Consider the following 56,011-nt stretch of genomic DNA (forward strand, 5'->3'; position numbering starts at 1 on the left):
CACGATTGTCGCGGGAGTGGCGCGCGGACCTGGACGACCGCATCGACCAGCTCCAGCGCCTGCGCGACAACCTCGACGATTGCATCGGTTGCGGGTGCCTGTCCCTCAAGAGCTGCTCGCTCTACAACCCCGGGGACCGGCTCGCCGTCGGCGGCCCGGGGCCGCGTCGACTGCTACCGCGCTGACCGAGAAGACTCCGCGACGGCACTCAGCCGATGTCGAGGGCTAGCAGATCGTCCTCGGTCTCCCGTCGGACGATGACGCGCGCCTCGCCCTCGCGTACGGCGACGACCGCGGCGCGGGGCACGTGGTTGTAGTTGCTAGCCAGCGATCGACAGTAGGCGCCGGTCCCGGGCACTGCGAGCAGATCGCCGGCCCTGACGTCACCGGGGAGGAACTCGTCCTTGACCACGATGTCGCCGGACTCGCAGTGCTTGCCCACGACTCGGCTGAGGAGGGCAGGGGCGCCGGAGTCACGCGATGCCAGCGTGCAGGAGTAGTCAGCGCCGTAGAGCGCCGGCCGGATGTTGTCGCTCATGCCACCGTCGACCGAGATGTAGCGTCGCGAGGCACCGCCGTCGAGCGACACCGACTTGGTGGTGCCGACTTCATAGAGCGTGAACGTCGACGGCCCCGCGATCGCGCGGCCGGGCTCGATCGACAAGTGTGGCAGCGCGATGCCCATCGCGGCGCACTCATCGTCGACGATCTTGAGCATGCCGCGAGCCAGGTCGTCGGGCGTCGACGGATCGTCCTGAGTCGTGTAGGCGATGCCGAACCCGCCGCCGAGGTCGAACTCGGGCATGGCGACGCCGAGCTCCTTTTCGATCTCGGCGTGCAGGCGCAGGACCCGCCGAGCGGCGACCTCGAACCCGTCCGTGACAAAGATCTGTGACCCGATGTGCGAGTGCAGGCCGCGCAGCTCGAGCCCCGGCTCGGCGACCACGCGACGCACAGCGTCGAGCGCGGCTCCGCCGGTGATCGAGAACCCGAACTTCTGGTCCTCGTGAGACGTCGAGATGTATTCGTGCGTGTGCGCCTCGACGCCGGCGGTCACCCGGATCATGACCGGAGCCATGACGCCGAGCTCGGCGCTCAAGTCGCTCAGCCGGTCGATCTCCTCAACCGAGTCGATGATGATGCGGCCGACGCCCACCTCGAGCGCGCGACGCAGCTCGGCGACCGACTTGTTGTTGCCGTGCAGACCGATGCGCTCCGGGGGGAACTCTGCCCTCAGGGCGACGGCCAGCTCGCCGCCGGTGCACACGTCGAGGTTGAGCCCCTCCTCGGCGATCCAGCGAGCCGTCGCCACGCACAGGAAGGCCTTGCCGGCGTAATAGACGTCGGCGTCGGGGAAAGCCTCCTTGAACCCACGCGCACGGCGCCGGAAGTCGTCCTCGTCCACGACATATGTCGGGGTCCCGAACTCGGCGGCGAGGTCGGTGGCCGACTCTCCCGCAACGGTCAGCACGCCCTCGATCTTGGAGACCGATGACGCCCACAGGTGTGGGACGAGCTCGTTGGGGTCCTCGGGCGTACGCAGCCACGCCGGCCCACGATCACCGGACTGACCGTGCAGTGCGCCTGCCTCGTGGGACCTCATCACATACGCTCCGGGGCGCCGACGCCGAGCAGGCCGAGTCCGTTGGCGATGACCTGCCTCGTCGCAGCGACGAGCATCAGTCGCGCACGATGCAGGTCAGTGACTTCCTCGTCGCCCTTGGGCAACACGTGGGCCACGTCGTAGAACTTGTGGAACGCCGCCGCGGTGTCTTCCAGATAGCGCGCGACCCGGTGCGGCTCACGAAGCTCAGAGGACCGCGCCACGACTCGCGGGTAGTCCGCGAGCGCCCGCAGCAGGGCCCCCTCCTGGTCCACCGCGAGGAGCGACGGATCGAAGGTCTCCTCATCGATCACGACGCCGAGGTCGACCGCGTTGCGGATGATCGACGAGAGTCGCGCGTGGGCGTACTGCACGTAATAGACCGGGTTGTCACTGTCCTTCTTGGCCCACAGGTCGAGGTCCAGGTCGATCGTGGAGTCGGTCGAGTAGCGTGCCAGCGCATAGCGTGCGGCGTCGACCCCGATCGCCTCGACGAGGTCCTCGAGCGTGATGACGGTGCCGGCCCGCTTGCTCATCCGCAGCGGCGCACCTTCGCGGACGAGGTTGACCAGCTGGCCGATCAGCAGCTCGAGGTTGACCCCTGGGGTGTCGCCGAACGCGGCGCACATCGCAAGCATTCGGGACACGTAGCCGTGGTGGTCGGCGCCGAGCATGATCAGGCATCGGTCGAAACCGCGCTCGCGCTTGTTGAGGTAGTAGGCCAGGTCGCCGGAGATGTAGGCAGGCTGACCATCGGACTTGACGACGACGCGGTCCTTGTCGTCGCCGAAGTCGGAGGTCCGGAGCCAGGTGGCATCATCTCGCTGGTACATCATCCCGAGCTCACGCAGACGGGTGATGGCTCGATCGACCGCGCCGGACTCGTGCAGGTCGTTCTCGTGGAAGAACACGTCGAAGTCGACACCGAAATCGTGCAGGCTCTTCTTGATCTCGGTGAACATCAGCTCGACGCCGGTGGCCCGAAACAACTCGAGCGCCGCCGCTTCGGGCAGGGTCGTCGCGTCCGGATGCTCGGCGAGCACGGCTGCGGCGATGTCGGAGATGTACCGCCCCCCGTAGCCGTCCTCCGGCGCCTCTTCGCCACGCGCATCGGCCAGCAGGGAGCGGGCGAACCGATCGATCTGCACGCCGTGGTCGTTGAAGTAGTACTCCCGCGTGACCTCGGCACCTGTTGCCGTGAGGATCCGACCGAGGGAGTCGCCGACCGCGGCCCACCGCACGCCGCCGATGTGGATCGGTCCGGTGGGATTGGCGCTGACAAACTCAAGGTTGACCCGCTGTCCGGCATACAGCTCGCTCGTGCCGTATGCCACACCAGCCGCGACGATCTGCGGAGCGAGGGCGCCTTGCGCACCGGCCTCGACCCTGATGTTGAGGAATCCCGGGCCCGCGATCTCGGCACTCGCGATGCCGTCAGCTGCCCCCAGCTCGTCGGCCAGCAGCTGTGCGAAGTCGCGTGGTGGCAGGGCTGCCTTCTTGGCCAGCCGAAGCGCGATGTTGGTGGCATAGTCGCCGTGCGACTGAGCCTTGGGTCGCTCGACGAGAACCTCCGCTGGGACGCCGTCGGGCAGCACGATCTTGCCCGCCTCAGTCAATGAGGTGAGGGCGCCGACGATCGCTGCGGAAAGCTGCTCGGGAGTCACTCACCAAGACTATCTGGCCGCCGCTTCACCCCTTGCGCCTGTCGGAAGGCCCCGAACGTGGACGACCCGCAGGGCTGCGCTCGCCTCCGGGGAGTTGGAGCGCGGTCGAGTGGACAACTCGACGCCCTGCGGGTCGGGTGACTGCGGGAAATTCGCCGCCACCGGCCAGTTCGCAATGACTGAAGTCCTTGCGGCTAGCGGACAGCCACCTCACAAGTCCAAGATCTATTCATTCCTCGAACCACCTCCGTTCCGTGTGGTTCAACGGTACGTCCGAAGCTGCCTTCACTCAAGGATTCCCGTCCTGACGATTCTTGGTGCGACCGATGACATTGCGCACCGTGACGATCAGGAAGTCTGGATCGAACGGCTTCGTGAGATAGGCGTCGACTCCGGCCCTGGTCGCCCGCTGGATGTCTGCGGGGTGCCCTTGTGTCGTCACCATGACGATCGCTATGTGCTTGGTCCGGGGGTCCGCCCGGATCGCGGAGACCGTGGCCACGCCGTCGAGTCGGGGCATCATCACGTCGACCGTGATGACATCGGGCAGCACGTCTGCCGCGCTCAGGAACCGTAGACAATCGGCGCCGTCGACTGCCTCATCGACATCGAATCCGGCGAGCTCCATGTTGGTCCGGATGAGGAATCTGATCGAGGCGGTGTCGTCGACGACAAGCACTCTGGGCACCATCAACACGGTAGTCCCTGTGGGGTAGGCTCACACCGCAGTTGGCCGTATTGGCCCCCGTAGCTCAGGGGATAGAGCGCCGCCCTCCGGAGGCGGAAGCGCAGGTTCGAATCCTGCCGGGGGCGCCACGCGAAACCGGACCTGACGTCGTAAATCCCCGGCGTCAAGGATTCGGGGAGGAGGGCGCCCCGCGCCCGACGGAGTCCTGCCGGGGGCGCCACGCGAAACCGGACCTGACGTCGTAAATCCCCGGCGTCAAGGATTCGGGGAGGAGGGCGCCCCGCGCCCGACGGAGTCCTGCCGGGGGCGCCAACACCAACCGCCGGATCGACTCGTAAATCCCCAGATCAGGGCGTGTGTGCGCCGACGTTGACCACGCGACCTGCGGAGTCCCGGTAGAAGAAGCGAGTCACTCCCCAGGGCTCGTCGGTGAGTGGGTGGATGATCTCCAGCCCCGCTGCCGTGACCCTCTCGAGCGCTTCGTGCACGTCGCTCACAAAGACCGAGACGTCCGGATTCACGGGGGCGGTTGCGTCGCTCGACATCAGGCTTAGCTGATGCCCCGCTTCATCTCCGAGCGTCACGATCCAGCCATGGTCCATGAGAACAGTCATGCCGAGCGCGGCTCCGTGCTCGACGACTGCCTGCTCGAGATCATTCACGGTCAGGTCCGGAAGCACCCGCTCGATACGCACGTCTCAGTGAAGCACGCCTTTCGGGTCCTCGAATTGAGGATCGAGCACAGAAGCACTCGGAGGCGAGGTTGGTGTGCCGGTGGGTCAACGAAACGTTCGTCACGTGGGTGTCGTCCGAACCGGCGGAGCTCCCGTTCTACGTGATGCGTTGGGCCAACCCGTCGAGCCAGGTGTTGAGGTGGCGGTCGTACCAGCCGCGGCCGGCCCATTTTTCTGGGTCGGCGAATCCGGGGATCGAGTGGTCAGGGAGATCGCGTCGGTCCGCGATGCTTTTCAGGCGGGTGGCTTCGATGGCGGATGTGAGAACGAGGGTCCGGATGAACTCGATGGCTGCTGTGGCATCGATGACGCTGAGTCCTTGGTGGTGCAATGAATCGACGTATGGGGTGAGCCTGGAAACGAATCCAGGTGACACGTTGCGGGTCCGGAGTGCGGCGAGGTCGTAGCCGGGGTAGGTGTCACACATGGTCCAGATGGCTTCACCGATCTGCTCGAGCTGCTCGCGCCATGGCAGGTCGATGGCGGGCCATGGTGCTGATTGGGCGATCCGGGTCATGGTGTGGACGACGAGGTCCTCGCGGTCTTCGAAATAGCGGTACAGCCCGGAATGCGCGACACCTAACCTGGCGGCGATCGTGGGCAAGCTGAACGTGTCCAGCCCTTCGGCCAAGACAGCATCGATGATCAGATCCTTGGTCAGAGCCCGCGGCCGACCTCGTATAGCGCCCATCCAGGAAGGCTACGGGACGACCGCGCACCCGCGTGCGATGCACCGAAGTTCGGAAAGGCGAGGTCGGCCTAGCCGACCGCCCTGCACGAGCGGCCGGCGTCCTGGCCACGAGCGATGGATCGGCGTCCACCCCGCCGCCAGGTCTTGGGCGCTGACGCACCGCCCGGGTCCCGTACTCTGTGCGGAGCAGCGGGCAGCGGGCACCAGATCCCGTTGCTAGACCCTCGTCAGACGGAGTCCAGATGGACCAGCTCGCCCTGGGCGTCATCGCCCACACCGCGAAGGAGAACGAGCGGCGCCTGCCGATCCACCCTCGCCACCTCGAGCGGCTCAGCGAGGCCCAGCGACCCCATGTCTTCCTCGAAGAGGGCTATGCCGAAGGTTTCGGGTGGTCCGACGACGAGCTGCGACCGTTCGTCGGAGGCATCCTCACTCGCGCCGAGCTCGTCGCCCGCTGCGACGTGATCCTGCTGACCAAGCCGCAACCCGCAGATCTGCTCGAGATGCGCGAGGGGCAGACCCTGTGGGGGTGGCCGCACTGTGTCCAGGACCCCGCGCTGACCCAGGCGGCAATCGACCGCAAGCTGACCCTCATTGCATGGGAGGTCATGAACCACTGGAGCGGTGACGGCAACTTCCTCCTGCACGTGTTCCACAAGAACAACGAGCTCGCCGGTTACTCCTCGGTCCTGCACGCGATGGAGATCGGCGGCCTGACCGGTAACTACGGGCGCCAACTCAGCGCCGCGGTCATCGGATTCGGAGCCACCGCCCGCGGCGCCGTGACCGCGCTGAGCGCTCATGGCATCCACGATGTCGACATCTTCACGCAACGTGGGGTGGCCGCCGTGAGCGCACCGATCCACTCCGCGCGCATCGTGCACTTCGATCCGGCATCGTCGCCCGCCAAGAGCCGCGCGTTCGTCGACCAGAGCTGGGTCCCCATGCCGGCCCTGCTTGCCGAGCACGACGTCATCGTCAACTGCGTCCTGCAGGATCCCAACTCCCCCATGTCGTTCCTGATGAACGACGACCTGTCGACGCTCGCCTCAGGCACCCTCGTTGTCGACGTCTCGTGCGACGAGGGCATGGGATTCGAGTGGGCCAGGCCGACGACCTTCGACGACCCGACGTTCGTGGTCGGCAACGGAGTGACCTACTACGCGGTCGACCACAGCCCGTCCTACCTCTGGAACTCCGCCACGTGGGAGATCAGCCAGGCCCTGCTGCCATATGTGCCGAAGGTCCTCGCAGGGCCGGCTGCCTGGGACGCCGACGAGACGCTGAGGCGCGCGATCGAGATCCGCGACGGGGTCATCCAGAACCCCGAGATCCTGGCCTTCCAGAAACGCTCGCCGGACTACCCGCACCTCCCGCTTGACTGAGCCCGCATGCTGGGGTCATGGACCGCATCACGACACCCTTTGACATCACCTCGACGGCCCACGACGTCGCCGCCGGCATCGATCTGACCGGCAAACGCGCCATCGTGACCGGTGGGGCGTCCGGCATCGGTGTCGAAACTGCACGTGCCTTGGCCCAGGCCGGCGCAGAGGTCACGTTGGCGGTGCGCGACCTCGCCGCCGGCGAGCGGGTTGCGGCCGACATCCGTAGCACCGCGACGGGTGGCGCGGTCGACGTGCATCCACTGGAGCTCACGGATCTCGACAGCATCGACGCGTTCGCCTCGGCCTGGGATGGTCCGCTCGACCTGCTCGTCAACAATGCCGGCGTCATGGCGACTCCCGAGACATACACCGATCAGGGTTGGGAGCTGCAGTTCGCGACCAATCACCTCGGGCACTTCCGGCTGGCACACGGTCTGCATGAGGCGCTCGCAGCCTCCGGCAAGGCCCGGATCGTGGCGGTCAGCTCCAGCGCGCACTTCCGATCACCGGTCATCTTCGACGATCTGTTCTTCGACTTCATGCCCTACGACCCGTGGGCCGCCTACGGCCAGTCCAAGACCGCAAACGTGCTGTTCGCGGTCGAGGCCACCAGGCGCTGGCGCGCCGACGGCATCACCGCCAACTCCCTGATGCCCGGGGCCATCGCGACCAATCTGCAGCGCCACAGCGGTGGGGCAACGACTCCGCCCGACCAGCGCAAGACGATCGAGCAGGGCGCCTCTACCTCGGTCCTGCTCGCGACGAGTCCGCTGCTCGAGGGCGTCGGCGGGCGCTACTTCGTCAACAACCAGGAGGCCGTCGTCGTCGACCGTCCCACCGATGACATGACCGGCGTCGCGGCCTATGCGCTCGACCCGGGCAACGCCGCGCGACTGTGGGACGTCTCCGTGGAGCTGCTCGGCACCTGAGCCGCCTGTGGCGGTGGCCGGTAGCGTCATTCGTACAGACATCGACGAGAGGAACAACATGCCCACACGCACAGCACGCACAGCCTGGGACGGCAGCTTCGAGACCGGCTCGGGGCAGGTCGAGCTCACGAGCTCGGGCCTCGGAACGTTCGAGGTCTCGTTCCCCAAGCGGGCGTCAGACGATGGCGGGGGTGTGACCAATCCCGAGGAGCTGTTGGGCGCCTCGCACTCGGCTTGCTATGCGATGCAGTTCTCAGCCCTGCTTGGCCAAAAGGGCGGCACGGTTCAGTCGCTGGAGATCAAGGCGGATGTCTCCCTGGGCCCCGACCCCGACGGTGGATTCATGCTGACCGGGATCGCCCTGACCGTGCGCGGAGAGGTCGACGGCCTCGATGAGGCAGGTTTCGTCGAGGCCGCTGAAGAGGCCAAGGCCAGCTGCCCGATCAGCAAGGCTCTGACCGGCGTCGACATCACCCTCGACGCCACCCTCGAGACCGCCTAGACGACCTCGAGTCAGGGCTTCGGCGGGGCGAGGGTCTTGGAGGTCGAGGTCTTCTCCTCGCCGCCGTCGCGGTCCTCGATCTCGAGCCGCGCCTGGAGCGGCTTCTCCGGATCGTCCAGACATGCCAGCGGAAGGCTCATCGTCAGGCGTGGCGCCTTGATGCGCATCGACGAGCCGGCGCACGCGAACTGCTCGTCCAGCCCGTCCTTGACGAGGAAGAACTCCGGGGTCACGAAGGCGCCGCGCGAGTCACGGAAGGTCCTCAGCTTCCAGAGCACCTCGCCGCTGTCCTGACCCAGCACCAAGGTCACGCTGTCGAACTTCTTGAGGTCGATGTCCGGCAGATCTGCGGCCAGTCCGACGGCTGTCGCGGACCGGGCCACCGTCGCCTCCTTGACGGCAATCGCCGCCGGCGCATCGCCTGATCCCGAGAGATCCGCCTGCGGCGTCGTCGACGTTGCGGTGGTCTGAGCCGGCTTGGGTGCGGCCGGGGTCTCGTCGCCGCCGCGAGTGATCAGGTATCCGACGACGATGACCCCGATGACCGTCGCTGCGGCGATCGGCACCACCAACCGATTGCGTCCTGTCGTCGGTTCAGAGCTCATCGTGTCCACCTCGTGTGTCGTCGCGGGTCAGAGCGAGCCTAGAGCAATTGCAAGCCAGAACCTCACGGCGAAACGTCAGCGCCCTGCGGGATGCTGGTCCGGTGAAGCCCACGATTCCCGGACGCCTGCACGCCCAGGGGCTCGTGCAGCCGCGGTTCGACTCGGCAGCCGAGGTCGTACGACACCTAGGTTGCATGCAGTCGCAGCTGCACGACATGGCGCTGTGGGCCGTGGCCCGACGTATGCGGGGCGCCACTCTCTCGAGCCTGCAGGAGGCGTTCGACCGTGGCGACTTCCTCCGCACGCACGTCCTCCGGCCGACGTGGCACCTGGTCGATCCCGCCGACATCCACTGGCTGCAGGCGCTGACAGCCCCACGGGTCGGCCGGCTGATGGCGTCCAGCAACACCGCGATCGGATTGTCTGAAGAACGCCTCGACCAAGGCTCCGCCGTGATCCTCGACGTCCTGTCCGACGGAATGCCGCACCAGCGCGCCGAGCTGGCCTCGGCTCTCGGCGCGGCTGGGCTCGAGCACCAAGGGCAGGCTCTGGCCCACATCGTCATGCATGCCGAGATCAACGCGCTCATCGCCAGCGGGCCGATGCAGGGCAAGCAGCACACCTACGTCGCGCTCCCGCCACAGCCCGTCGAGCTGACCCACGACGAGCTGCTCGCGCAGGCGGCGCGCCGCTACGCCCGCGGCCACGGACCGTTCCGCGACAAGGACTTCGCGTGGTGGACCAGTCTCACACTGACCGACAGCCGTCGCGCGATCGAGCTCGCGGGTCTCCGACCGCTCGAGACCGGCGGAGTGGCCCACTGGATGCTGGACGATCCGGTCGTGATCGAGGCCCCTCGGGTCCTCCTGCTGTCCAACTTCGACGAATACATCTCCTATGCACGCGATCCCGAGGACTATGCCGGGTTCGACGGCACTGCCAACGACGTGATGCGGGGCAGCGGCCTGCTGATGATCGACGGCCGACTGTCGGGCACCTGGACCCGCACGATCACCGCCAAGACGGTCGACATCGTGGTCAGTCGGGCCCGCCAGCTCTCGGCCACCGTCCGGCGCCGGCTCGATGACGAGGCCGCCGCATTCGGGCGCTTCGTCGAGCGCGAACCGCGAGTCGTCATCGCAGACTGATCTCGGCGCGAAGATCGGGCCGAGCCTGCCTGCGCTCCGCTGGGGCGTCGCGTTAGGCTGTTGAACGTAGTTTTCGCATGAGCGCCAGCACACAATCGGAAGAGGCGATCGAGGCTGTGGCCGAGTCCTCCCCAGACCAGTCAACACCTGATTTCGGCACGAATCAGTGGCTCGTCGAAGAGATGTACGAGCGATTCCAACAAGACCCGGCCTCGCTCGACGACACCTGGGTGACATTCTTCAAGACCGGTGACGGCGCGGGTATGACTGGTGGTGCCGCGAACGGCACGACCGCCAACGGGACAAAGGCCACATCGGCCGATCCCGCCGGGCAGGTCAAGCCCGCCGAACCCGTCGAACCGGACGAGGAGTCGGCCCCACCCGCGAAGACTGCCGCGCCAAGCCCTGCTCCGACCGCTCCCTCATCGAAGACTCCCCCGGCCGCCAAGACCGAGCCCGCCACTGCAACACCCGCACAGAGCCAGGTCGCCGCACCGGTCCACGACGAACCCTCCGCGCCCGCGCCGCCAGCCAAGGACGCCCCCGCCAAGCCCGTCGCATCAGTGGTCACGCCCAGCGGCAAGCCCGCCGAAGCGCCCAAGAAGACCGAGCCCGGAGACGTCCAGAACGTCATCCTGCGCGGGGCCGCGGCGCGTACCGTCGCCAACATGGACGCCAGCCTGGCCGTCCCGACCGCCACGAGCGTCCGCGCAGTGCCGGTCAAGCTGCTGTTCGACAACCGCATCGTGATCAACAACCACCTCGCCCGCGCCCGAGGCGGCAAGGTGTCGTTCACCCACCTCATCGGCTGGGCGATCGTCAAGGCGCTCAAGACCATGCCGGAGATGAACACCGGTTTCGAGGTCGTGAACGGCAAGCCCAACCAGCTCAAGCCCGAGCACATCAACTTCGGCCTCGCGATCGACCTCAAGAAGCCCGACGGCTCCCGTACGCTTCTCGTCCCGTCGATCAAGGCCGCCGAGACCCTCAGCTTCGCCGGCTTCTGGGCAGCCTACGAGACGATGGTCAAGAAGGCCCGCGACGGCAAGCTGGAGGTCTCGGACTTCCAGGGCACGACAGTCAGCCTGACCAACCCCGGCGGAATAGGCACCAATCACTCGATCCCTCGCCTCATGCAGGGGCAGGGCGTCATCGTCGGCGTCGGCTCGATGGAATATCCCCCGGAGTTCCAGGGCGCCAGCGAGCACACCCTGGCCCAGATGGCGATCTCCAAGATGATGACCCTGACGTCGACCTATGACCACCGGGTCATTCAGGGTGCTCAGTCCGGCGAGTTCCTCAAGAAGATCCACGCCCTGCTCCTTGGCGAGGAAAACTTCTACGACGAGATCTTCCGGGCCCTCAAGATTCCTTACGAGCCGATCCGCTGGGCCCAGGACATCGCGGTCAGCCATGACGACGAGGTGCACAAGCAGGCCCGCGTCCTGGAGCTGATCCACGCGTTCCGCGTGCGCGGTCATCTGATGGCTGACACCAACCCCCTCGACAACCAGCCGCGCAGCCATGCCGACCTCGACACGGCATCGCACGGACTGACGCTGTGGGACCTCGATCGAGAGTTCGCCACCGGATCGTTCAAGACCGACAAGCGCTTCATGAAGCTGCGCGAGATCCTCGGCATCCTGCGTGATTCCTACGCCCGCACGATCGGCCTGGAGTACATGCACATCCAGGATCCGGGCGAGCGAGCGTGGTTCCAGGAGCGGATCGAGCGCCCGCACACCAAGCCGCCGCGCGAGGAACAGCTGCGCATCCTGCAGAAGCTTAACCAGGCCGAGGCCTTCGAGACCTTCCTCCAGACCAAGTTCGTCGGTCAGAAGCGCTTCAGCCTCGAGGGCGGCGAGACCACGGTCCCCGTGCTCGACGAGATCTGCGAGGCAGCTGCCGCCGACGGACTCGACGAGGTCACGATCGGCATGGCCCACAGGGGACGGCTCAACGTCTTGGTCAACATCGCCGGCAAGCACGCCAGCTCGGTCTTTCGCGAGTTCGAGGGCAACATCGATCCCCGCACCGTCCAGGGATCGGGTGACGTCAAGTACCACCTCGGTGTCGAGGGTGAGTTCTCCTCCGGCAACGGCGACACGATCAAGGTCTCGGTTGCGGCCAACCCGTCGCACCTAGAGGTCGTCGATCCGGTGTTGGAGGGCATCGCCCGCGCCAAGCAGGACCGCCTCAACCGGGGCGCGGACTACCCCGTCCTCCCCGTGCTCGTGCACGGGGACGCCGCCTTCGCCGGTCAGGGTGTCGTCGCAGAGACGCTCAACCTCTCCCAGCTGCGTGGCTACCGCACCGGTGGCACGATCCACCTGATCGTCAACAACCAGGTCGGCTTCACGACCTCGCCGTCGTCATCGCGTTCGTCGACCTACTGCACCGACGTCGCCCGGATGATCCAGGCACCGGTGTTCCACGTCAACGGTGACGATCCTGAGGCGTGCATCCGCGTCGCGCACCTGGCCTACGAATATCGCCGGACGTTCCACAAGGACATCGTCATCGACCTCGTGTGCTACCGCCGACGCGGCCACAACGAAGGCGACGACCCGAGCTTCACCCAGCCGCTGATGTACGACACGATCGAGAAGAAGAAGTCGGTGCGCAAGCTCTACACCGAGGCCCTCGTCGGTCGAGGCGACATCACGCTCGAAGAGGCCGAAGCGGCACTCAGCGACTACCAGGCGCAGCTCGAACGCAACTTCAAGGAGGTCAAGGAGGCCGCCACAGATCCCGGCTACTCGCGGACCCCGGACTACCCGGACAAGCCCGAGCGCGCCGGCGAGCTCGTCACGGCCGTCACGCCCGAGACGCTCAAGTCCATCGCGGACTCCTACACCAACGTCCCCGAGGGCTTCACGGTCCACCCCAAGGTGCTGCCCCAGCTGCAGCGCCGCGCAGCATCCATCACGGCCGGCCCGATCGACTGGGGCACGGGCGAGATCATCGCGATGGGATCGCTGCTCCTCGACGGACGACCCGTCCGGATCTCTGGCCAGGACACCCGCCGCGGCACCTTCGCGTCGCGCTTCGCAACGATCATCGATCGGGTCAACGCCAACGAGTGGACGCCGCTCGCCAACATCGGTGACGAGCAGGCCACGTTCTACGTCTATGACTCCCTGCTCAGCGAGTATGCCGCGCTGGGCTTCGAGTACGGCTACTCCGTGGCGCGCCCCGAAGCCCTCACGATCTGGGAGGCGCAGTTCGGCGACTTCATCAACGGCGCCCAGTCGGTCATCGACGAGTACATCTCCTCGGGTGAGACCAAATGGGGCCAGAAGTCCGGCGTCGTGCTGCTGCTGCCGCACGGCCACGAGGGCCAGGGCCCCGATCACACCTCGGCCCGCATCGAGCGCTTCCTCGAGCAGTGTGCGGACAACGCCATGACGCTCGCGCAGCCGTCGACCCCCGCGTCCTACTTCCACCTGCTGCGCCGTCAGAACCTTGAGAGCCAGCACCGTCCGCTGATCGTCTTCACGCCGAAGTCGATGCTGCGGAGCAAGGCCGCCGCCTCGCAGCCCGAAGACTTCACGTCCGGCAAGTTCCGCCCGGTGATCGGCGACGACTCGGTCGATGCCAAGTCGGTCGAGCGGGTCCTGGTGTGCTCGGGCAAGATCGCCTGGGACCTGTTCGCCGAGCGCGAGAAGCGCGAGTCCGGTGAGTCACGCACCGCCATCATCCGCCTGGAACAGCTATACCCGCGGCCCACGTCCGAGCTCAACGCCGAGGTCGGCAAGTTCATCAACGCCAAAGAGGTTCGCTGGGTGCAGGACGAGCCGGCCAACCAGGGACCGTGGCCGCACGTGGCGCTGCACTTCAGCGGCGAGTTCGGCGGTCTCCCGCTGCTGCGGGTCTCACGTCCGGAGTCGTCGGCGCCGTCGGTCGGCTCGCACGCCCGTCACGTCCAGGAGCAGGCGACGCTGATGCAGCAGGCCTTCAGCTGATCGACGCTTCGCCGGGGTCAGGAGGGACCTGATGTACTTCACGGATCGCGGGATCGAGGAGCTTCAGACCCGTCGTGGGGATGAGGAGGTCACGCTGGCCTGGCTGGCCGAGCGGCTCAGCGAGTTCGTCGATCTCAACCCTGAGTTCGAGGTCCCGGTCGAACGCCTGGCAACCTGGCTGGCGCGCCTGGACGACGATGATGAGTGAGAACCAACGAGCTCTGCGAGCGAGCGTCTCAGCAGGTTGAGCCGAAGCGCCGTGAAGCGGCCCGCTCATCGAGACCCGCAAGGCTAGAGCGTCAGGACGATCTTGCCGAAGACGCTGCCGTCGATGACCGAGGCGAGACCGCTTGCGGCCTCAGCCATGGGGATCTCCCGGTCGATCAGCGGGCGAGTCCCTGTGACATCCATGAACTGGGCGAGACCGTGAAGCTCGTCCCGGGTGCCCATCGTCGAGCCGTGCACCCGCATCTGCTGGAAGAAGATCCGGGTCAGCTCGGCGTGGGTCGGGGCGTCACCCGAGGTCGCGCCGGCGATGACGATCGTGCCGCCGGGCCTCATCGACTTGACCGAGTGCGACCACGTGGCCGCGCCGACGGTCTCGATGACCGCGTCGACCTTGGTGGGCAGGCGAGCGCCGGCCTCGAAGGCCTGATGGGCGCCGATCTCGACCGCCTTGGCTCGCTTGTCCTCGTCGCGGCTCGTCGCATAGACCCGGAATCCCGCGGCGCGGGCCAGCGTGATTGCGGCAGTCGCGACACCGCCACCCGCACCCTGCACCAGGACCGTGTCGCCCTGCTTGAGCCCGGACTGGGTGAACAGCATCCGATAGGCCGTCAGCCAGGCCGTGGGCAGGCAGGCCGCCTCCGCGAAGGACATACCGGCCGGCTTGGCCACGACGTTGCGGGTCGGGACCGTGACCTTCTCTGCGAAGGTGCCCTGGTGACGCTCCGACAGCAGGGAGCGCTTGGGATCGAGGGTCTCGTCGCCGCGCCACGACGGATCGCTGATGACGGCGTGCACCAGCACCTCGTTGCCGTCCTCATCCAATCCGGCGGCATCACAGCCCAGGATCATCGGGAGAGACTCCTCGCGCAACCCGACTCCCCGGAGTGACCAGACGTCGTGGTGATTGATCGACGCAGCCTTAACCGTCACTGTCGTCCACCCGTCAGGCACCTGGGGGTCGGGGCGCTCGCCGACAACCAGACCGCTCAACGGATCCTTCGGATCGATCGTTCCTGCATAGACGGCGAACATGCGACTCCTTGTGGAGGGTTGGGTCAGTACGGGCGGCGGGCCAGGCCCTCGCGACGCGCCGTGTCGGTGACGGCGCGCGCGACTGCCGAGGCGACCCGGGGGTCGAATGGCGACGGGATGACATACGTCTCGCTGAGATCGTCGCCAACCAGATCAGCGATCGCGTTGGCAGCCGCGAGCTTCATGCCCTCGGAGATCCGGGTGGCGCGCACGTCGAGGGCTCCTCGGAATATGCCCGGGAAAACGAGGACATTGTTGATCTGGTTGGGGAAGTCCGAGCGACCGGTCGCGACGATGCGCGCATGCCGGCGCGCGATGTCGGGATGTACCTCGGGATGCGGGTTGGCCATGGCGAAGACGACGGAGTCCGGAGCCATCGAGGCGACTGCGACCTCGGGGATCGTGCCACCGGAGACACCGATGAGCACGTCCGCCCCATCGAGCGCGTCGTTGATCGAGCCCGCCGTTGCCCACGGAGCCGTGGCTTCGGCGATCCCGGACTTGACCGCGTCGAGCCCCGGACGGCCGGGGTGGATGACTCCCGTGCGGTCGACCACGGCGATCTTGCGGACGCCGGCGGACTGCAGCATCTTCATGATCGCAACGCCGGCTGCCCCGGCGCCGGAGATCACGACCTTGAGGTCATACATCTCGCGCTCGGTGAGCCGAGCGGCGTTGATCAGCGCTGCGAGCGTCACGACAGCGGTGCCGTGCTGGTCGTCGTGGAAGACCGGGATCTCGAGGCGCTCAATCAACCGGCGCTCGATCTCAAAGCAGCGTGGGCTGGAGATGTCCTCGAGGTTGATCCCGCCGAAGGTCGGCGCGAGGCGCACGATCGTCTCGACGATCTCATCGACATCTGTCGTGTCGAGCGCAACCGGGATGGCATCAACGCCACCGAACTGCTTGAACAGCACGGCTTTGCCCTCCATGACCGGCATCGAGGCGGCGGGACCGATGTCGCCGAGTCCAAGCACCGCGGTGCCGTCGGTGATGACCGCGACGGTGTTGGAGACCCACGTGTATTCGTGGGCCAGGGCCGGATCGGCGGCGATCGCCTCACACACCCTGGCCACGCCCGGGGTGTAGGACATCGCAAGATCCTGCGCGTTGCGAAGAGGGACTGTGGCCGAGATCTCCATCTTCCCGCCGCGATGCAGTGCGAAAATCGGGTCGCTCGGGTCGGGCGTGTCGGAGTGCACGTTGATGTCTGTCGCAACCATGTTGGAGATTCCTCGGGACGTTTCCGTGAGTTCGTCGTCGGGACCGATCAGGTCGCCGGTGCAGCCAGAGGCCGCAAACTGCATCCGTTGAGCAGGATCCAGACGGGTTGTGCCCGGATGTCAGTCTCTCACACGGGATCTGGCGGACTGAGCGCCCGGGTGACGGGCGGTGCCAGCAGGCACACCAGGGTGACGACCGCAGAAGCGCCAACCAGTCCGGTGATCCAGAGCGGTACGTCCGCGAGGTTGAACGCGATGATGAGCTGGATGATCTGGGTGACCACCAAAGGGCTGCGCGCCCAGTAATCGCCCTCTGTGACGCGCCACACCGCCCAAGCCTGGAAGACGCCGTAGACCGCGAGGATCAGCGCCACCCCGATGCCCACTCCGGCCCGATCCCGAGTCAGGTCGATGGCGCCCAGCGCGGCCAGGACCAGGCAGGTCAGTGCCTCTGCAAACACGATCACGGTGGCCACGATCAGCAGGGTTCGGGCCGTTCCTGCCGGCCGTCCGGGAGACGTCACGGCGTCAGCGTACGAAACGTGTGACTCATCCGACAATTCGCGCGACGCGTTGCCCTTGTAAAGCGGTTGAAATGTTGAAAACATGGAGGTCAAGCCTTGGAACGGGTCAAACAGGCCTGCCCAAGGCGCAACACCGAACGGGAAGGAGTGTCCCCATGGATTGGCGTCATCGTTCAGCATGCCTAGATGAGGACCCTGAGCTCTTCTTCCCCATCGGCAACACGGGTCCTGCCATCTTGCAGATCGAAGAGGCCAAGGTCGTATGCCGCCGCTGTGATGTCCGCGAGCAGTGCCTGCAATGGGCGCTCGAGTCCGGGCAGGATCACGGTGTGTGGGGAGGCTTGAGCGAAGACGAACGTCGTACGCTGAAGCGCCGCAACGCTCGGGCACGTATTCGTACTGCCTGACGTACGCACGTATCGGTGAACCCCGTGGCCTCGGCCGCGGGGTTCTTTGCATCCCTCGGCGGCGGTTTACCACGGTCCCTACGCAAGCCGTTCATCTCCTCTTGGCAAGCGTCGTCCGCCCGAGGACAATCTCCCCCGGGCGGACGGCGTTTGCGTAGGGACCGTGGTAAACCGTGCGGGGGGTTAGAGGTTGAGGGAGATGGCGACGGTGGTGCCGCCGCCGGCGCGCTGCTCGAAGGCGAGCGAGCCGTGCAGCTCTCCCTCGACGAGCGTCGTGACGATCGACAGGCCGAGGCTGCCTGACGGATCGAAGTCCGCCGGCAGGCCTGCCCCATCGTCGCTGACCCGCAGGCGAACCCGGTCACGGATGCGATTGACCGCCAGCGTCAACGTGCCGCCACGCTCGTCGAAGGCGTGGGTCGACGCATTCTGGATCAGCTCGGTCAACACCATCGCGAGCGGCGTGGCGACCGCCCCGGGCAGCAGACCGAACGAGCCGATCCGGTCCACCTGGACACGTCCGGTGCCGGAGGTCTCCTCGGCGACATCGAGCACCGTTCGGAGCAACCGATCGGCGATCTCGTCGAAGGCCACGTTGTCATCGAATGACTGGCTCAGCGTCTCGTGCACCAGCGCGATCGAGCCGACCCGGCGCACGGCGTCGTCGAGTGCAGCACGCGCCTCGGGCAGCTCCATCCGGCGGCCCTGCAGTCGCAGGAGGGCGGCAACGGTCTGCAGGTTGTTCTTGACCCGGTGGTGGATCTCGCGGATCGTCGCCTCCTTGGAGACGAGCTCACGCTCGCGGAGCCGCAGCTCGGTGACGTCCCGCAAGAGGATCAGCGATCCGCTGCGCTGCCCGCGGGACCGTAGCGGAATGACGCGCAGCAACAAGGAGGCGGCGGCGTTCTCGATCTCCGCCTCCGTGCTGGCGTCCCCGCCCAGCATCCCCCTGGCGCCGCGATCGGTCGGGCGGCGATCAACCAGCCTCGTCGTGACGTGGCCCAGCTGCGTGCCGACCAGATCGCCGACGAGGCCCAAGCGGCGGTATGCCGACATGGCGTTGGGACTGGCATAGAGCACCGTGCCGGCAGCGTCCGTACGCACGAAGCCGTCACCGACGCGCAACGAGTCAGCGAGGTCGGACCGGCTGCCCGGAAGCGGGAAGTCGCCGCGGCGGATCATCTCCGCCAGCTCGCCGGCGGCCCGGAAGTAGGACGCTTCGAGCAGGCTCGCGGTACGAAGCCCCGACTCGGCGCTGCGCCGCGACACCACGGCGATGACACGCCCCTCGCGGGTGACGGGGATGGTCTCGACCAGGATGCGCCTGCCGTCGGCGAGCTCCTCGGACTGCTCAACGCCGATCTCGCCGGTCACGAGGGCTTCTTCGAGCTGATCGATCCGGCCGGCCGGGAGGAAGGTGCCGGCGACATCCTCGAGCAGTGTGGTCGGCCCCGTGGTCGGGCGGATCTGCGCGCCGGCCCACATCCCCTTGGCCTCGGCGTCCGGAACCCACAGCACGAGATCGGCGAACGACAGGTCCGCGATGATCTGCCAGTCGGTCACGAGCGCGTGCAGCCAGCCGACGTCGTCGGAGCTCAACGACGTCTGGAAACGGGTGATGTCGTCCAGCGAGGGCACCCGGCCAGAGTAGTGCGCAGGCCGTGGCACGATGGTTGAGTGTCTGAGGCGTACTGGCAATCGGTGATGCAGAGCGGGATGGATGTGCCCGCCGATCGCAGCCTCGATGAGTGCACCGTCGAGCTCGTGGAGATGCTCGGCCACTCCAACCCCCGGTGGCGCGAGGACCTCGCCTACCCGTTGCTGACCACCTGGATCACGCGAGGCGTCTACGACGAGCTGCTGTCCGGCCTGGGCGACGGCATCGCGCCGGGGCTGCGCTACGGCCTGGGCCATGACGGCGACATGTCTGTCATGCGTCGCTCCTACAGCGCGCTGATGCTCGCCGAGATCATCGGCCGAGACAACAACGAGCACCTGATGTCCGCCGGGTCGGTCCTCGACTGGGCTGACCGGGCCACTGCCTGGTATGTCCGCGAGCAGGATCATCGCGGGTGGATCCCCGAGCAGGGCTGGGCCAACTCGATTGCCCACGGGGCCGACCTCCTGGCCGCCCTCGCCCGTTCGCGGCACTTCGGGCGACTCGAGCTCACGGTGCTGCTGGACGTCATGGCCGACCGGGTGCTGACCCCGACGGCATACATCTGGCGTCATGGCGAGGAGGACCGGTTGGCCTATGCCGTCATGACCCTGCTCCATCGCAACGAGCTGGACCCCAGCATCGTCGAGCCGTGGCTGGCCCGTCTCGGCGCCGGGATCGTGCCACCACGGACGCGTGGACACCTCGAGGCCGAGTGGCCCTCCCCCAGTGTTCGCAACACCTCGTCATTCCTGCGGGCACTGCACCTCCAGCTCGCACTCGGCGTGCAAGGCCGCGACGACCTGCGCGCCGATGCCGAGCTGTTCGCCGAGCAGCCGGCTCACCGCGCCGACCTGCTCCTCGCGGTGCTCGACCAGATCCGGGCCGAGCAGCCCTGGCTCTACCGCCCCACGACCCGGACCCGGCCGCTCACCTGACACCTGCGCACTACCGTCCAGTAACCTGCGTCACATGACTACTGACCAGCCGGCCGTGGGCCACACCAGAGAAGGTCATGGCGGAGTCCATGCCTTGGACGTCGCGCGGGCGCATGGCGTCGAGACGATGTTCACCCTCTCGGGGGCCCATGTGTTCCCGATGTATGACGCAGCGGTCAAGACCGAACCGACCATGCCGATCATCGACGTGCGCCATGAGCCGACCGCCGTCTTCGCGGCCGAGGCGATCGGCAAGCTGACCCGCAAGCCGGGCCTGGCCGTCCTGACTGCCGGACCAGGCGTGACCAACGGGGTCAGCCCCATCGCCCAGGCCAGCTTCTCCGGCTCACCGCTGGTCGTCGTGGGCGGTCGCGCGCCCAACAACCGGTGGGGTTCGGGCAGCCTGCAGGAGCTCGACCAGCCTCCGATCCTCGAGACGATCTCGAAGTCGTCGGCCACGGCACGCACCGTGGATGACATCGCCCCGACGATGGACCAGGCGTTCACACTCGCCGGCTCGTCACACCGCGGCCCGACATTCGTCGACGTGCCGATGGACGAGTTCTTCAACACCACGACGACCACCACGCAGTCGTCGGGCAACACCACGCCCCTGATCGAGCCCGATCCCGAGGCGCTGGCGCAGATCGCCGAGCTGCTCCGTGGGTCGGCCCGCCCCGTGCTCGTGCTCGGCACCGACGTGTGGGCCGATCGCGCCGAGGATGCGGCGCTGCACTTCGTCGAAGAGACCGGCATCCCGGTCATCTCCAACGGCATGGGTCGCGGCATCATCCCCGGCGGACATCCCCAGCTCGTGACGAAGGCCCGCTCGACGTCGTTCGGCCAGGCCGATCTCGTGATCGTGGTCGGCACACCGCTGGACTTTCGTCTCGGCTACGGCATCTTCGGGGGCAAGGACGGCGCGACCCCAGCGCGTACGGTGCACGTCGCCGACTCCCCCGGACAGGTCTCGACCCACGCCGAGCTCGCCGCCTCGGCCTGCGGCGACCTCACGACAGTCTTCACCGGGCTGTACACATCGCTCGTCTCCCCATCTCAACACGGTCGCAGGCCCGACTGGACGCCTTGGCTCAACACCCTGCAGACCGAGGTCGGTGCGGCCACCGAGCGCGACAAGGAGCTGCTCACCGCCGAGGCCGATCCGGTCCACCCCGCCCGCATCTACGGCGAGCTGCTGCCCCGGCTCGCCGACGACGCCGTCGTGATCGGCGACGGCGGCGACTTCGTGTCGTTCGCCGGCAAGTTCGTCGAGCCCAAGCGGCCGGGCGGCTGGCTCGACCCCGGCCCCTACGGGTGCCTCGGCGCCGGCATGGGAGCCGCAATGGCCGCGCGCATCGCCAGACCGTCGAGCCAGGTCGTGCTGCTCTACGGTGACGGCGCGGCCGGTATGTCCCTGATGGACGTGGACAGTCTCGTACGGCACAACCTGCCGGTCGTCATGGTCGTCGGCAACAATTCGGCGTGGGGCCTGGAGAAGGGCCCGATGCAGTGGCTCTACGGCTACGACGTCGCCGCCGACCTCGCGCCACAGACCCGCTACGACCAGGTCGTCACGGCGCTCGGCGGTGGCGGCGAGATGGTCACCGACCCGAAGCAGATCGGTCCGGCTCTCGACCGTGCCTTCGACTCCGGCGTGCCCTATCTGGTCAACGTCATGACCGATGTCGACGCCGCATACCCGCGCAACACCACAGGCATCTGAGTTGCTGGTCCGGGTCGCGCTCGAGGACGAGTATGTCGCGGTCGGCACGCTGACCGTCGCCGGTTACGACGCAGACGGCTGGCTCGCCGATGCCGCGCCGCGAGGTCGCGACAGCGTCCTCCTGGTGGCAACCGAGGGCGACGAGCTGCTCGGCACCGTCACCTGGTGCCCGCCCGGGGCACCCACCCGTGAGCTCGCGGTCGAGGACCACCAGGGCGAGTTCCGTACGCTCTCGGTCGCACCCGGAGCGAGGCGTCGTGGGGTGGGACGAGCGCTGGTCTCGAGCTGTCTCGACCGGGCGCGAGCTCTCCTGCTCACCGAGGTGCTGCTCTGCTCGCTCAACGACATGACTCCGGCACACCGGCTCTACGAGTCGTTCGGATTCGTCCGTCGACCTGAGCTCGACTGGTCCCCGTTCCCCGGCGTCAGCTTGTGGGCCTTCTCCCTCGAGCTCTGAGCCGGGGTGGCGGTCAGACGGTCGACATCGTGGGCGCGCGTCCGGGACGAGCCGACTCACCGTGGCCATCAGCGCCAACGTCACGCCGGCGGAGCCGGGCCGTGGCGAGGGCTTGACGGACAAAGAGGCTGAGTGACTCCCAGACGTACTTGTAGGCCAGGCCGCCGGCCACCGACGCCAGCACCGCGAGCAGGGGGACGCGATCCTCGAGGTGAGGATAGATCTGCCATTGCGTGAGGTAGATGTACAGCGATCCCGCAGCCAACGCTGCCAGGACTCGTGCCGCCCAGCGCGGCACGGCAACTGCCCGCACCCACACCAGCACCAGCACGCCGGCAATGACCAGACCCTCACGGTGCGGGTCGTCGAAGAATCCGGCAACCGACACCACCGCTGCGAGAGACACCACGATCCGCTGCCACCGCGTGCTCGCGACGCCGACCGCCCAACCGAGGGCGAAGCACCAGAGGACGATCGAGGGCGTGTAGCGCTCGGTGGCCCCGGCCTCCACCCCGGCGAGGGCATAGCGGAGCGCCAATGAACCGGCCAGGACCACCAGCGCGAAGGCGAAGGGCTCTCGGCGCTCGGCTGTGTGCAGCCATGGCACGGCGAGCACGAGCAGCGTGGCGACCTGGATCCAGATGACCGCCTCGAGGAACCAGAACTGCCACTGGACCGTCCATGAGTTCCTGCCCTGGAGTCCGTTGAGCAAGAAGACCGTGTCGGCGTGATAGGTGCCCAGCACCACGGCGACTGCGCCGACCCACACCACGCAGGGCAGGGCCAGCTGCAACGCCGCGCCGAGCCCGCTGCGGACTCGGGCAGCGCGCGGCCGATCGGTCAGCTGGAACCGGGCGAAGTTGTAGCCGACGACGGCAAGCAGCAGGTGCGCGCCTCCGGGGATCGTCCAGAGGTTGGCATGCGTACCCAGCACCAGGAGGATCGCGAGCCCGCGCAGGACGATCGAGGTCTCCAGCCGGATGCCGCGTCTCCTCGGCTCGTGGGTCGCCACGAGCTCGCGGATCGGGGTGCGGTGCCAGTTGGGAGGGGTCGCGATCCCCAGGTCACCCAGGCGGACAGAGAGCTCCACGTATGACAGCGAGTCGCCCCGAAGCGTGGTGAAGCTGTCATCGGTCGTGGCGTCCGGACGACCCAGGAGATTGGCGAACAGATCTCGCACATCATCGGCGTGCGGCAGGTCCGTCGGCCGGGCCGAAGGTGTCGCAGAATCCGCCAACATCCGCGCCTGACGCTCGAGCGAGGCGTGGTCGACCTTGCCGTTGGCGGTGCGCGGAGTCTCCCGCAGACGGTCGACGGAGACCACATCTCGCGGCAGACCACAGTGGGCCGCGATCGCGAGGCGCGCGGCCACGGCGTCGGTGTGCCAGTCGACGAATGCCTGGATCCCGTCCCCCACCGAGACGCACGTGGCGGGGTGGCCGCGCTCGGCCGTCATCCGCTCGACCTCATCCAGGTCGATCCGCAGTCCGAAGACCTTCGCCACCCGGCTGCGACGGCCTACCCACTCGTACGTGCCGTCCTCGTGCTGCCGGGCGAGGTCGCCGGTCCGGAGCTCGGCCAGATCTGCGCCGCGGGCGAGGTCGGCCGTGGACCGCGCATATCCCATCATGACGTTGGGACCCGCGTAGACCAGCTCGCCGACGCCGTCTGCCGACTCCGGGACGGGCTCGATCCTGAACGAGCCGCCGGGGATCGGCACGCCGAGCGACTCCGGCCTGACGGTCGCCAGATCCGCTGGGAGATAGGCCATCCGGGCAGTCGCCTCGGTCTGGCCGTACATCGCGAAGAAGTCCCAGCCCCGCTGCCTGCCGAGCCGTGCATAGGCGGCGATCCGTTCCGGTGCCAGTCGCCCGCCAGCCTGCGTGATGTGCCGCAGCGAGGGCAGATCACGCTCCGCGAAATCCGCCGAGTCCAGCAGGTCGAATGTGTATGGCACGCCTGCGAACGAGGTTGCGCCTGCGTCCGCTGCCAGATCCCACAGGCACGTGTCGACGACGGACCCGTCAGTGACGATGAGCCCGGCACCACTCAAGAGGTGGCTGTTGACCACCGACAGGCCGTAGCAGTAGTGCATCGGGAGGGTCGTGAGCCCGCGGTGCGTCTCGTCGATGTGCAGGTAGTCGGCGATGCTGAGGGCGTTGCTCACGACGTTGTCGTGGGACAGGCGTACGAGCTTGGCCGAACCGGTCGACCCGGACGTCGACAGCAGCAGCGTCAGGTCCGGGTGCAGGGCGTGGCGCGAACCGGCCCGACGCTCCAGGAAGCCCTCGGCCGGATCGAACACCACGTCGGGGTCGTAGGCGTCCACGACGGACGCGAGATTGACCTGGCTGTCCCCCGGCACCAGCAGCACGGCGTGCCCGTGGGCCATCGCGGAGAGATAGGCAATCAAGGCCTCGGGTGTGTTGGCGCCGCCCACCACGACGAGGCGTTTGTCATCGGTCAGCACGGCGTGGTGCTCATCGACCCGGTCGGCGACGTCCGCGTGAGTCAGGACCGAACCCGGTGAGATCAGGGCCGGCCGGGTGCCATGACTACGGAGGGCGGCGAACCGGTTGCGATGGGTGATCACACAGCACCCCCTGAAGTGACGTAGACAGCAACCGCGCCCGTCACACTCACCGTCACGATCTCGCCGACGACCGGAAGGTCCGACCCGGCCACCCGCGCGTCGACTGGCGAGCCGTCGTCCAGGAGCGTCAGGCGCACCGTTGCGTCGTGCCCGAAGTAGCTCACGTCCTCGACGCGGGCCCGTGGACCGGTGTGGCCCGCGGCCTGCAGGACCAGCTGCTCGGGACGAACCAGGATCTCGACGGCGCCCTGCGGCCCATCTGCAGGCACTTCCAGTCGGCCCAGCGCGCTGGTGGCGACGCCCGCGGTCACCGTGGCAGGCAGCACGACGACGCTACCGACGAACCCGGCGATCGCCGGGTCGGCCGGCGACCGGTAGAGATCGACCGGAGCGGCGAGCTGGGCGACGCGCCCGTCCCGCAGGACCGCGACCTGGTCGCAGAGTGCGAGGGCCTCATCCTGGTCGTGCGTCACGAGGATCGCGGTTGCGCCGGCGGCCCGCAGTGCATGCACGACCGCCTTGCCTGTCTCGACCCGCAGCCCGGCGTCGAGGGAGGAGAACGGCTCGTCGAGCAGCACGACTCCCGGCCGGGGTGCGAGGGCGCGGGCCAGGGCCACGCGCTGCTGCTGGCCGCCAGAGAGCTGATGGGGCTGCCGATGCCGGAGGTCGGGGTCGAGGCCGACCAGCTCGAGCACGGCATCCAGGTCGAAGGACCGGCGCGCAGCACCGCGGATGCCGAAGGCGATGTTGGCTGCGACGTCCAGGTGTGGGAAGAGCGCACCCTCCTGCGGCACGTAGCCGATGCCACGCCGCTGCGCCGGCACACCACGACCGTCGGAGACGAGCGACCGGCCACCGACCCTGATCGAGCCGGCATCGGCGTCAAGGAATCCCGCGATGATCCTCAGCAGAGTGGTCTTGCCGCCGCCGGACGGTCCGAGAGCTCCCACGATCGAGCCCTCGGGCAGGTCGAGGTCCACGCCGTCCAGCACCCGGTTGCCGCCGTACGACTTGGTGATCCCCGAGATCACAAGACCCGTCATGCCGCACCACCCAGCGAGGGGCGACGACTCAGCAGGTAGGTCGCCGGCAGCGAGATCAGCACCATGAGGAGCGCGTAGGGCGCGGCCGCCCCATATGCCACCGACGACGAGCTCGACCAGAACTGCGTCGCCAGCGTCGTCGTGCCGATTGGCGAGAGCAGGAGCGTTGCGGTCAGCTCGGTCGTGACGGCGAGGAAGACCAGGGCGCAGCCCGCGCCGATACCGGGGGTGATCAGCGGCAGGGTCACTCGCCTCGCCGTGGTCAAGGGCCCCATGCCGAGCCCATGGGCGACGTCCTCGAGGACCGGCGGTGACTGCTCGACCGCCGACCGTACGCTCACGAGTGCGCGTGGCAGGAACATGATCGCGTAGGCCGCGAGCAGCAGGCCGTAGGTCTGGTAGACCGCGGGGACATAGTTGATCGACACCGTGACGAGTGCTAGCGCAACGACGATGCCTGGCAGTGCGTTGGCGACATAGGTGCTGCGCTCGAGCGTCGTCGACACCTTGGATCGGAACCGCACGGCGAGCCAGACCACAGGGATCGACAAGGCAACGGTTATCGCCGCGGCAACCAACCCCAGCCCGACCGACGTGCTGGCAGCCGACGCGATGTCAGCGGCCGGGAACGCTGTCGACGAGCCCACGATCATCCAGTGGATGAGGCTGTAGACCGGCACGCCGAGTGAGGCGCCGGCGAGGGCGACCAGCACCGCGAGCGCCGGTACGCGCCATCGTCCGAGACGGACCGGATCGGCATGCCGAACCGCTCCGCTCCCGACTCGCGAGAACCTGCGGTCCGACCGGAGTCGCAGGTCGACCATCAACAGGACCAGGCAGCACAGGACGAGCACGGAGGCGATGACATTGGCCCCGGCGCTGTTGAAGGATGAGCTGTACTGGTCATAGATCGCAGTCGTGAATGTCGGGAAGCGCAACATCTGCAACGCCCCGAACTCGGCCAGCAGGTGCAGGCCGACCAAGAGGGATCCGCCGATCATCGCGGGCCGCAGCTGAGGCAGCACGACCCGCGCAAAGGTCTGCCCAGGACCGTTGCCGAGTGAACGTGCGACCTCCTCCAGCGCCGGGTCGAGGCCGCGGAGAGCGGCCGCGGTCGGGAGATAGACGAGGGGAAAGTAGGACAGCGTCACCACCAGCAGCGCCCCGCGGAATCCCTCGACCCCGGGTGCCAGGGATGACCAGCCATAACTGTTGACGAACGCTGGAATGGCCAGCGGTGCTGCTGCCAGGACGTGCCACAGGGCCCTGAACGGCACGTCGGTGCGCTCCACGACCCAGGCGCACCCGACTCCCAGCACAGCGCTCGCCAGACACCCCGCGACCACCAGGCGCACCGTGTTGGAGAGCAGCTCGCCGACCCGCGGCCTGACCAGCAGGTCCCAGATCTCGCGGCCCCCCAGCGATGCCCCGTAGACCACGATGAACCCCAGCGGGATCAGCGCGAATCCTGCGACGACCGCCGAGATCACGAGGAGGGAAGGAGGAGCCGCGCCCCGCCTTCCCCGTCGTGTCGTCATCCGCGTGCCGATCAGAGGAATCCGGCGTCCTCGAGCAGCGAGATGACCGTGGGTCCGTTGAGGGACGAGAGGTCGACGACCGGCGGCTCGAGCTCGGTCAGCGGCTTCACGTCGCGGCCCAGGTCGACGTCGGGGTTGAGCGGATATTCCAGCGCATAGCTGTCCGCCAGCGCCTGTTGGCCCTCGGCGCCGGCGAGGAAGGCCACGAACTTCTGCGCATTCGCCTGGTTCTTGCCGGCCTTGAGGACGCCGGCACCGGAGACGCTCACGAACGCGCCGGGATCCTGGTCGCCGAAGAAGTGCAGCGCCGAGTTGTCGCTGTTCTCGCCGGCCTCCTCCTGGTCCCGATACCAGTAGTAGTGGTAGATCACGCCGGTGTCGATCGTCCCGGCGTTGACCTCCTTGAGCACGACGTTGTTGCCCTGGTAGACCGTCCCGTTGGACTTCAACCCGGCGAGCCAGGCCTTGGTGGCTTGCTCACCCTTCAGCTCCAGCACGGCACTGACGATGGCCTGGAAGTCGGCGCCGGTCGGCGAGAACGACACCTTGCCCTTCCACGCCGGGTCGGCAAGGTCAAGCAGCGAGTCGGGCAGATCGGACTCGGTGACCTTGTCCTTGTTGTAGACCAGCACCGTCGAACGAGCAGTGAATCCCATCCACTCCCCGCTCGCGGCCTCGTACTGCGCAGGCACCAGGTCGAGCGTCGAGGTGTCGAGGCGGCTGAGCAGGCCCTTGCTCTCGACGAGGGACATCGCCGGGGAGTTCTCGGTGAGGAAGACATCGGCAGGCGATGCCTTGCCCTCCTGCACGAGCTGGTTGGCCAGCTCGAAGTCGGCGCCGTTGCGCAGCTTGACCTCGATGCCGGTCTTCTTGGTGAAGGCCGGGGCGAGCTCGGTCAGCAGCTCTTCGTGCTGGGCGTTGTAGACGGTGATCGACGGTCCATCGTCTCCAGCGCCTCCGCACGCTGCCAATGGCATCACTGCCAGCATGGCCGCCACACCGGCGAAAAGGCGTTTGGTCGCCACGTCGATCTCCTTTGACTCAGGTATGCCTTACCTTAAACGATGCCTCTTGCGGTCCTTCTCGAACCCCTCCCCCGGTCCTCGACGTACCGTGTGCCCATGGAAACCGCGAGCGTCACGCACACCGTCACCGACGACGACACCGCGCGAGCTCTCGGGAGCGGGGATCTGGAGGTCCTCGCCACACCCCGGGCCCTCGCCTGGTGCGAGCAGGCGACCTGTGCGGCCCTGAAGCTCGATCCGGCTCAGACGAGCGTCGGCACCCGGGTCGACCTCGAGCATCTTGCGGCCAGTCCGGTCGGCACCGAGGTGACCGCGACCGCGACGGTCGTGCACACCGATGGCCGACTCGTACGTTTCCAGGTCGCCGCCCACGACACCGGCGGCACGCTGCTCGCGACCGGGGAGATCCGCCGGGTCATCGTGGACCGGGAGCGATTCCTGGCTCGGATCACGCCTGTGGGAGACTGAGGAGTCGACTTCGGAGGAGGAACACCATGGGCAAGACCGGCCGCAAGCGTCGTGCGCGTCGCAAGAAGGGCGCCAACCACGGCAAGCGCCCCAACGCGTGAGCTGTGCACGAGCAGACAAGAAATCCCCGTCCGATGGACGGGGATTTCTTCGTCTGGAGGGCTCGGCAGCCGAGCTAGGTCGCGCGCTGCTCGGTGATCTCGATCTGCACCGTGCGAATCGAGAAGAGCACCTTGTCGCGCAACGGCTCGGGCGCCACCTCGGTGCAGGACCGCGACACCAGCGACTTGACCACGCGCTCGAGGTCGTACTCACCCAGGCAGCCGGAGCACTCGTCGATGTGCGACTGGATCTCGGCGCAGCTCGCGGTGTCGATCTCCTGGTCGATGAACAGATAGAGGTTGTCCAGCGCCTTCTCGCAGTCCGGTCCGTCGCACTCGCTCATTTCGTCACCGCCCCGGAAAAGGCACAGTGGGACGACGACGAAATGATCGCAGCCACAAGATTCACTCGCTGGCGCTCGCTCATGGCTTGTCACCGGCTCCGGTGACGGCCATGCCGCGATCACGCGCGTAGTCGGAGAGCATCTCGCGGAGCATACGGCGACCACGGTGCAGCCGCGACATGACGGTGCCGATCGGCGTGTCCATGATCTCGGCGATCTCCTTGTAGGGAAATCCTTCGACATCGGCAAGATAGACCGCGTAGCGGAAGTCGTCGGGCAACGCCTGAAGCGCATCCTTGACGTCGCTGTCAGGGAGGTGCTCGAGCGCCTCCATCTCGGCGGACTTGAGGCCGCTCGACCCGTGGGACTCCGCACGGGCGATCTGCCAGTCCTCGATCTCATTGGTGACCTGCTGCGGCTGACGCTGCTTCTTGCGGTAGGAGTTGATGTAGGTGTTGGTCAGGATGCGATAGAGCCAGGCCTTGAGATTGGTCCCGGGCCTGAACTGGTGGAACGCGCTGAACGCCTTGGCGAACGTCTCCTGGACGAGGTCCTCCGCGTCGTGCGGGCTGCGGGTCATGCGCAGCGCGGCGGAATAGAGCTGGTCGAGGAAGGGCAGGGCATCGGCCTCGAAGCGGGCCTGCTGCTGCTCCGGGGTCTCGGTCTCGCGCGGGTCGGCGCTCTCGGGGGTTTCGCCGGTGACGGTCATCGCCTCCAAGCCTACTCCCGGCTCCGGGGGCCTGCTGAGGGGCGTGATCGACCTCTCGGCACCATGTTGTGCATATGTGAGCATCTGACCTCCTGAGGGGTTCAACCGCCAGGAGGGGCCCGCTATTCCGGTGGCAGCGGGACGATCAGCTCGGGCCCGTTGTTGCGCACGTTGTTGACCGCGGTCGACACCGCGAACGCGTCGAGCCGACCGGGGGCGGCCGGGATGAGGAGCTCGAGAAGCTCGTCGGTCGGACGTGGAGCGGGATCGAGCCAGGCATCGAACGCCTGCTTCTCGAGGAACAACGGCATCCGATCGTGCACGTGGCCGAGGTCGTCCTCGGCGGTCGTGGTCAGGATCGTGAAGCTCGTGACCCACTCATCGGACTCGCGGTCCTTCCAGAACTCGTAGAGCCCGGCCATCGCGAGCATCGACTGGTCCTTGGGGGTGATGTAGAACGGCTGCTTCTTGGGCTTCGCCTCACCCTCACGAGGTTCCCCGGCGTACCACTCGTAGTAGCCGTCGGCCGGCAGGAGCCCCCGTCGTCTGGCGAACGCCTTTTTGAACGCCGGCTTCTCAGCGGCGGTCTCGGTGCGCGCGTTGATCATCCGGTTGCCGATCGACGGATCCTTGGCCCAGCTCGGGATGAGTCCCCACCGCGCCGTCATCAGCTCACGCTGTGGTGGCGCGGCGGCGGCGAGCTCTGGGGGACGTCGCCCGATGACCAACGGCGCGAGCTTGGTCGGCGCCATGTTGTAGTCCGCCTCGAGCTCCACGAAGGAGTTGGCGAGGTCGACCTCGAAAGCCCGGTTGAGCGACGCCGAGGTCTGGGTCGTTGCGTAGCGCCCACACATGTCGCCCAGCCTATGCCGCAGGACCGACAGGGTGGGAGGTCATTCCGAGAGGCCGGCCAGCACCTGGGCGACGCCGTCTGCAGAGCTCGGCAGGTGCTCGACCCACAACCGCGGTCGCTGACATCCGCCCAGTGCCCGTTCGAGCAGCATGCCGAGCAGACTGATCGTGAGCACGTCGGTGCGGTCGGAGCGGACAAGTGCTGCGAATCGCCGGGGTGAGACCTGGGCGACCGTCTCGTCACCGGTGAACACGGCCCGCATAGCCTCTGCCACCTCGAGCGCCCGCAGTGAGACCTCCAGCTCGTGACCGACCCGGCCGCGGGGCAGCTCGACGACCACGAGTGCACTCGTCTCGGCGACCCGGCGCCCAGAACACTCTGCTCCCCGATAGATCTCGGCGAGTCGGGACCGGACGTGCGGCATCGTGGCCAGTGACGTCAACGGGTCCTCGCACGACACATCAGCACGGAGGATCAAGGCATGATCGGCCCAGGCGAGGGCGGCTGCGCGGGTCGCCGCGAACGACGGATCCCGCCCGGCATACGCCCGCTCCACGTGATCCATGACCTCGTGGAGCGGGATGCCCAACTGTGCTGCACTCGCTCCCACCTCGTGTGCAACATCAGCGATGTCCAGCCGGCCGTCCCGGACGGCGTCCTCCAGGAGCGCAACGTTCAAGCCCGAGCCGAACATGTGATGCTCCCTTCGCGATCGGACAGGAATGAGACGGATCAACCGGAGGCTCATGACGCGATTGCGGGAGGGCCATTCGTGACCGCACCGTGGCTGCATCGTTGTGCCTCTCGGAGGAGTCACGAGATGTCGAACACGCGCAGGGCAGAGCTCGAGTCGAGCGACGCCGAGCTGATCGGCGCCGTGCGCGATGGTGGGACCGAAGCCTACGGCGAGCTGTTCGGCCGTCACCGGGATGCCGCGACTCGCCTGGCGCGCCAGCTGGTGCGCGGGCCCGATGCCGACGACCTGGTCGCCGAGGCATTCGTCCGCGTCCTCACCGTGCTGCAGTCCGGCCGAGGGCCCGACGAGTTCTTCCGCGCCTATCTCCTGTCGTCGATCAGGCGGTTGCACATCGACCGCGTCCGCCATGAGAAGAGGGTCATCCCGACTGCTGACGACGATGCGCTGGATCGCACTGTCGAGTTCGTCGACCCCGCAGAGATGCGGTTCGACCAGCGCGCAGCGGCAGAGGCCTATGCATCGCTCCCCGAGCGCTGGCAGCTCGTCCTGTGGCACCTCGATGTCGAGGGCCACAAGCCCGCGGACATCGCCCCACTGCTCGGAATGAGCGCTAACAGCGTCTCGGCGCTCGCATATCGAGCACGCGAGGGGTTGCGCCAGGCATATCTGCAGGGCCAGCTCGCCCCCAGCCTGCATGCCAGCTGCCGCACAGCCATCGGGATGCTCGGTGCGTACGTGCGCAAGGGCCTGTCCCATCGCGACACTGTCCGGGTCGAGTCGCACCTCGACGAGTGCACCCGGTGCACGGGCCTCCAGCTCGAGCTGTCCGAGATCAACTCCCACCTCTCCGGCATCCTCGGCCCGGCGCTGCTCGGTTCGCTTGCTGGCGGCTACCTGAGTGGCAGTGGTGCCGCCGCGCTCGCCGGTACGGGGGCCGCGGTCGGCTCCAAGGGTGTCATCGGTACAGCCATCGAGTCGGTCCTCGCTCCGGTCAAGATCGTCGGTGCCACCGCCGCCGGAGCCAGCACGCAGGGCATCGCCGCGGTCGCTGTCGTCATCGCGGTCGCAGCGGTGGGCACGGTCGCAGTGACCGCCGATCGAGGCGCGCCGGCAAGGGAGGAACCGCGGGTCTCAGGCTCGCGCGACAGTCCCGCACCCACGACTCCCGCGCCCACGACGTCAGAGCCGACGCAGGCTCGACCAGAGCCCACCGTGACAGCTCCCGCGCAGACGCCGTCGCCGACGACATCACCCGATCCCGATCCAGTGAAGCCGAACCTCGAGGTCACCCCGCCACGAGCTGAGCTGCCAGAGCCGCTCGGGAGCGGAACCGGGATCGCGGTGCGGCCGAGCCAGCCGACCGACTACGCGATCTCGGCCGTCCAGATCACACGTGAAAGCTTCCTGCAGCGGCTCTTCGAGATCACGATCCGTGCCGACAATCCCGGCCGAGCCAAGCCCCAGACGGTGACCGTCATGCTGGCGTTCGACCACCGGGTCCGGTTCCGGGGCGCGCTCAGCGCCGCGTGGGATTGTGGTCCGGTCGTACGCAACCAGAGCCTGCGCACCCTGTCGTGCTCGCGCCGACTCGATGCAGGAGAGGGGACGACCTTCGACTTCAGGGTCAGGGGGTTGGAATCCAGCGGCACCGTCACGGTCAGCGCGGTCGACGATCCAGTCGCGGACAACAACTCGGTCACCTTCGGCCCCGGCCCCGGCCTCTGGCCGACGGCTTGACCTACCCGGGGTTGCCTCAGCGCACAGGTCCGGTATGAATGAACCATGACCCTCCTGCGTACGGTGGCCCGCCCGATGCTCGCCTCGATGTTCGTCTACGGGGGCGCCCAGGCGCTCAAGGATCCCGGTCCCCGCGCGGCCAAGGCCCAACCGGCCGCCGACCTGATCAAGAAGTTCGCGCCCGAGCTGCCGGTCAACGGTTCCAACCTGACCCGCCTCAACGGGGCTGCCCAGCTCGCCGGCGGCCTTGCCCTCGCGACCGGCCGGTTCCCGCGTCTGGCTGCCTTTGCCCTTGCTGCGACGTTGCCCCCCACGACTCTGGCTGGTCACCAGTACTGGAACGAGACCGACCCCGGGGCACGGGCCAATCAGCGCATCCACTTCCTGAAGAACGTCTCGATGACCGGCGGGCTCCTGATGGCGACACTTGACCCCGAGCCCCACAAGAAGTTCATCGGCCGACGCGCCAAGGACAAGGTCTCCGAGGCCGCGTCGTCCGTCGCCGACCAGATCGATCACCTCCGCGGCTGACGCGCCGATAGGCTGGCAGCAATGACTGCCCCACTGCCTTGGCTCGCCCCCTTCCGCGACTCACCCTTCGAGGGTCAGGTGCTGGTCCCCGGATCCAAGTCGCTGACCAACCGCGTCCTGATCCTCGCCGCGCTCGCCGACGGGCCCTCGGTGCTCACGCGGCCGCTGGGATCGCGTGACACCAACCTGATGCTCGCGGCACTCACGGCACTGGGCGCCACGATCGAGCGCGATGGCACGACGTGGACCGTCACGCCTTCCGCGTGGGACCGCACCGAGGCCACCGAGGTGGACTGCGGGCTGGCCGGCACGGTCATGCGGTTCGTCCCGGCGGTCGCCGCAATCGGCCGGGCGCCTGTGACATTCGACGGTGACGAGCACGCCCGCGTACGCCCCATGGGCACCACGATCGCGACCCTGCGCGACCTTGGTGTCGAGATCGACGATGGTGGACGCGGCGCCCTGCCGTTCACCGTTCACGGCGCGGGACAGGTAGTCGGCGGCCAGCTCGAGATCGATGCCTCCGCGTCCAGCCAGTTCGTCTCGGCCCTGCTGCTGGCCGGGTCGCACTTCGACAAGGGTCTGGAGCTCCGGCACGTCGGCACGGCACTTCCCTCGATGCCGCACGTCGACATGACGGTCGCCGAGCTCCGCCGTCGCGGCGTCCACGTCGAGACCGACGGGCCCAACAGCTGGTACGTCCACCCGGGACCGATCGGCGCCCTCGACGTCGAGATCGAGCCCGACCTGTCCAATGCCGGAGTCTTCATCGCCGCCGCGCTCGTCACCGGCGGGTCGGTCCGGATCCGCAACTGGCCCGAGAAGACCGACCAGGCCGGCGATGCGTGGCGCACGATCGCCCCGGCGTTCGGTGGCACGGCCGATCGCGACGGCGCCGATCTGGTGTTCCGCGCCGGCGCGACGCTGAACGGCGTCGAGCTCGACCTGCACGACGTCGGCGAGCTGACCCCGGTCATCGCTGCCATCGCCGCCCTGTCCGGCGGGCCGTCGAGCCTGACCGGCATAGCTCATCTGCGAGGGCACGAGACTGATCGGCTCAAGGCCATCGTGACCGAGGTCAACCGTCTGGGCGGCGATGCCGAGGAGCTGGCAGACGGCCTCCTGATCCGCCCCCGCCCACTACGAGGCGGGACGTTCCACACCTACGACGACCACCGGATGGCCCACGCGGGCGTGGTCCTCGGCCTGCGTGTGCCAGAGCTGTTCGTCGAGAACGTCGTCACGACGGTCAAGACCTATCCCAACTTCGCCCCGGTCTGGGAGCGCTTGATGATGAAGAACACGTAGAGACGCATGCTGACATGAGAGAGCGCCAGCGAGCGACCAACAACACAGCGCTCATGCCTCCACGTCCGTACCGTGGGCCTTCGACGGTCGGGGTGGCATGAGAGAGCGCCAGCGAGCGACCAACAGCACAGCGCTCATGCCTCCACGTCCGTACCGTGGGCTTTCGACGGTCGGGGTGGCATGACAGAGCGCCAGCGAGCGACCAACAGCACAGCGCTCATGCCTCCACGTCCGTACCGTGGGCTTTTGACGGTCGGGGTGGCATGAGAGAGCGCGACGACGAGCACACGCAGTTCGAGCGGCCGCGTCGGCACACCAAGCCACGCACCAAGGTCAGGCCCAACTACGACGACGCCGACACCGCGCGGGTCGTGACGATCGACCGTGGCCGCTACACCGTGACGCTCGACGAGGACGGCCGAACCCTCACCGCGATGAAGTCGCGCAACCTCGGCCGCAAGGGTGTCATCGTCGGCGACGAGGTCAAGGTCGTCGGAGACGTCACCGGCGACACGGGTTCGCTGGCGCGGATCGTCGAGGTCCACCCGCGGCGGACCGTGCTGCGCCGGACTGCCGATGACGACGACCCCATCGAGCGCATCATCGTCGCCAACGCCGATCAGCTCGTGATCGTCGCCGCGCTGGCCGATCCCCCGCCCCGCGCCGGGCTGATCGACCGTTGTCTGGTCGCCGCGTTCGACGCCGGCATGGAGCCGCTCGTGTGCCTGACAAAAGCCGACCTCGGCTCGCCCGCCGAGCTCGTCGCGATGTTCGAGCCGCTGGGCGTACGCGTCGTGGTCACACGGCGCGACGGTGAGCTGGACGCCATCCGCGATGCCCTGCGCAATCGGGTCAGCGTGCTCGTCGGCCACAGCGGTGTCGGCAAGTCGACCCTGGTCAACGCCCTGGTGCCGGACGCCAACCGCTCGGTCAGCTATGTCAATGCGGTGACCGGGCGCGGGCGTCACACCTCGACGTCGGCGATCAGCCTCGAGCTGCCGTTCGGCGGCTGGATCATCGACACCCCCGGGATCCGGTCGTTCGGCCTCGCACACGTGCAGATCGACGACCTCATCCGGGCGTTCCCCGACCTGCAGGATGCGGCCCGGCACTGCCCCCGGGGGTGCCTGCACTCGGCGACCGAGCCGGAGTGCGCGCTCGACATCGCGATGGCCGACGGGGGCCTGGCGCCGGAGCGGGTCGAGTCGTTCCGGCGCATCCTCGCGAGCATGAACCACAAGGACGACTACTGACCGTGTGCCCACCGTCGTTTTGGGCTGCGAACGCCGTACTCTGAGGGTCATGGCTCACTCGTACAACGACGATCTGCGCCTCGCTCACGTGCTCGCCGACAACGCCGACAACCTGTCGATGGACCGTTTCGGCGCGATCGACCTGCAGGTCGACACCAAGCCCGACATGACTTACGTGACCGAGTCCGACGAGGCCGTCGAAGCCGCCATCCGGCGCACCCTCAAGTCCGCCCGCACCCGCGACATCGTGCTGGGCGAGGAGCACGGCGAGGTCGAGGGGTCGGGCGGCGCCGGTGGTCGTCGCTGGATCGTCGACCCGATCGACGGCACCGCCAACTTCGTCCGCGGCGTGCCCGTGTGGGCGACCCTGATCGCGCTCGAGGAGGACGGTGAGATCATCGCCGGCTGCGTGTCGGCACCAGCCCTCGGCCGCCGCTGGTGGGCCAGCAAGGGAACCGGCGCCTACACCGGCAAGTCGCTCATGGCCTCCCGCGAGATCCGGGTCTCCCGGGTCTCCGACCTCGGCAGCTCCTCTCTCTCTTATGCCTCGATGGGCGGCTGGGATGCCATCGGCAAGGGTGAGGCCTTCGCCGCGTTGATGCGTCGCTGCTGGCGCACGCGCGCCTACGGCGACTTCTGGTCCTACATGCTGCTCGCCGAGGGCGCGGTCGACATCGCCGCCGAGCCCGAGCTTAAGGTCTGGGACATGGCCGCGCTCGACATCGTGGTCCGTGAGGCCGGTGGCACGTTCACCAGCCTTGCCGGTCAGCCCGGGCCGTGGGGTGACAACGCGCTGGCCACCAACAGCCGTCTGCACGACGCTGCCATGGCCTATCTCGGGCACTTCCCCGACCAGGGCCCGCCCGACCCGTCGTGGACCGACGAGCCCGAGGACGACGTCAGGTCAGAGCCGGACAACGTACGCAGCTTCGACTTCACCCGAGAGCAGGCCGAAGACGCGCCCTGAGCGCGGGTCTCACACCCTCGCGTTCGCCCACCTGCAGGACTACGCTGCGATGAACTGACCGAAGGAGTGTGTCCCGTATGCGCGTGAGCGATGTCCTGGCTTCCAAGGGAAGCGATGCCGTCTACACCATCACCCCGGATTCGACCGTCCGCGAGCTCCTGGACGTGCTGGCCGACCACAACGTCGGTGCGCTGGTCGTGAGCGATGACGGCAAGGCGATGCTGGGCATCGTGTCCGAGCGGGACATCGTCCGCAAGCTCCGAACCGCCGACAACGCACGTGACATGACGGTCGCCGAGATCATGACGACCGACGTCCAGCTCTGTGGGCCGGAGGACTCCTTCGGCGGCCTCATGGCGATCATGACCGAGCACCGCGTCCGCCACATCCCGGTGCTCGACGACGGCGTCCTGGTCGGAGTCGTCAGCATCGGCGATGCGGTCAAGTACCGCATGGAGCAGCTCGAGTTCGAGCGCGACCAGCTCAACAACTACGTCGCCGGTGGCTGACCCCGGCCAGTGATGCACACTGTGCCCGGCCCCCGCTCTGGAGGCCGGGCACTTCTGCGTCGTTCGCCTTCTCTATCTTGACTATCGACCCATTGACGATATATCGTTTAACTATCGATAGTGTATCTAGAAGGTGGGTATCCCCATGCGAAGCAATGACTTCCCAGAACAGCGCCGCCCGGCCGATCGTCGGCGCGGCAGACACAACCCAGACCGCGACTTCGGTCGCGAATTCGGCTTCGGACCCGGATTCGGCGGCCCCGGTCGCCCACGTGGTCGCCGGCGGGGCGGGCGAGGCGGAGATGTCCGCGCCGCGGCACTCCTGCTCCTCAGTGAGCAGCCACAACACGGCTATCAGCTGATCCAGGAGATCGGTGAGCGGTCGAACGGCAGCTGGACCCCCAGCCCCGGTTCGATCTATCCCGTGCTCCAGCAGCTCGAGGACGAGGGACTCCTCACCTTCGAGCGGGTCGACGGCCGCAAGACCGCCACCTTGACCACCGAAGGCACCTCGTACGTCGAGGAGAACCGTGAGCAGCTCGGCACCCCGTGGGAGGACTCGCACGGCGGTCCCGACCACGAGATGCGCGAGTTCTCGCACAGCCTCAAGGGATTCGTCAACGCCTGGAAGCAGGTCGCGCAGGCCGGCACGCCCGCGCAGCGCGAGAAGGCCACGATCGTGGTCGAGGACGCACGGAAGGCGATGTACCGCATACTTGCGGACGATGAGTCATAACGGACGCCTGTCCCTGCCCGAGAGCGAGATGACCTGGCGGTTCTCTCGCTCTTCGGGCGCCGGCGGCCAGCATGTCAACACCAGCGACACCCGCGTCGAGCTGATCTGGTCACTCACCAGCACCACCGCGCTCTCCCCCGACCAGAGGCAGCTTGCCGCCCAGCGGCTCAGCAACCGCCTGATCAGCGGGACGATCACCGTCGTCTCGTCGCAATATCGCTCACAGCACCGCAATCGGGAGGCTGCCCGCGTACGCCTCGAAGAGCTCGTGTCCCACGCGATCGTCCCTCCCAAACCTCGGCAGGCCACTCGGCCGAGCCGCGCGTCGAAGCAGCGCCGGATCGACGCCAAGAAGCGTCGCAGCTCGCTCAAGCAGGGCCGCTCCTCGTCGTGGGAATAGGCGGTTGACCCGCCCTGCTGCTGCTCACGTGATTGGCTTGCGCTGTCGCGGGTATGCCCTCGACACACGCTCCTAGGAGGAACCATGACGATCGCCCCGCCAGAGCCCGATCAAGACCCGACTGCCCCCGGCGATGACGAGCCCGAGAAGGCCCCGCCCCTCCCCGACCCGGCTTTCCCCGAGGTCCTGCCCGGAGGAGACCCCGGCCCAGGCGAGTCGCCGGACGCCGAGCCCGAGACCCAGCCCGACTCCGACAGCTGACGCCCGGCGACGATGAAGTCGTGATTCTCGAGCGGCTCCTGTCTCGTAGGGTGCCGTCATGATGTCGGATGCGGCCGCGCTCGAACGCCTCTACGCCTATCCCGCCACCGACCGGCCGTGGGTGCGCAGCAACTTCGTCTCGACCCTTGACGGCGCTGCCGCAGGAACCGATGGGAGATCCGGCACCCTCGGCGGCGATGCAGACACCCGTGTGTTCGCTCTGCTGCGCTCACTCGCCGACGTCATCATCGTCGGTGCCGGCACCGCGCGCGACGAGGGATACGCCGACTTCGACGTCGACTCCGAGCTGCGGGCCCGGCTCGGGCTCGCACCCGTCCCGGCGATGGTCCTGGTCAGTCACACCCTCGACATCCCCGGGGCGCTCATCGCGCCCGGCAACGTCGTGGTCACGGCGGCCAATGCGGACCCCTCGCGGGTCGCGGCATTGCGCGAAACCGTGGAGGTCCTCGTCACGGGCGACGAGGAGATCGACTGGCCCGCGGTCCTGGCCACGCTGGCGGATCGAGGCTGGACGAGAATCCTGTGCGAGGGCGGACCCACCCTGCACGGCGAGCTCATCCGACTCGATCTGGTCGATGAGCTGTGCCTGACGGTCGCGCCGATCCTCACCGGCGGCAATGCTCCGCGGATCGCTCGCGGCCATGAGGGCGTGGACCGACCGATGGCCCTGGGTCACGCGATCGAGGCGGACGGTGGCCTCCTGACCAGATGGGTCCGAGCCCGGTCCTGAGGTCCGGTCACCCGTAGGCTGTCGGTCGTCCACGACCTAGGAGTCCCATGAACGAGCTCGACACGGCCGCACTCATCCTCCGGATCGCCCTCGGAGTCACCTTGATGGCCCATGGTTGGAATCACGGATTCGGCTCCGGCGGCCTGGCAGGGACGGCTGGCTGGTTCGAGAGCATCGGCCTGCGTCCGGCCAAGGTGCACGCGGCGATCAGCGCATACGCCGAGCTCGCCGCGGGTGCCGCGCTCGTGGTCGGCCTGCTGGTCCCCTTCGCCGCGGCGGCCGGCATCGGCATCATGACGGTGGCCTTCGTGACGGTCCACCGGCGCAACGGCTTCTTCATCTTCGGAGACGACGAGGGATATGAGTACGTCGGGGTCCTCGCGTTCGCGTTGACCGCCCTCGCGGTGCTCGGCGGTGGCGAGCTGTCTGTCGACCATGCGCTGGACCTCGACCTCGACGGCATCGCGATCGGACTCGGCGCGGCCGCCGGAGGCATCGCCGCCGCGGCCGGACTGCTCCTGACCTGCTGGCGGCCGCCGGCCAAGCCGGCCTGAGGCTACAGCAGGAAGTAGACCTTGCGCAGCGTCTCGTGGATCGTCCAGCACGTGCGCTCACCAGCGTGCAGGCGCACGAGGCTTCCGGCCTGGATCGGCACGACCGAGTCGTCCTCGAACCGGACCTCGCCCCGCCCACTGAGGACCAGGAACACCTCGTCGGCCTCGACGTCGGTGACGGTGCCCGCGGTGATCTCCCAGATGCCGATCTCGTTCTCGCGGTATGTCGCGAGGTCGATCGTGCCGACCTCCGGCATCCCCTCGACGACCTCCGGGCTCGGCACCTGCGACCGGGTCAGCGGCGTCGCCCGCACGTCATCGGCAAGCACCCGATCGCTCGGCTCCTTCGCCCGCGTCATGAGTCGAACCCCAGTCCGAGCCGGTCCAGCGTACGCAGCAGCAGGTTGCGGCGACCCTCGCGATGATCCGCGCGGTCCAGCGACCACTTCGTGGCTTCGATGCCGATCTTGGCGAGCGGCTCGGGCGGGAAGGGCAGCGGCTTCTTGCGCACCATCTCGAGCTCGGTGCGCGGCGTGGTCTCGCCCCCGAGCCGGTCGAGCATGACCTCAGCGGCGAAGCGGGTCGAGGCGACACCGAGCCCCGTGAACCCCGCCGCGTAGGCAATTCGACCGCGCCTCGCCAGTCCGTGGAAGGCGCAGAACTGGGTGGAGGTGTCGATCGCGCCGGCCCACCGGTGGCTGAAGCCCAGGCCTTCGAGCTGTGGGAAGGTCGTGAAGAAGTGGGACGCCAGACGCCGGTAGGAGTCGTCGCGGTCCTCATAGTCCGCACGCACCCGCTTGCCGGAGTGGTAGATCGCGTCGTAGCCGCCGTAGAGGATCCGGTTGTCGGCGGTCAGCCGGGAGTAGTGGAACTGGTTGGCGAGGTCGCTGAGCCCCTGCCGGTTGCCCCACCCGATGTCCGCCATCTGCGCGTCGCTGAGCGGCTCGGTCATGAGGACGTAGTCGTAGACAGGCACCGTGGACAGACGCGATCGTCTCAGCAGCGGACGGAACACGTTGGTCGCCAGCGCGACCTTCTCGGAGTGCACGACACCTCGTGCGGTGCGGACCGCGACCGGCCCGGCCCGGTGAGAGCTGAGATCCGTCACGGCGGAGTGCTCGAACACCTCGACGCCGAGCTCCGTCGCCACCCGCGCGAGCTCCTTGGCGAGGCGGCCAGGGTGGATCAGCGCGCAGTCATCGCGCTCCCAGCGTCCCGCCCGGAAGATCGGGCTGGCGATCTCGGCCTGCACGGCCTGTTCGTCCAGCCACGTGCCTGACTCCTCGTCGACGAGCCACTGGACCTGATGTGGCTCATAAGCGACTGAGAGCACCCCGGTCCGCTCGAACTGGCAGTCGATCGCAAGCTCAGAGATGTCACGCTCCATCGCGGCGAGGTTGTCGGCTCCGAGCCGCTCGAGCTCGTCGTACTGATCGGGCCAACGGGCCTGCCCGTTGGCCTCGCCATGCGTCAGGCTGGCCTCGGCGAAGCCGCCGTTGCGGCCCGATGCGGCCCAGCCGATCGTCTGGGCCTCGAGCAGCACGACTCGCGCCCCGGGGTTGCGCCGCTTGGCCAGCACCGCGGTCCAGAGGCCGCAGTATCCGCCGCCGACAACCGTGAGGTCGGCATCGCGCCTCCCGATGAGCTGGGGGTGATCGGCTGCTTCTCCCACGTCCTCGAGCCAGAAGACTCCGAGCCGAGATGCCGCAAGCGAAGCATCCACGACACCTCCGGCGGGTTGTTGGCGCTCGAACACCGTCCGGTGAGGTGTGGTCATGCTCTTTCACTCCTGCTCATGATCCCCGTACGGACGGCATGCCCGTGCGGTCAGGATCCCGGGTGAGCGTATCGCCCCCTGGATCAGGCGGAGGACCCCCTCCTGCGTCCCTAGGCGAGAAGCCGGGACAAGGCGTGGGCCTGGTCGAGGAGGCGGGCGCCGAGGCCTGGCAACCGGTCCGGACGAAATCGCGACTCGACCCCGGTGAGGCTGAGCGCCCACTCGGGGGAACCATGCCGATCGAACACCGCCGCCCCGATGCCCCAGCTCCCCTCGACCAGGAGGCCCGGGTTGACGGCAAACCCCGTCGTCCTCGTCTCGGCGATCCGCCCGCGGACCGCCGACTCCGAGTGGCTGACACCCCAGGCCGTCGTCAGATCGACCCGCTCGAAGAAGCCATCGATCTCACGATCGGAGCGATGCGCGAGGATCACCAGCCCCGCGGAAGCGACACCAAGGGGCAGCCTGATGCCCTCGTACAGCACGTGGGACCGCAGCGGGAAGCTGCCGTCCTCACGCAGCAGGCACACGGTCTGGTCGCCTCTGCGCGCTGAGAAGAATGCGCTTTCACCAGTCTCCTTGGCGAGCAGGGCAACGGTCTGTCTGGCGAGGTCCGTCACGTCATAGCGTTCAGCCGCCATGGTGCCCAGCAGATACAGCTCCGGACCGAGGAACCAGCGACCGGTCTCGCTGGAGCGTTCGGCGAGCCCTTCACCGACCAGCGAGGTCAGCAGTCGGTGCACCGTGGGGCGAGCGAGCCCGGACAACCGGGCGATGACGGTCGTGCTGGCCCCGTCCGGCTCGCACTCGCCGAGGGTTCGCAGCAAGGCACCGACCCTGGACACGACCTGCGGCCCTTGCTCCTCCATAGGTCCACGATAGCGTCCAGTGAGTGAACGCATTCGGTCCACGGGTCCGCTGCGTGAGCATTCGCGGCTTCGCCCGGCGTCGTCTCTTGACCTCGGTGAGCCGATTCGATTGACTCCCCACGTATGTCCATTGAATGGACGAACCGGAGAGGCTCGACGATGACAACCTGCACATCCCCCGACGAAGCCCTGGCCGGCCTCCTGACCGACGGCATGACCCTCGCCGTGGGCGGGTTCGGCCTGTGCGGGATCCCATCGGACCTGATTCAGGCCGTCCGGGACTCAGGGGTCCAAGGCCTGACCGTCGTGTCGAACAACATGGGAGTGGACGGCAAGGGCCTGGGCCTCCTGCTGGAGAACCATCAGGTGGTCAAGGTCGTCGCCTCCTACGTCGGGGAGAACAAGCTCTTCGCCCGCCAGTATCTCGACGGCGAGCTCGAGGTCGAGTTCAATCCGCAGGGAACTCTGGCCGAGCGACTCCGTGCCGGTGGAGCCGGAATACCCGCCTTCTACACGCGCACCGGGGTCGGCACAGCGGTCGCCGAGGGCAAGCCGACCGAGGTCTTCGACGGCACCACGTATGTCCAGGAGCGCGGCATCGTGGCCGACGTGGCCCTCGTGCACGCCCACACCGGGGACACCCGGGGCAACCTCCGCTATCGCCTGGCAGCGCGCAACTTCAATCCGGCAGTGGCAACTAGCGGCCGCGTGACGGTCGCCGAGGTCGAGAACCTCATCGATGCGATCGACCCCGAGCTCGTCCAGACTCCCGGCGTATATGTGACCCGTCTGGTCCACACCCCCGACGTGGTGAAGGACATCGAGCAACGCACGACCCGAGCCCGGCCCACCGAGGGAGCAATCGCATGACCTGGACCCGTGATGAGATGGCCGCGCTCGCGGCCCACGAGCTGGCCGATGGCGACTACGTCAATCTCGGCATCGGCATCCCCACCATGGTCGCGAACCACATACCCGATGGTGTCTCGGTGACGCTCCAGTCCGAGAACGGCATCCTCGGCATGGGCCCTTTCCCCTACAAGGGTGAGGAGGACCCCGACCTGATCAATGCCGGCAAGCAGACCGTCACGGTCAACACCGGAGCCAGCTTCTTCGACTCGGTCGAGTCATTCGCCATGATCCGCGGCGGCAAGGTCGACATCGCGATCCTCGGCGCGCTCCAGGTCGCGGCCAACGGCGACCTCGCCAACTGGGCCGTGCCCGGAGCGCTCGTCAAGGGCATGGGCGGGGCGATGGACCTGGTTGCCGGGACCAAGCGCATCGTCGTCCTCACCGACCACGTCGCCAAGGACGGCACGCCCAAGATCGTCGAGCACTGCACGCTGCCCCTCACCGGACTCGGGGTCGTCGACCGGATCATCACCGACCGGGCCGTCCTGGATGTGACACCCGAGGGGCTCACGCTCGTCGACCTTGCTCCCGGCGAATCCTTCGAGACCATCCGTGACCTCACGGGAGCCGAGCTTCGCCGCTGACGGTTCAGGTCGACGACTCGTCCGAGCTGCCCCCCGTGCGTCCGAGCTCGCGCGCAATCTCGGCGGCGGCTGCGTGGAGCACGGGCGCTGCCCGTTCGACCATCTCGTCGCCCATCCGCGGCAAGGGGCCGGAGGTCGACAGGGCCATCGGCTGGGGTGCATCGGGAACCATGACAGCGACGCATCGCACCCCGATCTCCTGCTCACCCTCGTCGATCGCATAACCGCGGGCCCGGATGTCGGCGAGCTCGGCGAGGAACTCCTGTGGCGTCGTCAAGGTGTTGGACGTGTGCCGGGACATGCCGGTCCTGCCCAGCAGCTCCACGACCTCCTGATCCGGGCGGTGGGCCAAGATGGCCTTTCCCACGGCGGTGGCGTGCGGGTGGGTGCGCTTGCCCACCTCGGTGAACATCCGCATAAAGTTGTTGGACGGTTGAACCTGGGCGACATAGACGATCTCGTCGCCGTCGAGGATCGCCAGGTTGACGGACTCACCGAGCTCGGCGACCGCATCGTTCATGGCAGGCCGAGCCCACGTGCCGATCCGCTTGGAGCTCGTGTCGGCCAGGCGCATCAGCCTCGGGCCGAGGGAGTATTGGCGCGACTGCTCCTGACGGACGTAGCCGAGGTCGACCAGGGTGCGGACCAACCGGTGGATCGTCGCCAACGGCAGATCTGCCTTTTCGGCGAGCTGGGACAGGCCGATGATGCCGCCTGCGTCAGCCATGACCTCCAGGATGGCGAACGCACGGTCCAGGGACTGCACCCCGCCGGAGTTGCGGGCCGAGGCGCCTTCCTTGGCGACCACCGTCATGACGCCAACCCGGGGATGCGCCTGAGCCGACTGGCAGGCAGGACACACCAAGTTTGATAAGTTGGTTTCCGCATAATGGAAGTCTACCGCCAAGGAGTCCCGGCGTGACCACGATTCAGCTCACCCGCGCGTCGCCCGATGGGGGCGACCTGATCCTCACTCCCGAAGCGCTCGACTTTGTCGCCGATCTGCAGGTACGTTTTGGCGCCCGCCGCGACGAGCTCCTCGAGGCCCGTCAGCGGCGCCGCGAGGAGATATCCCGCAGTGGCACGCTGGACTTCCTGCCCGAGACGGCCGAGATCCGCAGCGGTGAGTGGACGGTGTCCCCGGCGCCGGCAGACCTGCAGGACCGCCGCGTCGAGATCACCGGGCCGACCGAGCGCAAGATGGCGATCAACGCTCTCAACTCCGGAGCCAAGGTGTGGTTGGCCGATCTCGAGGATGCCAACACCCCGCACTGGGACAACGTCGTCGGCGGACAGGTCAACCTCCATGACGCCGTCCGCCGCACCATCGCGTTCACCGGCCCGGAGGGCAAGGCATATGCGCTGAGCGATCCCGAGCGGATCCCGGTCATCATCCCCCGACCCCGCGGCTGGCACCTCGATGAGGCGCACGTGCTGGTCGATGGCTCCCCCGTCGTCGGGGCCCTGCTCGACTTCGGGCTCTACTTCTTCCACAATGCCGCCGAGCTGCTGCGGCGCGGCAGCGGTCCGTACTTCTATCTGCCCAAGATGGAGTCCCATCTCGAGGCGCGGCTGTGGAACGACATCTTCACGCATGCTCAACAACGCCTGGGCATCCCCGTCGGCACGGTCCGGGCCACGGCGCTGATCGAGACCCTGCCGGCCGCCTTCGAGATGGACGAGATCCTCTACGAGCTGCGCGACCATGCAAGCGGGCTCAATGCCGGCCGCTGGGACTATCTCTTCAGCGTGATCAAGACCTTCCGCGACGCTCCTGCCGGATCGCCGGGCGACGTCGCCCTGCCCGACCGCAACGCGGTGACCATGAACGCACCCATGATGAAGGCCTACGCCGACCTGTTGGTCAAGACCTGTCACCGCCGCGGCGCGTTCGCGATGGGTGGGATGGCGGCGTTCATCCCGAGCCGGCGCGATCCTGAGGTCAATGCTGCGGCGTTCAGCAAGGTCCGCGAGGACAAGTCCCGAGAGGTCGCAGCGGGGTTCGACGGCTCCTGGGTCGCGCATCCGGATCTGGTGCCGTTGTGCGCCGAGATCTTCGACGGCGTCCTGGGCGACGCCCCCAACCAGATCGACCGGCAGCGTCCCGACGTCACGGTGGGCCCCGATGAGCTGCTCGCTCTGGGCCAGACTCCCGGAGGTCGCACCGAGGCCGGCCTTCGTACGAATGTCACGGTCGGAATCCAGTACCTTGCGGCCTGGCTGGGCGGCAACGGCGCGGCGGCGATCCACAACCTGATGGAGGACGCCGCAACCGCCGAGATATCACGCTCGCAGATCTGGCAGTGGGTGCATCGCGGCGCGCAGCTCGACAGTGGGGAAACCGTCACGCGGGACCTGGTCGATCAGATCGTCGAGCACGAGTGCGCTCAGCTGGCCGGGCTGGACCATCTCGAGACGGCACGCACGCTGTTCCTGCAGGCCGCGCTGGACGACGACTTCGTGGACTTCCTCACCCTCACGGCATACCAAGCAGTGCTGGCGGCGGAGGGCTGAGACTGTCGCGCGCACCGGCCGCCTGGACCTCGCGTCCACCGACCCACACCGCCGCGACATCTGCGGTCGTGCCGAGGGTGAAGGTCTTGGCGAGCGCCTCGTCAGGTCCACTGGCATGCCGCAGGCCGACCTCGAGTGTCGAGCCCGCCACAGGCCGTAGCCAGAGGGCATCGAACTGCTTGCCGACCTCGAAGTCACCGACCTGGTCGGCCAGCCCGAGGGCAGCGGCTCCAGCGGACGTCGCCAGGTGCAGCAGGTGCGCCGAGGTGAGCGGCAGCCCGTGCGCGCCCAGCAGCTGCTGCGTGAAGTAGGCCTGCAGGCCCTCCTTGAACAGCGAGAAGCCCGCGCCGGCGCCGACGTCCGTTCCGAGGGCGACCCGCACGCCGTGCTCGACGTGCTCACGCAGCGGGAAGAGTCCGCTGCCGAGCGATGCGTTGCTGGTCGGGCAGTGCGCGATGCTCGCGCCGCGCGCGCCGAGGAGGGCCAGCTCGCCATCGCTCGCGTGCACGTTGTGGGCGAAGACGCTGCGGTCGCCCACCAGCCCGTGCTGGTCATATGTCGCCAGATAGTCGTCGCACCCTTCGAACAGATCGCACACGGCAGCGACTTCGGAGAGGTTCTCGTTGATGTGCGACGTGAACCAGGCACCCTCGACGTCGTCGAGAAGCGCGGCGCACGAGTCGAGCATGCCCTCGGTGCACGACAGCGAGAAGCGTGGGATCACGGCATAGCGCGCCCGGCCGACCCCGTGCCAGCGCTTCGCAAGCGCCAAGCCCTCGGAGTGTGCCGCCTCAGGCGTCGTCAGCAGGTCGGGGCGAAGGATCCGGTCGCTGACGACGAGCCCGCTGGTGATCCTCAACCCGAACGCCTCGGCCTCGGTGAACAGGACATCGACGGCCGAGGCGAAGTGTGCACCGAAGACCAGAGCCGTCGTGGTGCCCGCGCCGGCCAGTCCCCCGAGGAACTCGCGGGCGACCTCGCGGGCGTAGTCGGTGTCGCTCAGACGCGCTTCCTCGGGCAGAGCGCTGCGCTCGAGCCACTCCAGGAGCGGCATGCCCAGGGCGCCGATCATCCGCACCTGCGGGAAGTGCACGTGGGTGTCGACGAATCCAGGCAGCACCAGGCCGCCACTCAGGTCGATGACGTCGTCATCGGGGTGCTCTGCGCGGATGTCTTCGTAGGACCCGCGGCGGACGATGACGCCGTCGAGCACGACAAGTCCGCCATCGGACTCGGCCCGCAGCGATGCGCCCAGGAACGGGTCCTTGGGGGTGTCCAGGAACGTACCTCTGAAGATCGTCACAGGCTGGCCTGCGAGCTCTGGGATGAACCCATCGTGGACTCCTGCTCGAGCCGTTGCAGCAGGGCCGCGGCAATACTCACCGCGATCGTCGCCGGGTCCTTGCCTGCCGGAGCTGCCAGCCCAATCGGACAGGTGATGCGGGCGACCGCGGACTCGTCGTGCCCCTCGTCGCTGAGCTTCTTGCGGAACCGGCTCCACTTGGCCCGCGAGCCGATCAGTCCGATCGAGCCGAGGTGGCTCGTGCGGAGCGCGGCATCGCACAATGCGGCGTCCTCGGCGTGGTCATGGGTCATGACCAGTATGTGAGTGCCGTGCGGCAGCTCGGCCAGCACCAGCTCGGGCAGGACGGGGACATGGTGCCGGTGGACCCGGGCGTGGGAGTCGTCGAGTGGGCTCAACGCCTGGTCGACCAGCTGCGCGGGCCGGGAGTCGATCAGGTGCAGGTCGAGGTCGTGCCGCGCCAGGATCCGCGCCAGCTCCATGCCGACATGACCGATCCCGAAGATCGCGATGGCCGGCAGCACCGGCAGGGGCTCCAGCAGCAGGCTGACCTCTCCCCCACAGCACTGCACCCCGTGCTGTCCGCGCGCCTTGTCCGACAGGCTCTCGGTCAGGGCGACAGGAGCGGTCTGCTGGCTGGACAGCATCTCCCGGGCGCGATCGATCGACATCGCCTCGAGACTGCCGCCGCCGACCGATCCCCATACGTCGTCGGCCGCCACGACCATCTTGGCGCCCGCATCGCGCGGCGCATGTCCTCGGACCTCGCTGATCGTCACGAGCACCCCCGCCTCGCGGCGGGAGCGCAAACGCTCGACGGCCTCCAACCATTGCATGGGAATCTCCTACGCCTCGCTCAACAGGACTTGTTCGACCTCGGACTCGGGCCGGCGCGGTGGCGCCTCCGGGTCTGGCAGATCGGGCTGCGCGCCCGGCTTGCCCTCGACCAGGTGGTCCGTGTCGTGACCACGGCGGGCCTCGCTCAGCGCCCACCACACTGCCTCGGGGGTCGCCGGCGACGCCAGGTCGACGGTCGTCCCGACTGGTCCGAATGCGGCTGCCGCCTCGCGCAGCGCCTCGCGGACCGAGAAGGCCAGCATCAGCGGAGGTTCACCGACCGCCTTCGAGCCGTAGACCACGCCGTCCTCATGCGCGTGCTCGAGGAGGGTCACGCGAAAGTCCGGCGGCATCTCCGAGAAGCTGGGGAGCTTGTAGGTGCTGGCGGCCTGGGTGGCGAGGCGTCCGCGGAGCGGCCCGTCGCTCTCGTCCCATCGCAGATCCTCCAGGGTCAGCCAGCCGGCGCCCTGAACATATCCACCCTCGATCTGACCGATGTCGATCAGGGGGGACAGGCTATCGCCCACGTCGTGGACGATGTCGACGCGCCGGGTCGTGTAGGCGCCGGTGAACCCGTCCACCTCGACCTCGGTCGCCGCCGCGCCATAGGCGAAGTACTTGAAGGGCGATCCACGCATCACCGAGGAGTCCCAGTGCAGCCCTTCGGTGCGGTAGTAACCGGCCGCGAACAGCTGGACCCGCTGGAAGTAGGCGGTGCGCACGACCTCGTCCCAGGCGACACCCGGACCGGAGGCTCCAATGGCCCGCGCCTCGCCGTCGACGAACCGGATGTCGGCCGCCGGCACGCCAAGACCATTCGCCGCGACCTGTTCGAGGCGGCCGCGGATCTGCTCACACGCGTTCTTGACCGCGCCGCCGTTGAGATCTGCGCCCGACGATGCCGCCGTGGCCGAGGTGTTGGGGACCTTGTCGGTGCGGGTGGGAGCCAGGCGAACCTTGGACAACGGCACGCCGAGGGTCGTCGCTGCGACCTGCAGCATCTTGGTGTGCAGCCCCTGACCCATCTCGGTGCCACCGTGGTTGATCAGGACCGAGCCGTCCTTGTAGACGTGGACCAGGGCGCCGGCCTGGTTGAAGGCCGTGAGGTTGAAGGAGATGCCGAACTTGACCGGGGTGATCGACAGTGCGCGCTTGACGTCAGGGTGCTCGGCATTGAAGGTCGCGATCTCTTCTCGACGCCGCAGCACGTCGCCGGACTCCTGCACCTGGTCCCACACGGCGGCAATCCGCTCCGGGTGACGAACCGGCTGACCGTATGGCGTGGTCTGGTCGACCCCGTCGACACTCCGGTAGAAGTTGCGACGTCGCAGCTCGAGGGCGTCGATGCCGAGCTGCGGGGCACATCGCCCGAGGATGTCCTCGATCACGATCATGCCCTGGGGTCCGCCGAAACCGCGGAACGCGGTCTGCGACGTCTTGTTGGTCCGCGCGACCCGGCCTGACACCCGGATGTGCGGTATCCAGTAGGCATTGTCGATGTGGCACAGCGCCCGGCCGAGCACCGGCTCGGACAGGTCGAGGCTCCAGCCCCCGTCTGCCGTCAGGGTCGCCTCGAGCGCCTGGATCATGCCCTCGTCGTCGAAGCCGATCCGCCACTCAGCGTGGAAGCCATGCCGCTTGCCCGACATCGTCAGGTCCTGCGTACGGTTCAGCCGCAGGCGCACGGGGCGTCCGGTCAGGATGCTGCCCAGGGACGCGATGGCCGCGAATCCGTGCGGTTGCATCTCCTTGCCGCCGAAGCCGCCGCCCATGCGCAGGCACTGCACCGTCACCTCGCTGCTGCGCAGTCCGAGCACGTGCGACACGATCTCCTGCGTCTCGGACGGGTGCTGGGTGCTGCTCTGCACGAAGACCTGGCCGCCCTCGTCGACATGGGCGAGTGCGCAGTGGGTCTCCAGATAGAAGTGCTCCTGGCCGGAGAACTCGAACTCGCCGCTGAAGACATGCGCCGCACCGTCAAGACCGCCGGCGACGTCGCCGCGCTCGACCGTCGGCTGCGCACCTTGGAACTCCTCGGCCGCGATGGCCTCCTTGACGTTGATGAGGGAGGGCAGCGGCTCGTAGTCCACCTGGACCGCGTCGGCACCCAGGCGGGCCGCCTCAAGGGTCTCGCCCAACACCCAGCACACGGCGTGCCCGAAGAAGCGCACCTCGTCGGGAAACAGTGGCTCGTCATGCTTGACGCCAGCGTCGTTGACCCCGGGCACGTCGTCGGCGGTCAGGACGCGCACGACACCCGGGACGCCGTAGGCAGGCTCGACATCCATCCCGACGATCCGGGCCTTCGCGTGCGGCGCCTGCACCGGCCACGCATGGAGGACGTCCTTGGTGCGAATCACCAGGTCGTCGGTGTAGAGAGCCTGCCCCGTGACGTGCAGAGCCGCCGACTCGTGCGGGATCGCCTTGCCGACCTCGGCGACGTCGGGTCGTTCAGACAGCCGACTCATGCCGATGCCTCCGTCCGGGTCAGCGGATTCTGCGCATGCAGCTTGAGCAGTGCCTGGCCGAGCATCGCGGCGCGAAAGGCCGCACTCGCCCGATGATCGTCCAGGGGGGTGCCCTCCCGGGCCATGACACGTGACGATGTCAACACGGTCCGGGCCGACCACGGCTGCCCGACCAGCGAAGCCTCCGTCTCGAGAGCCCGGACCGGAGTGGCGGCGACGCCACCCAGGCCGATACGGGCGCTCTGCACGACGCCCTCGGAGACGTCAAGCGCAAATCCCACCGCGACGCTGGAGATGTCGTCGAACCGGCGCTTCGCGATCTTGTGGAACCCGGTCAGCCCGGCAAGTGGACGAGGGATCCTGATCTCCCGGATCAGCTCGTCCGGCTCACGCACGCTCTGGCGATAGCCGGTGTAGTAATCCGCCAGTGGGACCGCGCGCTCCCCCGCCGTCGAGACCAGCACCAGGTGCGCATCCAGCGCCAGGAGGGCCGGCGGAGCGTCTCCGATGGGCGAACCGGTGCCGAGATTGCCCCCGAGCGTCGCCCCGTTGCGGATCAGCCGGGATGCGAACTGGGGGAACAGCTGCGCGAGCAGCGGGATCTCGCCGTCCAGGCGGCGCTCGATCTCGGTCAACGTCAGCCCGGCGCCGATCCGGATCTCATCGGATCCGATCGTGAGCTGCCGCAGCTCCGTCAGCCGGTCGATCGCGATCACGAGGGGCGCGCGAGTGCCCAGGATGTTGACCGCGACACCCCAGTCCGTGGCACCGGCGACCACGACCCCCTCGGGGCGGTCAGCCAGGATCTGCAGGGCCTCGGGCAGGGAGGCCGGGCGGACATACTCGGCCGATCCGGAGGTGATGCGGGTGGGCTGCGGGGCCGGTGGCGCCTGGTCCCGCCGACTCGCCAAGGCATCGTCGGCGTCCGGCGCGCCGAGGGCGTAGGCGGCATCCTTGATCGGGCGGTAGCCCGTGCAGCGGCACAGGTTGCCGCTCAACGCGTGCAGGTCAAAACCGTTGGCACCGTGCTCATCGGAATCGTGCTCGTCGGCGGCAGGAACGGGCGTCCGGCCGGCACGATAGAACTCGGCGGCCATGCTGCAGATGAACCCGGGCGTGCAATAGCCGCACTGCGATCCGCCGCGCACCGCCATCTCGTGCTGGACCGGGTGCAGCGAGGTGGGCGTACCCAGCCCTTCGGCCGTGACGACCTCCTGGCCGTCGAGCCCGGCCGCCGGGATGAGGCACGCGTTGATCGAGACCCACTCCGTCGTCCCGTCGCCGGTCGTGGCGGGCCGGGCCACCATGATCGCGCAGGCTCCGCACTCGCCCTCCGCGCAACCCTCCTTGGACCCCGTCAGCCGCAGGTCACGCAACCAGTCGAGGGCCGAGGTGTGCACGGGAAGCGCGCCGAATGCCTGCTTCCGGCCGTTCACTGTCGCCCCAGGTGTGCTCATGTGCGCTTGCATCTCCCTACCGTGACCCACGTCACGCAGTTCTAGTCTCCGCCCGCGACTCTACCCTCGCGACCGCGCGATCGGAACCCTTATCGGAAAAGTTTTTCCACTATTCGGGAGAGCATGACCTCAGCTGAACGGACGTCCCAGCTTCATGTGGCGGTTGACGTCCTTGTAGATCAGGTACCGGAAGGGTCCGGGGCCGCTGGCATAGCAGGCCTGCGGGCAGAACGCCCTCAGCCACAGGAAGTCACCGGCCTCCACCTCGACCCAGTCCTCGTTGAGCAGGTACATCGCCTTGCCCTCGAGGATGTAGATCCCGTGCTCCATGACATGGGTCTCGGGGAACGGGATCGTCCCGCCTGGCTGGAAGTTGACGATGTTGACGTGCATGTCGTGCCTCAGGTCTGCTGGGTCGACGAACCGGGTCGTCGACCAGGCACCGTCGGTCCCTGGCATCTCGGCCGGCTCCACCTCCCGCTCCTGGACCACGAATGCCTCCGGGAGGTCGATTCCCTCGACCCGCTCGTACGCCTTGCGCAGCCATTGGAAGATCGCCGGCTCCGTGGCGGCGTTGCGCGCCGACCAGGAGCATCCAGGCGGCAGGAAGGCATAGCTCCCCGGCTCGAGGGCGTGCTCCTGCCCATCGATCGTGAGCTGGAGCGCGCCCTCGAGCACGAAGATCACCGCTTCGGCCTCGGGGTCGGCCTCCGGACGGTCGCTGCCTCCCCCGGCCGCGACCTCCACGACGTACTGACTGAACGTCTCGGCGAAGCCCGAGAGCGGGCGGGCCAGCACCCACAGCCGGGTGTCGTCCCAGAACGGGAGGAGGCTGGCCACGATGTCGGTCATCGATCCCCGCGGCAGCACCATGTACGCCTCGTTGAAGCGTGCCCGGTCAGTCGTCAACCGTGTCTGCGGGGGAAGTCCGCCTCGCGGTGCGTAGTAGTTGCTCATCGATGCCCTCTCTGTAGGAAACGCCCGTGCGGTGTGCCAGGTGTCTCGACGGGGGTGCCGCGGAGCCAGGTCCGCCGCACGACGCCGGTGAGTCGACGGCCCGCATAGGCCGTGACCGGATTCTTGTGTTGCAGGGTGGCCGCGTCGACCACGAGCTCGGCGTCCGGAGCAAGGACGCAGAGGTCGGCGTCGGCACCGACCTCGATACGGCCCTTGTGGGTCAGCCCCACCCGGTCGGCTGGCGCGGTGGCCATCCAGCGGACCACGTCGGCGAGGTCGTGCCCGTGGGTCCGCGCCTCGGTCCACACCGCTGGCAACGAGACCTGGATCGACGCGATGCCGCCCCACGCCAGCCCGAAGTCGCCGCCGGGGGCCTGCTTGAGCTCCGGAGTGCTGGGCGAGTGGTCGGAGACGATCATGTCGATGTCCGCGGCGGCGAGGCCGGCCCACAGCTGCTCGCGGTTGTCGGCCCCTCGTATCGGCGGGCAGCACTTGAACTCGGTGGCCCCGTCAGGCACGTCCTCGGCGTCGAAGAACAGGTAGTGGGGACAGGTCTCCACCGAGAGGTCTACGCCGTCGGTCCGGGCGGCGCGCAGATCGCCGATGGCCTCGGCGCTGCTCAGGTGCAGCAGGTGCGTACGTCCGCGGGTGCGCCGGGCTTCGGCGATGACCAGGTCGATCGCGGCATTCTCGGCCGCAGGTGGACGCGAGGCGAGGAATCCGGCATACGTGGGTCCGGCAGCGCGACTGTCGTCGATGTGTCGTACGTCCTCGGCGTGCACCAGCATCAGCGCGTCGAGCCGCGCGACCTCGTCCATCGCCGCGGCGAATCCCGACGCATCCAGGGGAGGAAATTCCTCGACACCGGAGTCGATCAGGAAACACTTGAAGCCATAGACCCCGGCAGCGTGCAGTGCGGCCAGGTCGGCGGCATTGCCCGGGATTGCGCCGCCCCAGAATCCAACGTCCACCGCGATCTGGTCCCGAGCGACGTCCTGCTTGACCCGCAAGGCCTCGACGGTGGTCGTCGGAGGGATCGAGTTCAACGGCATGTCGATGATCGTGGTCACTCCGCCGGCCGCCGCGGCTCGGGTGGCGGAGGCGAAGCCCTCCCACTCCGTGCGGCCCGGCTCGTTGACGTGCACATGGGTGTCAACCAGGCCGGGCAGCAGGACCTCGTCATCGGCGAGCTCGATGCTGACTCTGGCGTTGAGAACGGCTTCGAAGGGCGCAACGGCGACGATCCGACCACCGCTCACGGCCACGGTGCAGGCGATCTCCGCGCCGCCGACCACAGCACGCCGGGCCCGGACGACCAGGTCGAGCTCGGTCGTGTCTGGAGCGGTCATGCGTCATCCTCCGTGGAGCGGTCGCGCATCCGGCCGGCGATGCGGGCGCCGATCCGCTCGAGCAACGGCCCCGGGGCGCTGAAGGACTCTCCAGCGTACGTTGATTCGTCATCCAGCGTGTATGTAGTGCCGATCCCGGCTCGTCCCAGGGTCTCTGCATCGAGCAGGCATCGCCCCGCGACCGCAATGACCGGGACCCCGGCTCGCCGCGCGGCCGCCGCGACACCCGCGGGAGCCTTGCCGTGCAAGGTCTGCACATCCAACGAGCCCTCTCCGGTGATCACCAGGTCGGCCGACTCGATGAAGTCGGCGAGCCCGGTCAGCTCCTGCACGACCTCCGCCCCGGGCCTCAGCTCGGCGCGAAACACCGACATCGCTCCGAAGCCGACCCCGCCGGCGGCACCGGCTCCGGGCGTCTGGCGCAGGTCCTGGCCCGTGGCCGCGGCAACGACATCGGCCCAGAGTGTCATCGCCGCATCGAGCTGGTCGACCAGGTCCGG

General features: G+C 67.9%; 55 protein-coding genes and 1 tRNA gene (2 of these 56 cut by a window edge). 27 read left to right on the forward strand and 29 right to left on the reverse strand.

Annotated features, from left to right (window positions below; all coding sequences use genetic code 11):
• Window positions 1-185, forward strand: the end of a protein-coding gene (gene soxR, locus WKF39_RS10295) for a redox-sensitive transcriptional activator SoxR (protein ID WP_340388021.1). 265 nt of this gene lie to the left of the window's left edge; only the last 185 of its 450 coding nucleotides appear in the window; its start codon lies off the left edge, out of view; the stop codon is at window positions 183-185.
• Window positions 186-208: 23 nt separating this feature from the next.
• On the opposite strand, the gene lysA is transcribed toward soxR, so the two are convergent.
• The 3 genes from lysA to WKF39_RS10310 form a co-directional block, all read right to left on the reverse strand.
• On the reverse strand, window positions 209-1,603 hold the full coding sequence (lysA, locus tag WKF39_RS10300) for a diaminopimelate decarboxylase (RefSeq protein WP_340388023.1): 1,395 nt from the start codon (window positions 1,601-1,603) through the stop codon (window positions 209-211).
• Window positions 1,603-3,267 (reverse strand): arginine--tRNA ligase, encoded by a 1,665-nt coding sequence (gene argS, locus WKF39_RS10305; protein ID WP_340388025.1) that lies wholly within the window; start codon window positions 3,265-3,267, stop codon window positions 1,603-1,605. Before argS ends, lysA begins: the two co-directional genes overlap by 1 nt.
• Before the next feature lie 289 nt (window positions 3,268-3,556).
• On the reverse strand, window positions 3,557-3,955 hold the full coding sequence (locus WKF39_RS10310) for a response regulator (RefSeq protein WP_340388027.1): 399 nt from the start codon (window positions 3,953-3,955) through the stop codon (window positions 3,557-3,559).
• A 53-nt stretch (window positions 3,956-4,008) separates the two neighbouring features.
• On the opposite strand from WKF39_RS10310, the gene WKF39_RS10315 reads away from it, so the two are divergent.
• Window positions 4,009-4,083, forward strand: a tRNA-Arg gene (locus WKF39_RS10315).
• A gap of 219 nt (window positions 4,084-4,302) precedes the next feature.
• Here the strand turns inward: WKF39_RS10315 and WKF39_RS10320 are convergent.
• Both WKF39_RS10320 and WKF39_RS10325 read right to left on the reverse strand, forming a co-directional pair.
• Window positions 4,303-4,650 carry a VOC family protein gene (locus tag WKF39_RS10320; protein WP_340388030.1) on the reverse strand — a complete coding sequence of 116 codons (348 nt, stop codon included), beginning with the start codon at window positions 4,648-4,650 and terminating at the stop codon, window positions 4,303-4,305.
• A gap of 136 nt (window positions 4,651-4,786) precedes the next feature.
• Window positions 4,787-5,380 carry a TetR/AcrR family transcriptional regulator gene (locus WKF39_RS10325; protein ID WP_340388032.1) on the reverse strand — a complete coding sequence of 198 codons (594 nt, stop codon included), beginning with the start codon at window positions 5,378-5,380 and terminating at the stop codon, window positions 4,787-4,789.
• Between the two features lie 242 nt (window positions 5,381-5,622).
• On the opposite strand from WKF39_RS10325, the gene WKF39_RS10330 reads away from it, so the two are divergent.
• Genes WKF39_RS10330 through WKF39_RS10340 form a run of 3 tightly spaced genes read left to right on the forward strand, consistent with a single transcriptional unit; the run spans window position 5,623 to window position 8,199 of the window.
• The gene (locus WKF39_RS10330) at window positions 5,623-6,765 is read left to right on the forward strand and encodes a N(5)-(carboxyethyl)ornithine synthase (RefSeq protein ID WP_340388034.1); all 1,143 of its coding nucleotides are present in this window, start codon (window positions 5,623-5,625) and stop codon (window positions 6,763-6,765) included.
• Window positions 6,766-6,782: 17 nt separating this feature from the next.
• A complete protein-coding gene (locus WKF39_RS10335; protein ID WP_340388036.1) occupies window positions 6,783-7,697 on the forward strand; it encodes an SDR family NAD(P)-dependent oxidoreductase in 915 nt (304 codons plus the stop codon).
• 58 nt (window positions 7,698-7,755) lie between these two features.
• Complete coding sequence (locus WKF39_RS10340) at window positions 7,756-8,199, forward strand: OsmC family peroxiredoxin (protein ID WP_340388038.1); 444 nt, start codon at window positions 7,756-7,758, stop codon at window positions 8,197-8,199.
• Between the two features lie 11 nt (window positions 8,200-8,210).
• On the opposite strand, the gene WKF39_RS10345 is transcribed toward WKF39_RS10340, so the two are convergent.
• Window positions 8,211-8,804, reverse strand: a complete 594-nt coding sequence (locus WKF39_RS10345) for a hypothetical protein (protein ID WP_340388040.1) — start codon at window positions 8,802-8,804, stop codon at window positions 8,211-8,213.
• 101 nt (window positions 8,805-8,905) lie between these two features.
• On the opposite strand from WKF39_RS10345, the gene WKF39_RS10350 reads away from it, so the two are divergent.
• The 3 genes from WKF39_RS10350 (at window position 8,906) to WKF39_RS10360 (ending at window position 14,125) form a co-directional block, all read left to right on the forward strand.
• Window positions 8,906-9,952: a winged helix DNA-binding domain-containing protein gene (locus WKF39_RS10350; protein ID WP_340388042.1), complete on the forward strand. Its 1,047-nt coding sequence runs from the start codon at window positions 8,906-8,908 to the stop codon at window positions 9,950-9,952.
• A 77-nt stretch (window positions 9,953-10,029) separates the two neighbouring features.
• A complete protein-coding gene (locus WKF39_RS10355; protein ID WP_340388044.1) occupies window positions 10,030-13,917 on the forward strand; it encodes a multifunctional oxoglutarate decarboxylase/oxoglutarate dehydrogenase thiamine pyrophosphate-binding subunit/dihydrolipoyllysine-residue succinyltransferase subunit in 3,888 nt (1,295 codons plus the stop codon).
• Window positions 13,918-13,948: 31 nt separating this feature from the next.
• Window positions 13,949-14,125: a DUF6104 family protein gene (locus tag WKF39_RS10360; RefSeq protein ID WP_340388046.1), complete on the forward strand. Its 177-nt coding sequence runs from the start codon at window positions 13,949-13,951 to the stop codon at window positions 14,123-14,125.
• Window positions 14,126-14,208: 83 nt separating this feature from the next.
• On the opposite strand, the gene WKF39_RS10365 is transcribed toward WKF39_RS10360, so the two are convergent.
• The 3 genes from WKF39_RS10365 to WKF39_RS10375 all read right to left on the reverse strand — a co-directional run bounded on the left by WKF39_RS10365 (window position 14,209) and on the right by WKF39_RS10375 (window position 16,924).
• Window positions 14,209-15,177 (reverse strand): zinc-binding dehydrogenase, encoded by a 969-nt coding sequence (locus WKF39_RS10365; protein ID WP_340388048.1) that lies wholly within the window; start codon window positions 15,175-15,177, stop codon window positions 14,209-14,211.
• A gap of 23 nt (window positions 15,178-15,200) precedes the next feature.
• On the reverse strand, window positions 15,201-16,400 hold the full coding sequence (locus tag WKF39_RS10370) for an NADP-dependent malic enzyme (RefSeq protein ID WP_340388050.1): 1,200 nt from the start codon (window positions 16,398-16,400) through the stop codon (window positions 15,201-15,203).
• 128 nt (window positions 16,401-16,528) lie between these two features.
• The gene (locus WKF39_RS10375; protein WP_340388052.1) at window positions 16,529-16,924 is read right to left on the reverse strand and encodes a hypothetical protein; all 396 of its coding nucleotides are present in this window, start codon (window positions 16,922-16,924) and stop codon (window positions 16,529-16,531) included.
• 155 nt (window positions 16,925-17,079) lie between these two features.
• Between WKF39_RS10375 and WKF39_RS10380 the strand changes: the two genes are divergently transcribed.
• A complete protein-coding gene (locus WKF39_RS10380) occupies window positions 17,080-17,331 on the forward strand; it encodes a WhiB family transcriptional regulator (RefSeq protein ID WP_340388054.1) in 252 nt (83 codons plus the stop codon).
• A 183-nt stretch (window positions 17,332-17,514) separates the two neighbouring features.
• Here the strand turns inward: WKF39_RS10380 and WKF39_RS10385 are convergent, their stop codons facing one another.
• Window positions 17,515-18,969 (reverse strand): sensor histidine kinase, encoded by a 1,455-nt coding sequence (locus tag WKF39_RS10385; RefSeq protein WP_340388056.1) that lies wholly within the window; start codon window positions 18,967-18,969, stop codon window positions 17,515-17,517.
• Window positions 18,970-19,008: 39 nt separating this feature from the next.
• Between WKF39_RS10385 and WKF39_RS10390 the strand changes: the two genes are divergently transcribed.
• The 3 genes from WKF39_RS10390 to WKF39_RS10400 are packed head-to-tail and all read left to right on the forward strand — an operon-like array spanning window position 19,009 to window position 22,106.
• Entirely contained in the window at window positions 19,009-19,926 is a 918-nt protein-coding gene (locus WKF39_RS10390; protein WP_340388058.1) for a DUF2785 domain-containing protein, read from the forward strand.
• A gap of 34 nt (window positions 19,927-19,960) precedes the next feature.
• The gene (locus WKF39_RS10395) at window positions 19,961-21,649 is read left to right on the forward strand and encodes an acetolactate synthase (RefSeq protein WP_340388060.1); all 1,689 of its coding nucleotides are present in this window, start codon (window positions 19,961-19,963) and stop codon (window positions 21,647-21,649) included.
• A 1-nt stretch (window position 21,650) separates the two neighbouring features.
• Entirely contained in the window at window positions 21,651-22,106 is a 456-nt protein-coding gene (locus WKF39_RS10400; protein WP_340388062.1) for a GNAT family N-acetyltransferase, read from the forward strand.
• Between the two features lie 13 nt (window positions 22,107-22,119).
• Here the strand turns inward: WKF39_RS10400 and WKF39_RS10405 are convergent, their stop codons facing one another.
• The 4 genes from WKF39_RS10405 to WKF39_RS10420 are packed head-to-tail and all read right to left on the reverse strand — an operon-like array spanning window position 22,120 to window position 28,305.
• Entirely contained in the window at window positions 22,120-24,699 is a 2,580-nt protein-coding gene (locus WKF39_RS10405; protein ID WP_340388064.1) for an AMP-binding protein, read from the reverse strand.
• Window positions 24,696-25,742 (reverse strand): ABC transporter ATP-binding protein, encoded by a 1,047-nt coding sequence (locus WKF39_RS10410; RefSeq protein WP_340388066.1) that lies wholly within the window; start codon window positions 25,740-25,742, stop codon window positions 24,696-24,698. The genes WKF39_RS10405 and WKF39_RS10410 overlap by 4 nt, the downstream gene beginning before the upstream one ends.
• Window positions 25,739-27,232, reverse strand: coding sequence for an iron ABC transporter permease (locus WKF39_RS10415; protein ID WP_340388068.1), 1,494 nt, complete (start codon window positions 27,230-27,232; stop codon window positions 25,739-25,741). Before WKF39_RS10415 ends, WKF39_RS10410 begins: the two co-directional genes overlap by 4 nt.
• A gap of 59 nt (window positions 27,233-27,291) precedes the next feature.
• On the reverse strand, window positions 27,292-28,305 hold the full coding sequence (locus WKF39_RS10420; protein WP_340388070.1) for an iron ABC transporter substrate-binding protein: 1,014 nt from the start codon (window positions 28,303-28,305) through the stop codon (window positions 27,292-27,294).
• Window positions 28,306-28,401: 96 nt separating this feature from the next.
• Here WKF39_RS10420 and WKF39_RS10425 point away from each other — a divergent pair, with 96 nt between their 5' ends.
• Entirely contained in the window at window positions 28,402-28,773 is a 372-nt protein-coding gene (locus tag WKF39_RS10425; protein WP_340388072.1) for a hotdog domain-containing protein, read from the forward strand.
• 175 nt (window positions 28,774-28,948) lie between these two features.
• On the opposite strand, the gene rsrA is transcribed toward WKF39_RS10425, so the two are convergent.
• The 4 genes from rsrA to WKF39_RS10445 form a co-directional block, all read right to left on the reverse strand.
• Entirely contained in the window at window positions 28,949-29,218 is a 270-nt protein-coding gene (rsrA, locus tag WKF39_RS10430; RefSeq protein ID WP_340388074.1) for a mycothiol system anti-sigma-R factor, read from the reverse strand.
• 79 nt (window positions 29,219-29,297) lie between these two features.
• Window positions 29,298-29,927, reverse strand: coding sequence for a sigma-70 family RNA polymerase sigma factor (locus WKF39_RS10435; RefSeq protein ID WP_340388076.1), 630 nt, complete (start codon window positions 29,925-29,927; stop codon window positions 29,298-29,300).
• Window positions 29,928-30,049: 122 nt separating this feature from the next.
• Entirely contained in the window at window positions 30,050-30,781 is a 732-nt protein-coding gene (locus WKF39_RS10440) for an SOS response-associated peptidase (protein ID WP_340388078.1), read from the reverse strand.
• A gap of 39 nt (window positions 30,782-30,820) precedes the next feature.
• Entirely contained in the window at window positions 30,821-31,474 is a 654-nt protein-coding gene (locus WKF39_RS10445; protein ID WP_340388080.1) for a hypothetical protein, read from the reverse strand.
• A gap of 126 nt (window positions 31,475-31,600) precedes the next feature.
• Between WKF39_RS10445 and WKF39_RS10450 the strand changes: the two genes are divergently transcribed.
• From WKF39_RS10450 to WKF39_RS10500, 11 genes are all read left to right on the forward strand, one after another.
• The gene (locus tag WKF39_RS10450; protein WP_340388082.1) at window positions 31,601-33,214 is read left to right on the forward strand and encodes a sigma-70 family RNA polymerase sigma factor; all 1,614 of its coding nucleotides are present in this window, start codon (window positions 31,601-31,603) and stop codon (window positions 33,212-33,214) included.
• Between the two features lie 45 nt (window positions 33,215-33,259).
• Complete coding sequence (locus WKF39_RS10455) at window positions 33,260-33,745, forward strand: DoxX family protein (protein WP_340388084.1); 486 nt, start codon at window positions 33,260-33,262, stop codon at window positions 33,743-33,745.
• A 21-nt stretch (window positions 33,746-33,766) separates the two neighbouring features.
• Window positions 33,767-35,053 (forward strand): 3-phosphoshikimate 1-carboxyvinyltransferase, encoded by a 1,287-nt coding sequence (gene aroA / locus WKF39_RS10460; protein WP_340388086.1) that lies wholly within the window; start codon window positions 33,767-33,769, stop codon window positions 35,051-35,053.
• 263 nt (window positions 35,054-35,316) lie between these two features.
• The gene (gene rsgA, locus WKF39_RS10465) at window positions 35,317-36,306 is read left to right on the forward strand and encodes a ribosome small subunit-dependent GTPase A (RefSeq protein WP_340388088.1); all 990 of its coding nucleotides are present in this window, start codon (window positions 35,317-35,319) and stop codon (window positions 36,304-36,306) included.
• A gap of 49 nt (window positions 36,307-36,355) precedes the next feature.
• Entirely contained in the window at window positions 36,356-37,273 is a 918-nt protein-coding gene (locus tag WKF39_RS10470; RefSeq protein WP_340388090.1) for an inositol monophosphatase family protein, read from the forward strand.
• Window positions 37,274-37,350: 77 nt separating this feature from the next.
• A complete protein-coding gene (locus WKF39_RS10475; protein WP_340388092.1) occupies window positions 37,351-37,782 on the forward strand; it encodes a CBS domain-containing protein in 432 nt (143 codons plus the stop codon).
• 145 nt (window positions 37,783-37,927) lie between these two features.
• Window positions 37,928-38,518 carry a PadR family transcriptional regulator gene (locus WKF39_RS10480; RefSeq protein ID WP_340388094.1) on the forward strand — a complete coding sequence of 197 codons (591 nt, stop codon included), beginning with the start codon at window positions 37,928-37,930 and terminating at the stop codon, window positions 38,516-38,518.
• Complete coding sequence (gene arfB / locus WKF39_RS10485; RefSeq protein WP_340388095.1) at window positions 38,508-38,918, forward strand: alternative ribosome rescue aminoacyl-tRNA hydrolase ArfB; 411 nt, start codon at window positions 38,508-38,510, stop codon at window positions 38,916-38,918. The genes WKF39_RS10480 and arfB overlap by 11 nt, the downstream gene beginning before the upstream one ends.
• Before the next feature lie 84 nt (window positions 38,919-39,002).
• Window positions 39,003-39,179, forward strand: coding sequence for a hypothetical protein (locus WKF39_RS10490; RefSeq protein ID WP_340388098.1), 177 nt, complete (start codon window positions 39,003-39,005; stop codon window positions 39,177-39,179).
• Window positions 39,180-39,237: 58 nt separating this feature from the next.
• Window positions 39,238-39,930: a dihydrofolate reductase family protein gene (locus tag WKF39_RS10495; RefSeq protein ID WP_340388100.1), complete on the forward strand. Its 693-nt coding sequence runs from the start codon at window positions 39,238-39,240 to the stop codon at window positions 39,928-39,930.
• Window positions 39,931-39,977: 47 nt separating this feature from the next.
• A complete protein-coding gene (locus tag WKF39_RS10500) occupies window positions 39,978-40,484 on the forward strand; it encodes a DoxX family protein (RefSeq protein ID WP_340388102.1) in 507 nt (168 codons plus the stop codon).
• Window positions 40,485-40,486: 2 nt separating this feature from the next.
• On the opposite strand, the gene WKF39_RS10505 is transcribed toward WKF39_RS10500, so the two are convergent.
• The 3 genes from WKF39_RS10505 to WKF39_RS10515 all read right to left on the reverse strand — a co-directional run bounded on the left by WKF39_RS10505 (window position 40,487) and on the right by WKF39_RS10515 (window position 43,130).
• Complete coding sequence (locus WKF39_RS10505; protein WP_340388104.1) at window positions 40,487-40,843, reverse strand: cupin domain-containing protein; 357 nt, start codon at window positions 40,841-40,843, stop codon at window positions 40,487-40,489.
• Complete coding sequence (locus WKF39_RS10510; protein WP_340388106.1) at window positions 40,840-42,261, reverse strand: FAD-dependent oxidoreductase; 1,422 nt, start codon at window positions 42,259-42,261, stop codon at window positions 40,840-40,842. The genes WKF39_RS10505 and WKF39_RS10510 overlap by 4 nt, the downstream gene beginning before the upstream one ends.
• 110 nt (window positions 42,262-42,371) lie before the next feature.
• Window positions 42,372-43,130, reverse strand: a complete 759-nt coding sequence (locus WKF39_RS10515; RefSeq protein ID WP_340388108.1) for an IclR family transcriptional regulator — start codon at window positions 43,128-43,130, stop codon at window positions 42,372-42,374.
• A gap of 159 nt (window positions 43,131-43,289) precedes the next feature.
• Here WKF39_RS10515 and WKF39_RS10520 point away from each other — a divergent pair, with 159 nt between their 5' ends.
• Together WKF39_RS10520 and WKF39_RS10525 are read left to right on the forward strand one after the other, a co-directional pair.
• A complete protein-coding gene (locus tag WKF39_RS10520; protein ID WP_340388110.1) occupies window positions 43,290-44,000 on the forward strand; it encodes a CoA transferase subunit A in 711 nt (236 codons plus the stop codon).
• A complete protein-coding gene (locus tag WKF39_RS10525) occupies window positions 43,997-44,626 on the forward strand; it encodes a CoA transferase subunit B (RefSeq protein WP_340388112.1) in 630 nt (209 codons plus the stop codon). The genes WKF39_RS10520 and WKF39_RS10525 overlap by 4 nt, the downstream gene beginning before the upstream one ends.
• Before the next feature lie 4 nt (window positions 44,627-44,630).
• On the opposite strand, the gene WKF39_RS10530 is transcribed toward WKF39_RS10525, so the two are convergent.
• Window positions 44,631-45,440: an IclR family transcriptional regulator gene (locus WKF39_RS10530; RefSeq protein ID WP_340388114.1), complete on the reverse strand. Its 810-nt coding sequence runs from the start codon at window positions 45,438-45,440 to the stop codon at window positions 44,631-44,633.
• 104 nt (window positions 45,441-45,544) lie between these two features.
• Between WKF39_RS10530 and aceB the strand changes: the two genes are divergently transcribed.
• Window positions 45,545-47,140, forward strand: a complete 1,596-nt coding sequence (aceB, locus tag WKF39_RS10535; RefSeq protein WP_340388116.1) for a malate synthase A — start codon at window positions 45,545-45,547, stop codon at window positions 47,138-47,140.
• Here the strand turns inward: aceB and guaD are convergent.
• The 7 genes from guaD to WKF39_RS10570 form a co-directional block, all read right to left on the reverse strand.
• Window positions 47,103-48,443 (reverse strand): guanine deaminase, encoded by a 1,341-nt coding sequence (guaD, locus tag WKF39_RS10540; protein ID WP_340388118.1) that lies wholly within the window; start codon window positions 48,441-48,443, stop codon window positions 47,103-47,105. The two genes, aceB and guaD, sit on opposite strands and share 38 nt — an antisense overlap.
• Window positions 48,440-49,279 carry a xanthine dehydrogenase accessory protein XdhC gene (xdhC, locus tag WKF39_RS10545; protein WP_340388120.1) on the reverse strand — a complete coding sequence of 280 codons (840 nt, stop codon included), beginning with the start codon at window positions 49,277-49,279 and terminating at the stop codon, window positions 48,440-48,442. Before xdhC ends, guaD begins: the two co-directional genes overlap by 4 nt.
• A gap of 9 nt (window positions 49,280-49,288) precedes the next feature.
• A complete protein-coding gene (xdhB, locus tag WKF39_RS10550) occupies window positions 49,289-51,748 on the reverse strand; it encodes a xanthine dehydrogenase molybdopterin binding subunit (protein ID WP_340388122.1) in 2,460 nt (819 codons plus the stop codon).
• Entirely contained in the window at window positions 51,745-53,205 is a 1,461-nt protein-coding gene (locus tag WKF39_RS10555) for an FAD binding domain-containing protein (RefSeq protein ID WP_340388124.1), read from the reverse strand. The genes xdhB and WKF39_RS10555 overlap by 4 nt, the downstream gene beginning before the upstream one ends.
• Window positions 53,206-53,334: 129 nt before the next feature.
• Window positions 53,335-54,162, reverse strand: a complete 828-nt coding sequence (locus WKF39_RS10560; RefSeq protein WP_340388126.1) for a bifunctional allantoicase/(S)-ureidoglycine aminohydrolase — start codon at window positions 54,160-54,162, stop codon at window positions 53,335-53,337.
• A complete protein-coding gene (allB, locus tag WKF39_RS10565) occupies window positions 54,159-55,511 on the reverse strand; it encodes an allantoinase AllB (RefSeq protein WP_340388128.1) in 1,353 nt (450 codons plus the stop codon). Before allB ends, WKF39_RS10560 begins: the two co-directional genes overlap by 4 nt.
• Window positions 55,508-56,011, reverse strand: partial view of a glycerate kinase gene (locus WKF39_RS10570; protein WP_340388130.1) — the 3' portion only. It continues 630 nt past the right edge of the window; only the last 504 of its 1,134 coding nucleotides appear in the window; its start codon lies off the right edge, out of view — the gene reads right to left on this strand; its stop codon occupies window positions 55,508-55,510. Before WKF39_RS10570 ends, allB begins: the two co-directional genes overlap by 4 nt.

This window comes from Aeromicrobium sp. (assembly GCF_037719875.1).
GTDB lineage: Bacteria > Actinomycetota > Actinomycetes > Propionibacteriales > Nocardioidaceae > Aeromicrobium.

What these genes read in the sequence shown, in the direction of transcription:
- lysA (WP_340388023.1), bottom strand. Translation starts at nt 1,603, where the DNA reads ATGAGGTCCCACGAGGCAGGCGCACTGCACGGTCAGTCCGGTGATCGT.
- WKF39_RS10325 (WP_340388032.1), bottom strand. Translation starts at nt 5,380, where the DNA reads ATGGGCGCTATACGAGGTCGGCCGCGGGCTCTGACCAAGGATCTGATC.
- WKF39_RS10330 (WP_340388034.1), top strand. Translation starts at nt 5,623, where the DNA reads ATGGACCAGCTCGCCCTGGGCGTCATCGCCCACACCGCGAAGGAGAAC.
- WKF39_RS10335 (WP_340388036.1), top strand. Translation starts at nt 6,783, where the DNA reads ATGGACCGCATCACGACACCCTTTGACATCACCTCGACGGCCCACGAC.
- WKF39_RS10340 (WP_340388038.1), top strand. Translation starts at nt 7,756, where the DNA reads ATGCCCACACGCACAGCACGCACAGCCTGGGACGGCAGCTTCGAGACC.
- WKF39_RS10345 (WP_340388040.1), bottom strand. Translation starts at nt 8,804, where the DNA reads ATGAGCTCTGAACCGACGACAGGACGCAATCGGTTGGTGGTGCCGATC.
- WKF39_RS10355 (WP_340388044.1), top strand. Translation starts at nt 10,030, where the DNA reads ATGAGCGCCAGCACACAATCGGAAGAGGCGATCGAGGCTGTGGCCGAG.
- WKF39_RS10360 (WP_340388046.1), top strand. Translation starts at nt 13,949, where the DNA reads ATGTACTTCACGGATCGCGGGATCGAGGAGCTTCAGACCCGTCGTGGG.
- WKF39_RS10365 (WP_340388048.1), bottom strand. Translation starts at nt 15,177, where the DNA reads ATGTTCGCCGTCTATGCAGGAACGATCGATCCGAAGGATCCGTTGAGC.
- WKF39_RS10370 (WP_340388050.1), bottom strand. Translation starts at nt 16,400, where the DNA reads ATGGTTGCGACAGACATCAACGTGCACTCCGACACGCCCGACCCGAGC.
- WKF39_RS10380 (WP_340388054.1), top strand. Translation starts at nt 17,080, where the DNA reads ATGGATTGGCGTCATCGTTCAGCATGCCTAGATGAGGACCCTGAGCTC.
- WKF39_RS10395 (WP_340388060.1), top strand. Translation starts at nt 19,961, where the DNA reads ATGACTACTGACCAGCCGGCCGTGGGCCACACCAGAGAAGGTCATGGC.
- WKF39_RS10410 (WP_340388066.1), bottom strand. Translation starts at nt 25,742, where the DNA reads ATGACGGGTCTTGTGATCTCGGGGATCACCAAGTCGTACGGCGGCAAC.
- WKF39_RS10425 (WP_340388072.1), top strand. Translation starts at nt 28,402, where the DNA reads ATGGAAACCGCGAGCGTCACGCACACCGTCACCGACGACGACACCGCG.
- rsrA (WP_340388074.1), bottom strand. Translation starts at nt 29,218, where the DNA reads ATGAGCGAGTGCGACGGACCGGACTGCGAGAAGGCGCTGGACAACCTC.
- WKF39_RS10435 (WP_340388076.1), bottom strand. Translation starts at nt 29,927, where the DNA reads ATGACCGTCACCGGCGAAACCCCCGAGAGCGCCGACCCGCGCGAGACC.
- WKF39_RS10440 (WP_340388078.1), bottom strand. Translation starts at nt 30,781, where the DNA reads ATGTGTGGGCGCTACGCAACGACCCAGACCTCGGCGTCGCTCAACCGG.
- WKF39_RS10445 (WP_340388080.1), bottom strand. Translation starts at nt 31,474, where the DNA reads ATGTTCGGCTCGGGCTTGAACGTTGCGCTCCTGGAGGACGCCGTCCGG.
- WKF39_RS10450 (WP_340388082.1), top strand. Translation starts at nt 31,601, where the DNA reads ATGTCGAACACGCGCAGGGCAGAGCTCGAGTCGAGCGACGCCGAGCTG.
- WKF39_RS10455 (WP_340388084.1), top strand. Translation starts at nt 33,260, where the DNA reads ATGACCCTCCTGCGTACGGTGGCCCGCCCGATGCTCGCCTCGATGTTC.
- aroA (WP_340388086.1), top strand. Translation starts at nt 33,767, where the DNA reads ATGACTGCCCCACTGCCTTGGCTCGCCCCCTTCCGCGACTCACCCTTC.
- rsgA (WP_340388088.1), top strand. Translation starts at nt 35,317, where the DNA reads ATGAGAGAGCGCGACGACGAGCACACGCAGTTCGAGCGGCCGCGTCGG.
- WKF39_RS10470 (WP_340388090.1), top strand. Translation starts at nt 36,356, where the DNA reads ATGGCTCACTCGTACAACGACGATCTGCGCCTCGCTCACGTGCTCGCC.
- WKF39_RS10475 (WP_340388092.1), top strand. Translation starts at nt 37,351, where the DNA reads ATGCGCGTGAGCGATGTCCTGGCTTCCAAGGGAAGCGATGCCGTCTAC.
- WKF39_RS10480 (WP_340388094.1), top strand. Translation starts at nt 37,928, where the DNA reads ATGCGAAGCAATGACTTCCCAGAACAGCGCCGCCCGGCCGATCGTCGG.
- arfB (WP_340388095.1), top strand. Translation starts at nt 38,508, where the DNA reads ATGAGTCATAACGGACGCCTGTCCCTGCCCGAGAGCGAGATGACCTGG.
- WKF39_RS10490 (WP_340388098.1), top strand. Translation starts at nt 39,003, where the DNA reads ATGACGATCGCCCCGCCAGAGCCCGATCAAGACCCGACTGCCCCCGGC.
- WKF39_RS10495 (WP_340388100.1), top strand. Translation starts at nt 39,238, where the DNA reads ATGATGTCGGATGCGGCCGCGCTCGAACGCCTCTACGCCTATCCCGCC.
- WKF39_RS10500 (WP_340388102.1), top strand. Translation starts at nt 39,978, where the DNA reads ATGAACGAGCTCGACACGGCCGCACTCATCCTCCGGATCGCCCTCGGA.
- WKF39_RS10505 (WP_340388104.1), bottom strand. Translation starts at nt 40,843, where the DNA reads ATGACGCGGGCGAAGGAGCCGAGCGATCGGGTGCTTGCCGATGACGTG.
- WKF39_RS10510 (WP_340388106.1), bottom strand. Translation starts at nt 42,261, where the DNA reads ATGACCACACCTCACCGGACGGTGTTCGAGCGCCAACAACCCGCCGGA.
- WKF39_RS10515 (WP_340388108.1), bottom strand. Translation starts at nt 43,130, where the DNA reads ATGGAGGAGCAAGGGCCGCAGGTCGTGTCCAGGGTCGGTGCCTTGCTG.
- WKF39_RS10520 (WP_340388110.1), top strand. Translation starts at nt 43,290, where the DNA reads ATGACAACCTGCACATCCCCCGACGAAGCCCTGGCCGGCCTCCTGACC.
- WKF39_RS10525 (WP_340388112.1), top strand. Translation starts at nt 43,997, where the DNA reads ATGACCTGGACCCGTGATGAGATGGCCGCGCTCGCGGCCCACGAGCTG.
- WKF39_RS10530 (WP_340388114.1), bottom strand. Translation starts at nt 45,440, where the DNA reads ATGACGGTGGTCGCCAAGGAAGGCGCCTCGGCCCGCAACTCCGGCGGG.
- xdhC (WP_340388120.1), bottom strand. Translation starts at nt 49,279, where the DNA reads ATGCAATGGTTGGAGGCCGTCGAGCGTTTGCGCTCCCGCCGCGAGGCG.
- xdhB (WP_340388122.1), bottom strand. Translation starts at nt 51,748, where the DNA reads ATGAGTCGGCTGTCTGAACGACCCGACGTCGCCGAGGTCGGCAAGGCG.
- WKF39_RS10555 (WP_340388124.1), bottom strand. Translation starts at nt 53,205, where the DNA reads ATGAGCACACCTGGGGCGACAGTGAACGGCCGGAAGCAGGCATTCGGC.
- WKF39_RS10560 (WP_340388126.1), bottom strand. Translation starts at nt 54,162, where the DNA reads ATGAGCAACTACTACGCACCGCGAGGCGGACTTCCCCCGCAGACACGG.
- allB (WP_340388128.1), bottom strand. Translation starts at nt 55,511, where the DNA reads ATGACCGCTCCAGACACGACCGAGCTCGACCTGGTCGTCCGGGCCCGG.